This is a genomic window from Streptomyces sp. NPDC054813 (assembly GCF_053611365.1).
On sequence record NZ_JBSHAF010000004.1, the window covers coordinates 430077 to 482443 of the forward strand.

The window sequence follows — 52367 nt, forward strand, 5'->3', positions numbered from 1 at the left end:
CGGGCGTCGTCGGAGACGAGGAAGGCGATGACGTCGGCGACGTCCTGCGGTTCGCCGACCCGGTTGAAGGTGGACAGCGCCGACATGGCCTCGACGGCCTCGGGGATGCCGAACACCGGGTTGCCGTTGCGGGTGATGCCGGGGGCGACACTGTTCACGGTGATGCCGCGCGGGCCGAGCAGCTTGGCGTAGTGCAGCGCGAGTTGCTCCACCGCGCCCTTGCTCATGGCGTACGCGATCTCGTCCGGGTTGGCGAACCGGGTCAGCCCCGAGGAGATGTTCACGATCCGGCCGCCGTCGGGCATGTTGACCAAGGCCCGCTGGATGACGAAGAACGGCGCCCGGGCGTTGACCGCGAAGATCCGGTCGAACTGCTCCGGGGTGGTGTCCTCGGCCTTGGACCCGCCCATCACACCGGCGTTGTTGACCAGGATGTTCAGCTCGGTCTCGCCGGTGCGCTCCTTCAGCCCCGCCTCCAGGGCGAGGAACAGCTCGTGGACGTCGCCGGGTGTGCCCAGCTCCGCCTTGACCGCGAACGCCCGGCCGCCGTCCCTCTCGATCCCGGCGACCACCTCGGCGGCGGCCTCCTCGCTGGTGCCGTAGTGCACGGCGACCAGCGCGCCGTCGGCGGCCAGCCGCTCGGCGGTGGCCCGGCCCATGCCCCGGCTGGCGCCGGTGACAAGGGCGGTCTTTCCGGTCAGGTTGCCCATCTTCCTTCTCCTGCCAGTCAGTTGTGGTGATCGGGCGGCGGCACGCGCGGTGGGCGCGAACCAGCGGCCGAGGGCCTCGCGCAGCCCGTCCGCCGAGCTGCCGGCCCAGGCGACGTAACCGTCGGGTCGTACGAGCACGGCCCCCGAGGAGAGCGGGCCGGTGTCCAGGGGCCGTGCGGTGACCGTGTCGACGGAGGCCGACCAGTCGCCGGCCGCTCCGGCCAGCGACTCGTCCGTCACGAGCAGCAGCCCGCGGGCCGAGTGCAGCAGTTCGGCGGTGGTCGCCCCCGAGTCGAGCCGCAGCTCGGGCAGCCGCGCGCCGACGAGCCCGGCCTGCTCGTCGCCGTACGGCACGCCGCCGTACCGCACGTCGAGACCGCTGATCATCCCGGCGAGGTGCGCCCGGACCCGCTCGTACGAGGTGAGTTCGCCGACGACCGAGCGCACCGGGTCCACCTCGGGCCCGCCGAGCAGCAGCCGGGCCTGGGCGCGGATGTTGGACAGGACGCGGCGCCCGACCGCGTGCCGTTCGTCGTGATAGGTGTCCAGCAGCCCCGCCGGGGCCCGGCCGAGGACGGTGGCCGCGAGCTTCCAGCCCAGGTTGACGGCGTCCTGGAGGCCGAGGTTGAGGGCCTGGCCGCCGATCGGCATCTGCTGGTGGGCCGCGTCGCCGGCGAGCAGCACCCGGCCCGCGCGGTAGCGCTCGGCCTGCCGGGAGGCGTCGCCGAAGGAGTTGACCCACAGCGGGGTGCCGTGTGCGATGTCCTCGCCGGTGACGTCCCGCCAGGCGGTCACGATGTCGGCGAACTCCGCCTCGACCGAGCCGCGGGGCGGGGTGCCGAACCGGTGGACCATCACCCGGGTGACGCCGTCGCCGCGCCGGGCGGCGATCGCGAGCCCGTTCGGCAGCCGCTGGAACCGGCGGTTCGGGATGTCGATGCCGTCGACGTCGGCGCGGATCAGCTCCCGTTCGGCGTCGTTGCCGGGGAAGGGGATGCCGGCGAGCCGTCGTACGACGGAGCGCTCGCCGTCGCAGCCGACGACGTAGTGGGCCGTGAACTCCGTCCGCCGGCCCCGGTGTTCGGCCACCACGGCCACACGATCCGCGTCCTCCCGCAGGGCGACGACCTCGTGGCCGCGCAGCACCCGCGCCCCGAGCCGCTCCGCCCACGCACCGAGGAGTTCCTCGGTGCGGGTCTGCGGGACCTTCCACTGCCCGGGGTGGCTGCTGGGCAGGGTGAGGTCGAGCGGGAGGCCGCCGAAGTGGCCGCGGGGTTCGTGGGGCGGTGGCTCGGGGTCGCCGAAGCCGCCGGGCCCGTCGAGCAGACCGCGCTGCCGCAGCAGTTCCATGGTGCGGGCGTGCAGGGTGGACGCCCGTGACTCCGTCGTCGGGGCGTCCAGCCGTTCCAGTACGGTCACTTCGGCGCCGCCGAGCCGCAGTTCCCCGGCGAGCATCAGCCCGACGGGCCCGGCGCCGACCACCACGACGTGCGTCTCGACAGCGTCGGCACCGGCCATGGGTCAGGGCCTCGCTTCGGCGTACGCCTTGGCGTGGTTCAGGGTGGCGCGGCTGTTGGTGCTGAGCGCGCCCTGGACGTACGCGCGGGCCTCGGCGACCCCCGCGTCCGGACCGAGGATCCTCTCGATGTTCTCGGGGCGCAGCACGACGGTGTGCTGCGAGGAGGCGAAGGTGCCCGCGCCGGTCTCGCGGAAGGTCCAGTAGCCGGTGTGCAGGTTCATCAGGGCCGGCAGGGTGGTCTGCTTGTAGGCGATCTTCCGGCCGTCCAGGCAGACCCGGTACGACTTGGTGGTGTGCGTCGAGCCGTCCTTGGCGCGGGTGTCCATCTCCAGGGTCTGCAGACCCGGGGTGTCCTCGGTGAGGCGGACGGTCGCCACGTGCGGCAGCCGCTCGGACCAGCGGTCGGCCTCGTTGACGAAGTCGTAGAGGTCCTTCGCGGAGCCGTCGACCTCGACGGTGTCCTCGAAGGAGAAGGTCAGCTCCTCGGAGGCGGTGGCGAGTTCGACGTTGGTCTTCAGCGCCGCCAGCTCGGAACGGGAGTTGCGGTCGACGGCCTCGTCGATCCAGGCGAGCCCGGCCGGGTCGTCGTCGACGGCGGTGTAGGCGTGCAGCAGCCGGATCCGGGCAGTGCTGTCGTCGAGCGGCTCGATGATCCAGGTGCCGCCCATGCTTGCGACGGGCGGCGTGGAGACCGTCTGCCGGAAGGTGATCCGCAGACCGTCGGGGTCCAGCACCCGGCGCGAAGTCCAGTTCTTGGCCTCACCGTTGGCGGTGGCCCAGATCCCGATGAGCTCCTCGTGACCGGAGCGCTCCAGGTGGTCGACGTAGATGGTCGGCGGGAAGATCCGCGGCCAGTTGGCCACGTCGGCGATCAGCCGGTAGACCTCGGCGGCCGGCGCCGAGACGGTGATCTCGTGCTCGACTTCCTTGGGCTCGGACATGCGTGAACTCCTAGAGGGTGCCGGGGTTTTCAGAAATTGCCGAGGCCGCCGCAGACGTTGAGGGCCTGGGCGGTGATGGAGGCGGCGGTGTCGGAGGCGAGGTAGCCGACGAGTCCGGCGACCTCTTCGGGGGTGGAGTAGCGGCCGAGCGGGATCTTCGCCGTGAACTTGTCGAGGATGGCGTCCTCGGAGGTGGCGTAGGCGGACGCGTAGCCGGCGCGGACGCGCTGTGCCATGGGGGTCTCGACGTAACCCGGGCAGACGGCGTTGACGGTGATGCCGGTGGGGGCCAGCTCGTTGCCCAGTGCCTTGGTGAAGCCCACCACCCCGTGCTTGGAGGCGGAGTACGGCGCTCCCAGCACCACGCCCTGCTTGCCCGCCGTCGAGGCGATGTTGATGATCCGTCCGCGGCTCTTGTCCCGCATGCCGCCGGTGGTGAGGGCGGCGCGGGTGAGGCGGAAGACGCTGTTGAGGTTGGTCTCGACGACGTCGTACCAGAGCTCGTCGTCGATGTCGGCGGTCACCCCGCCGCCGGACCGGCCGGCGTTGTTGACCAGGACGTCGACGGTGCCGTACCGGTCGACGGCCGCCTGGACGAAGTTCGCGATGGACAGCGCGGACCGGACGTCGAGGGTGGCCCCGTCGACCTCCAGTCCCTCCGCGCGCAGTTCCTTGACGGTCCGCTCCACGTTCGCGGCGTCACGGGAGCCGATGAAGACGCGGTGGCCCTGCTGGGCCAGCAGCCGCGCCGAGGCGAGGCCGATTCCGCTGGTGGCCCCGGAGACCAGGGCGACCTTCTGCTGCTGTTCGGACATGTCTGCCGCTCCCTTTCAGGGCGTTCAGGTCGTTTCAGGGCATGGGGATGCCGCCGGCGCCCGGAACGAACGGGGGCGGGCGCCGGCGGCCGGAGGGGATGGAGAGAGGTCGGTCAGGCCGCGGTGGCGGTGACGTCACCGAGCTGCGTGTTGACGAGGGCGAGCAGCTCGCGGGGGGTCTTCGCCTCGGTCACCACGGTGTCGTCGAGCGTGATGTCGTACTCCCGCTCGATGCGCCCGCAGGTCTCCAGGATGGCGAGCGACTCGTAGCTGAGCTCCTCGAAGTCGGTGTCGAGGATGTCCCCGTCGAGGTCGATGCTCTCGTCGGCGCCGGCGGCCTCCAGCAGGATCCGCTTGAGGTCGTCGAGGGTGAAGGACTGGGTGGCCACGGTGATCTTCCTTTCGGTTCTACGAATCGGTTCCACGAATCGGTTCCACGGACGGGAACACCCGCCCTTCCGGCCCGGCGTGGGAGAGAGTGGTGGGCCGGAAGGGCGGGTGTGTCCGGGGGGCGGGCGAAGCGCCCCGTAAGGGGCGCGGGGCTGTCTTCGATGTGCGGCTGCCGCCGCGTGGGCGCGAGCAACCACGACGGGCCCGCAGGCGCCCCCGACGCACGGCCTCGTGGGCGGACTACGCCCGCACGACCATCGCCGAGTTGAACCCGGCGTAGCCCCGCGCCAGCACCAGCGCCGTCCGTACCTCGGTCAGCCGCGGCTCCCCCACCACCAGGTCGAGGTCATAACCCGCCTCCGGCGAGACATGCACCGTCGCCGGCACGACCCCGTCCCTGATGGCGAGCAGCGCCGTCGCCACGTCCAGCGGCGCCGCCCCCGAGTACAGCCGCCCGGTCATCGTCTTCGGCGCCGTCACCGGCACCCCGTGCGGCCCGAACACGTCGCTGAGCGCGTCCGCCTCCACCCGGTCCAGCTCCGGCACGGCCGCCGCGTCGGCGAACACGACGTCCACGTCGGCCGCGTCGACGCCCGCGTCCGCGAGGGCCAGTTCGATCGCCTTGCGCAGACCAGGCGGCCGCTCGCTCCCCGGCGCCGGATCGAACGTCGCGCCGTATCCCGCGATCTCCCCGTACACCCGGGCGTCCCGCCGCGCGGCCGTCTCCTCGGCCTCCAGGATCAGGATCGCCCCGCCCTCGCCGGCCACATGCCCGGCCGCGGCCGCATCGAACGGCAGGTACGACCGCTCGGGCTCCTCCGACGTGGACAGCCGGTCGCTGGCCAGCTGCGCCACCCATCCCCACGGGCAGATGGACGCGTCGATCGCCCCGGAGACGATGAGCTGCGTCCCCTTCCGGATCTGCCGGCGCGCATGGGCCAGCGCCTCGAGCCCGCCCGCCTGGTCCGACACGACGACCCCGCTCGGCCCCTTCATCCCGTTGCGGATGGAGATCTGGCCGCTGTTGACGGCGTAGAACCAGGCGAACGACTGGTATGCCGAGACGAACTGACTGCCCTGGCTCCACAGCTTCTGCAGTTCGCCCTGGCCGAACTCGAAACCGCCCGACGAGCTGGCGGTGACCACGCCCATGTCGTACGCGGGCAAGTCGGCCGGGCTGACGTCCGCGTCGGCCAGCGCCCAGTCCGTCGCGACGAGCGCGAGGCGGGTCATGTGGTCGGTCTGGGCGAGCAGCCGGTTCGGCAGATGGTCGGCGGCGGTGAACCCGGGGACCTCCCCGGCCAGTTTCGCCGGGTACCCGGACGGGTCGAACCGGGTGACCCGGGCGATCCCGCTCTTGCCGGCGCGGGCCGCCGCCCAGTAGTCGGCGGTACCGAGGCCGTTGGGCGCGGCGATGCCGAGCCCGGTGACAACCGTGCGCGTGCTCATGCTGCCGTGTTCCTCTCCGGTCGGGCGAGCACCATCGCGCTCTGGAAGCCGCCGAACCCGCTGCCCACGGTGAGCACCGCGTCGGTGCGGTGCTCGCGGGCGGTGAGCGGCACGTAGTCCAGGTCGCACTCGGGGTCGGGGGTGTGCAGGTTCGCCGTCGGGGGCACGACGTTGTGCTCCATGGCGAGGACGGACGCGGCGATCTCGATGGAGCCGATCGCGCCGAGCGAGTGCCCGACCATCGACTTGATGGAGGACACCGGGGTCCGGTACGCGTGGTCGCCGAGGCTCTTCTTGAACGCGGCGGTCTCGTGCCGGTCGTTCTGCTTGGTGCCGGAGCCGTGCGCGTTGATGTAGTCGATGGCCTCCGGGTTGAGCCGGGCCTCGTCCAGCGCGACCGAGATCGCCTCGGCCATCTCGGCGCCGTCCGGGCGCAGTCCGGTCATGTGGAAGGCGTTGCAGCGCGAGGCGTACCCGGCGATCTCGGCGTAGATGTGCGCCCCCCGGCTCCGCGCCGCCTCCAGCTCCTCGAGGACGAAGACGGCCGACCCCTCACCCAGCACGAACCCGTTGCGGGTGCCGTCGAAGGGGCGGGAGGCGTGCTCGGGGTCGTCGTTGCGCGGGGTGGTGGCCTTGATGGCGTCGAAGCAGGCCAGGGTGATCGGGGAGATCGGGGCGTCGGTGGCGCCGGCGATCATGGCGCAGGCGGAGCCCTCCCGGATCAGCTCGACGGCGTGTCCGACGGAGTCAAGACCCGAGGTGCAGCCGGTGGACACGACGGTGGCCGCGCCCTCGGCGCCCACCGACCAGGCCACCTCGGCGGCGAAGGAGCTGGGCACCAGGTAGTTGTAGAGGTGCGGGACGGCGTAGGTGTGGTCGACCAGTTCGAGCCGGCCGCCGTCGCTGACCACCCGGTACTCCTGGTCGAGGCCCATGGTCGCGCCGACCGCGCTGCCGATGGTGACCCCGACCCGGTGCGGGTCGGCGCCGGACAGGTCGAGCCCGCTGTCGGCGAGCGCCTCGCGGGCGCTGACGACGGCCAGCTGGGCCGCGCGGTCCATCCGGCGTATCTCCTGCGGGCCGAGCCCGTGGTCCTCCGGGTCGAAGTCGACCTCGGCGGCGACCCGGGACCGGAAGGAGGAGGGGTCGAAGAAGGTGATGCCGCGGGTCGCGGTGCGGCCCTCGCTGAGCAGGTTCCAGAAGTTCTTCGTGCCGACACCACCGGGGGCGATGACCCCGACCCCGGTGATGACCACTCGCCTGGCGTTCACGCCCGGCCCTCCCAGTCGTAGAAGCGCGTGGCGACCGCGTCGGCGGGGGACCGCCAGGTGGCGGGGTCGTACGCCTGGATGAACGGCTTGAGGTCCTCGCTGATCCGCACGAACCGCGGGTCGGTCTTGGCCGACTCGATCAGCTCACCGCCGTTGTCGGTGTCGAAGTGCTGAAGGTGGAAGTACAGCCCGCGATAGGCGAACAGCTCACGCCGCCGGGTGCCCATGAGATGCGGCATCTCGGTCTCGTCGAACTCCTTGAACAACCGCGCGACTTCCTGACTGTGAGCCGGCTCCATACGAGCGACGATCAGGGTGCTGTGCATGGGGATTCTCCTCAAAGAGGTCCAGCAAAAAGCGCCCCTTCAGGGGCGCGGGGAACTGCGCGACCAGCCACAACGGCGGGACAGCCGCAACACGACACAACGTGGCACTCTCGGCAGCGCACGAGGCAGCGCACGAAGCAGCGCACGAGGCAGCGCACTCCGCGGCACACTCACCGCACAGGCCCGAACCACCGCTCAAGAGCCATCGGCAGATCCGCGTGACTGCCCGGCGCCGCCCAGGCCACATAACCGTCGGGCCGGACCAGCACGGCCGTGGTCCCCGCGAGCGGGTTGTCGGCCGGCACGTCCGCCGTCGCCGTCACCACGTCCACCCGGTCCCGCCAGGCCCAGGCGCGCTCGCGCAGCCTCGCGTTGTCGGCGAGGTCGAGCAGGACGCCCCGCCCGGCGCGCAGCGCCTCCGTGCTGGAGGCCACCCTGTTGTGGCCAGTGAGCGGCACGTTCGGCAGCCGTCGGCCGAGCAGCGCGCCCGCGCCCCCGTCGAGGTCGTAGTGGATCTCAAGCCCGGAGACCATCGCCGCCAGGTGCTTGCTGACCTCGGGATAGCGGATCAGCTCGTTCAGCACGTCGCGCAGCGGCTGTACCTCGGGTCCGGACAGGAACAGCAGGCCCTGTGCCCGGGTGTTCATCATCAGCCGCTGCCCGACCGGGTGCCGCTCGTCGTGGTACGTGTCGAGCAGCGCCTCGGGCGCCCGGCCGCGCACCACCGCGCCCAGCTTCCAGCCCAGGTTCACGGCGTCCTGGATGCTCGTGTTCATGCCCTGGCCGCCGGCCGGCAGATGGATGTGCGCGGAGTCCCCGGCGAGCAGGATCCGGCCGCGCCGGTACTCGGTGACAAGGCGCGTGCCGTCGCCGAAGGACGAGATCCACACCGCCTCGGCGTGCGAGATGTCGTCGCCGGTCAGCCGCTGCCAGGCCGCCGCCGCCTCCGCCCAGGTGGGCGGCTTGTCCCGGCGCTGCGGCGGGGTGCCGCGCTCACAGATGATCAGGCGGGTGATGCCGCCGGGCAGCGGGCCGACCATGACCATGCCGCCGGGCAGGGTCTCCCCGATCATCCGGGGCTCCAGCTCGATACCGCGCACGTCGGCGAGGTACATCTCCAGCGTCGACGGCGTGCCCGGGAAGTCGAAGCCGGCGGCCTTGCGGATGGTGGAGCGGCCGCCGTCGCAGCCCACCAGGTACTCGGCGCGCAGCCGGTGCACGCCCTCGGGGCCGCGCACCTCGACCTCGACGCTGTCCTCCTTCTCCTTGACGGACAGCACCTCGTGCCGGCGCCGGATGTCCGCGCCGAGCCGGCCGGCCCACTCCTCCAGGACGGTCTCGGTGACCGACTGAGGGATCGTTTTGGCGGCCTGGTGGGCACCGTCGAGGACTCCGAAGTCGACCGGCAGGCCGCCGAAGTGGCCCACGTTGCTGACCTCGATGTCCCCGAAGCGCGGCAGCAGTCCGCGCTGGTCGAAGACCTCCATGGTGCGGGCGGTGAAGCCGAGGCCGCGCGACTCTCCGGTGCGCGCGGGCAGCTTCTCCAGAACGATGACGTCGGCGCCCGCGAGCCGTAGCTCGCCCGCGAGCATCATGCCGGCCGGCCCGGCGCCCACGACGATGACTTGTGCGTCCATGACACTCCTCGGGAACGGGTAACGGTCCGTACGGTCCGGTCTGCGGGACCGTCGAAGACGATCTGTCAGCGGTGCAGGAGGCGCCCGATGGCCCGGTTCGCCACCTGTGCGGCCGCCGCGTGCCGCGGATCGGGCGCCCACGCCTCGTGCCGTACGGCCACTTCGGCGAGTTTGATGGCGTGCTCGTCGCCGATCTGCACGGCCTCGGCGAAGAGACCGGCCACGTCGGGGGCGTCCGGCAGCGGGGCCGAGGGCCGGGGCACGGCGTGGAACCAGTCGAGCATCGTGCGGCTGACAGCCCGCGCGACCTGGTACGACGGCCACCGCTGCGCCTCGGGGAGGTGCTCCACCACCAGTCGTACGGCGGCGGGCCCGGTGACCGAGTGGATCAGCGGAATCGGATGGTCGAGGGAGAGCGTGGCGTAGATCCCGGAGAACTCGGCGACGAGCTCGTCCAGGGCCCCTACGACATCACCGCCACCGTCCTCGCCCGGGTGCTCCTCGACGACGACCCCGCCCTGCGAGTAACGGGCCGCCCAGTAGCCCAGCCCCTGGGCGAGTTCGGCCAGTTGCATCCGGTGGTCGGGGCCCGCGGTCACCACGGCACGGACCGCGTGCGCGGTGCGGATGACCCCGTGCGTGAGCACCCCGGACATGCCGGGCAGCAGCCGGGGCCACCAGCGGGCCAGGACGTCGGTCCACCGGCCCTCGGCCAGTTCCCGTTCGAACAGGGTCGTCCAGTCGGCGACCCGGCCGAAGTCGCCGAGCGCCTGCCGCCAGTCGGCCTCGTCCGCCGGGTCGATGGTGAACCGCCGCTCGGGCACGTCGTGGAAGGTGTGGCTGCGCAGATGCCCCTCCACCCAGCCGGGCACCTCGTCGGCGTATCCCATGTGCGCCAGGGCCTCGGCGGCCATCGGGGCGTGGTTGACGAAGCTGCGCCCGTGCTCGTACCCCACGGAAGTCAGCCGCTCCAGCGCTCCGTTCATGGCGTCGGTGTAGGTGAGGTGTGCCACGTCGACCAGTCCTCGATCCGTCGGCTGCTTCAGTCCTTGATGTCGCACACGGCCGCACCCGCGGCGAGGGCCTGACCCACCTCGGCGGCGATCCCGGTCACGGTGCCGGAGCGGTGCGCGGTGAGCGGCTGCTCCATCTTCATGGCCTCGATGACGACGATCAGGTCGCCCTTCTCGACGGTCTGCCCGTCGGCGACGGCGACCTTGACGACGGTGCCCTGCATCGGCGAGGTGAGCGTGTCCCCGGACGCGGCCGGCGCGGAGCCGCCCGCGCTGCGGCGGCGGGTCCGGGGCGCGGCCGCCCCGGCCAGGCTCGGCATCCGGTCCGGGACCCGTCCGAGCCCCGCCGGCAGCGAGACCTCCAGGCGGTGTCCGCCGACCTCGACGACGACGGTCTCGCGGCCGTCCTCGGCCGTCCCGGTGTCGGGGGCGGGCGCGGTGAAGGGCTCGATCCGGTTGTCGAACTCGGTCTCGATCCACCGGGTGTGGACGGTGAACGGGCCGTCCTGCGGGGCGAACGCCGGGTCCCTGACCACGGCCCGGTGGAAGGGGATCGCCGTGGCCATCCCCTCGACCCGGAACTCGTCCAGGGCGCGGGCGGCCCGCTGAAGGGCCTCCTCGCGGGTCCGGCCGGTGACGATCAGCTTGGCCAGCAGCGAGTCCCAGGCCGGGCCGATCACGCTGCCCGACTCCACGCCGGCGTCCAGCCGTACGCCCGGACCCGTCGGCGGGTCGAAGCGGGTGACCGTGCCGGGGGCGGGCAGGAACCCGCGGCCCGGGTCCTCGCCGTTGATCCGGAACTCGAGCGAATGACCGCGCAGTTCGGGGTCGTCGTAGCCGAGTTCCGCGCCGTCGGCGATCCGGAACATCTCGCGGACCAGGTCGATGCCGGCGACCTCCTCGGTCACCGGGTGCTCGACCTGGAGGCGGGTGTTGACCTCCAGGAAGGAGACCGTGCCGTCCTGGCCGACCAGGAACTCGCAGGTCCCCGCGCCGACATACCCGGCCTCCCGCAGGATCGCCTTGGAGGCGCGGTACAGCTCGGCGGTCTGCTCCGCCGTCAGGAACGGCGCCGGGGCCTCCTCCACCAGCTTCTGGTGCCGACGCTGCAGCGAACAGTCACGCGTCGATACGACGACCACGTGGCCGTACCGGTCGGCGAGGCACTGCGTCTCCACGTGCCGCGGCCGGTCCAGGTAGCGCTCCACGAAGCACTCCCCGCGCCCGAAGGCGGCCACCGCCTCCCGCACCGCCGACTCATAGAGCTCCGGCACCTCCTCCAGCGTCCGGGCGACCTTCAGCCCGCGCCCGCCGCCGCCGAACGCGGCCTTGATCGCGATCGGCAGCCCGTGTTCCTCCGCGAAGGCCACGACCTCGTCGGCGCCGCCCACCGGGTCCGGCGTGCCGGCGACCAGGGGGGCGCCGGCCCGCTGGGCGATGTGCCGGGCGGCCACCTTGTCGCCGAGATCGCGGATGGCCTGCGGCGGCGGACCGATCCAGGTCAGGCCCGCGTCCAGGACGGCCTGGGCGAACTCGGCGTTCTCGGAGAGGAAGCCGTAGCCGGGGTGGACGGCGTCCGCGCCGGTCTCCCGGGCGGCCCGCAGGACCTTGTCGATGTCCAGGTAGCTGGTGGCCGGAGTGTCACCGCCCAGGGCGTAGGCCGCGTCGGCGACCCGGACGTGCAGGGCGTCCCGGTCGGGGTCCGCGTACACGGCGACGCTCGCGATCCCGGCGTCCCGGCAGGCCCGGGCGACACGCACGGCTATCTCGCCACGGTTGGCGATGAGCACCCGGCGCATGTCAGGACGCCTGCTCGGTGTGGTGGAAGCGGTCCGTGCCCGACTGCAGCGGGCCGAGCGAGCCGTCGAAGAAGACCAGCGGCTCCTGGCCGTGCTCGGGCACGCCCAGGTCCACCACCTCGCCGATGACGATGTCGTGGTCGCCGGCCGTGTGGATGTCGACCGTGGTGCAGGTCAGATAGGCGAGGGCCTCGCTGAGCACGGGCAGCCCGTCCTCGGTGAAGTGGTGCGGGACGCCCTCGAAGGCGGTGGACCGGCGCCCGGCGAAGTGCCGGGCCAGCGGCTGCTGGCGCCCGGACAGGAAGTTGACGGTGAATCCGCCGCTCTGCTCCAGGAGCGTGTGCAGCCGGGACTGCTGGTGCAGACAGAACAGCACCAGCGGGGGTTCCAGCGAGACCGAGGTGAACGAGTTGACGGTGGTGCCGTCCGCGTCGCCGTCGGGGCCGGTGGTGATGACCGTGACGCCGGTCGTGAACAGGCCGCACACGCGGCGCAGACTCGTCGGCTCGACCGGCCGGGTCTGCTCGACGGTCCGGGTCTCCTGGGCGCGGGTCAGCGACCGCGCTGCTGCGGACATGCGCATCCCTTTCTGGGGTGTGGGTCGAGGGGCTGCCGCGCGGGTCAGAGAAGCTTGCGGACCTTCGCCCCGGCCTTGACGATGCCGAGCAGGAACTCGCGGCCGACGCTGTTCATCTCGGGCGGGGCCTGGACCGAGGCCCAGTACAGGAAGCGGGCCATCGTCGCCACGGACGGGTAGATGAACCGCTGCTCCTCGTCCTTCCAGCCGAAGACCGGGTTGACGACCGGGGACTCCTTGAGCAGCCCGAAGACGATGTCGGCGGCCTCGTCGCCGCTGAGCGCGCCGGCCTCGTACTTCTCGCAGGTCTCGGCGGTGGCCTCCAGGATCATCTTGAAGGAGTCGCTCTGCGGCCACCACAGGCCCGGGTGAGGCACCTGCTCCAGCTCGTCGAAGTGCCGGACGTCGCGGTCCTTGAAGTGCTTGAGGCGGGCCCGGGTGAGCCGCATGGTGCCGGGGGTGATGAAGGAGCCCCAGACCCGGAAGACCGCGTTCCACAGCCGGAAGTGGGAGAAGGCGATGAAGGAGCTGTTGACCAGGTCGTCGTTGTACTGGAGCAGGCCCTGCTCGACCTGCTCGACGTAGGCGAAGCGCTCGGCGGAGAAGTCGCCGTCCTTGAGGGCGGGGATCAGCCGGGAGGTCAGGGCGTCGACGACCTCCATGGTGTTGGACAGGCCGCGGGAGAACAGCGGGTCGAGGAAGCCTGCCGCGTGGGACATCAGGCACCAGCGGTCGCCGATGGTCTGCTTCGAGGAGTACTGCAGCCGGTCGGTGGAGATCCACTCGCGGACCCGGGTGGCGCCGGCGAACTGGCGCTTGACCGCCGGGTACTTGTCGAGGAAGAGCTGGAACTCCTGCTCCGGGGTGAGGTCCTTGGGCTTGGGGTAGGTGCGCTCGTCCATGGTCAGGCCGATGCTGCACAGCGGGTTGCGGGAGTCGGGGTGGTTGTCGAACGGGATGATCCAGAACCAGCCGCGCTCGATGAGGTGGTGCATGGTGCCGGTGTGCCAGTCGGCCGGCGGCCGCAGGTCCTGCGGGTGGCCGCTGACGTCGTCGAACCGCTTGATGCCGACGTAGTGCGTGAACATCGAGCGGGAGTGGTGCTTGAAGCGGGCGGTGGGCTTGTCGCGCAGGTCGAACTTGTCGGCGAGCGGCGAGCGGAAGCCGGAGGCGTCCACCAGATACCTGGCCCGGTACTGCTCGGGCCCGGCACCCGGGGCAGCGCTCTTTCCGGTGACGGTGACGCCGTCGTCGTCGAAATCGACTTCGTTGGCGCGCCAGTTCTGCCGGGGGGTGCAGCCGTATTTGATCGCCACGTGGAACATGAAGGCGTCGCTGTCCTGCCGGAACATGTGGCTGTTCTGGTGGAATATCTTCGGCAGGGCGAGCTGGGTGGCCTCACGCGGGTCGGGCTCTTTTCCGACCTCGTGCTTCATGAAGCCGAAGTGCGCCTTGGTCCCGAAGGTCGGACCGATGTCGCGGGTGGAGGCCTGGACACTGGACAGGCTCTTCAGCTCGGGGATGTCGTGGCGCTCGGAGAGGATGTGGATCCATTCCACGAGCTGCGGGGTCATGGACTCGCCGATGGCGAAGCGCGGGTGTGCGGCCGCGTCGACCAGCAGCACCTTGGCGCCGTGCTTGGCGAGGATGGTGCCGGTGACGGAGCCGGCGAGGCCCGAGCCGAGGATGATGACGTCGTAGGTCATGTCCTCGGGTATGCGCGCCGGTTCGGGCGAGCCGTCGGTCTTCTGCGCGACCATGACTGTCTCCTTCGTCGAGGGGCGGTGCGCAACGGGAATTCCGCGTGGAGCGGGAAATCCGCATGAAAAAAGGCTCCTCGTGGCCCTTCCGGAAAGATTCGGAAGGGCACTTCGAAGAGCCTGGAAGCGTTACGAAGAGCCTGGAGAGAAGAGCCTGGAAAAAGGCGCGGGGCAGCCGCTGGATAAAGCGTGACAGCCTTTGGCCAGAGGGTCAACCCCTGGCGGAAACAGATGACTTGGTGTTCTCGGAGAATGCGGGTCCGGAATGGGTCGGGGCGAGGAGTTTCAGCAGCAGCTCGCGCAGTTCCTGCTCGCCGCCGGGGCCGAGCATGGCGGAGACGTCCCCGGCGAGTTCCGCGACGGCCCGGGCCACCACGGCGAGCTGCTCGCGGCCGAGTTCGGTCACCTCCAGGGCGTACCGGCGCCGGTCGTGCGGATCGCGGCCGCGGCGCACCAGCCCCAGCCTGACGAGTTCGTCGACCAGTTGGGAGGCGGCGGGCCCGGTGATGGCGAGCAGCTCGGCGAGCCGCTGCTGGGAGATGGGCCCGAGGACGTCGAGAGCGGACAGCGGGCCGTAGTGGCGCACCCTGAGCCCGGTGCCGGCCAGCTTGTCGTCGCCGTACTTGCGCAGCCGGTGATGGGCCTGCGCGACCAGGTACTCGGTGCCCTGCACGAGCGGCTGCGCGGACTCCGGCAGCAGCCGGGCGAGCAGTTCGTCGAGCCGGGCGGTCTGCTCGGGGGTCAGTACGGCGGTGAGCCGGGCGTCCCGCTCGGCGACCGCCCGCCGCCTGGCCTCCACGGCCTCCCGTCCCCGGTCGGTCAGGGAGAGCACGTACTGGCGCCGGTTGTCGGGGTTGCGGGTGCGGCGTACCTCGTCGCGGTCCTCCAGCCGGTCGATGACGCCGACCATGATGGTGCGGTTGATGCCGAGCCGCTCCGCGAGGTCGAGCTGGGACTCCCAGTCGTGGCCGGTGAGCGCGTCGAGGACCAGGAAGTCGCGGGAGTCGCTGTCGCCGCCGTCGCCGCTGGCGGCGAACTGCGCGTAGACCCGGCGCAGGAGGTAGCCGATGAAGCCGGTGAGCGAATCCGGGAGGACTCCGGGGATCTCCGCGGTCTCCTCGGTCCGGGTCACCGGACCTCGCTCCGCATCGCCTGAACGCCGCAAGACAGCACCTCCTTCCCGAGTATATGCACCGGCTCGCACACTGTTCGGCCCGCTGCACCGCCCCGGGAACGCCCGGGGCGGCCCGGCTGGGTCAGAGCGCTCGATCGTCGCGCACCAGTTCGATCAAGGAGCGGACGGCGGACGCCTGGCCGCTCGCCCGGTACACCCCGGCGACCGCGAGACCGGCCTGCGCGGCGAGTTGCTCCAGCTCGTCCAGGGAGCGTTCGACGCCGCCGAAGTAGGCCATCATCCGCAGGTCCATGCCGGTCTCGGTGCCGTCGCCGCTCTCCTCGATGACGAGCACGCGCCCGTCCTCGGCGACGGCGTCGGCGCAGTGCCGCAGGATCTGCAGGGCCTCCTTGTCGGTCCAGTTGTGCAGGACGGAGGAGAGCACGTAGGCGCCGCCACCCGCGGGCAGTTCCTCGAAGAAGCTGCCGGGGACGACGTCGGCGCGGTCGGCCAGGCCGGCGGCCCGGAAGCGCTCCTCGGCCCGGGCCACCGTGCCGGGCAGGTCGACGACCGTGCCGCGCAGCGTCGGGTGGGCGGCGAGGAGACCGGCGAGCAGTACTCCGCTGCCGCCGCCGAGGTCGTAGACATGGCCGCGCGCGGACCAGTCGTAGGCGGCGGCGATCGAGGGGACGTCACGGGACAGGTTGTCGGCCATCACCGCGTCGAAGGACTCGGCGAGTGCGCGGTCGGTGTCCAGGTCGTCCCAGAAGGCGATCTGGTAGCGGACCGGGTAGGCGGGCTCGCCGGTGCGGACGGTGTACGGCAGGTCCACCAGGCTGAGGTCGCCGCGGCCGATCGCGCCCTCGGTGTCGATCAGCCGGACCTGGGCGCCGGGGTGGTCGGAGCGCAGCTGCTCGCCCAGTCCGGTCAGCCCGTAGGCCTCGCCGTCCTGCGTGCGGGTGAGGACGCCGGCGGTGACCAGGTGGCGCAGCACCCGGTCGAGGGACTCGGCGTGCAGCCGCTCGGCCTGGGCGATGCCGACGGCGGTGGCCGTCCCGGCGGCGATGTGGTCGGCGACCCGGTAGGTGGCGGCCACTCGCACGGCCATGGGGGTGACCAGGTCGGCCAGCTCCCAGAGGACGAGGGAACGCCGCTGTCCCTGGACTTCGCTCCGGTCGGTCATGTCAGCCTCCTGGCAGTCGTGGGGGGAGAGGTCGGACGGGGGTGCCGGCGGCCCCGCCCGGGTGGACAGGGCGGGACCGCCGGGGCCGGGTCACAGGGCGGCGGGAGCGGGCTCGCCGTCCTGGTGGGGCTGAGGGGCCGTGCCCGGCAGGGTGATCAGGGCCACGATCAGGGCCAGCAGGTACAGGCCGCCGCCGAACAGGAACCCGTACGAGTAGCCGGTGGTCAGGGCGTGCGGGACGCTGCCCGGCAGCTCGTGGTCGGTGATGGCGGTGGCCGCCGCGGCCAGCGCCGCGAGGCCGATGGCGCCGCCGATCTGCTGGGCGGTGTTGACCAGGCCGGAGGCCGCGCCGGTGGCCTGCGGGGCGACCCCGCGGACACTGACGATGGTGACGGCCACGAAGACCATGCCGAGGCCGAGACCGGCGACCAGCTGGGCCGGCAGCAGGGCCGCCCACGGGTTCTGGCCGGGCTCGATGAAGCTGAACCAGACCATGCCCGCGACGCCGATCAGCAGACCGAGGGCGACGACGTTGCGCTCGGGCATCTTGGCGAGCAGCTGCGGGCCGAGGCCGCCGGCCGCGATGCCCATGCCGAGGGCGAAGGGCAGGTAGGCGACGCCGGTGACCATCGGGGCGTAGCCCTTGACGATCTGCATGTAGAGGGTCAGGAAGTAGAAGGTGGCGAGCATGCCCGCGCCGACCAGGAACATGATCAGGTTGGCGCCGACCCGGCCCTTGTCGGCCAGCACACCGCTCGGGATCATCGGCGCCCGGCTGGAGCGCTGGATGGCGACGAAGGCGATGATCAGGACGAGTGCGATGCCGAGGCCGACCAGGGTGACGCCGTCGCCGAAGCCCTTGTCGCCGGCGCGGTTGATGGCGTAGACGAGCGAGCCGAAGCCGAGGGTCGCGGTGAGCGCGCCGGGCACGTCGACCTTGCCGCGCTCACGCTCGCCCTCGACGAGGACGCTGGTGCCGAACAGGACGGCCAGGGCGATCGGGATGTTCACGAACATCACCCAGCGCCAGCTGAGGTACTCGGTGAGCGCGCCGCCGAGCAGCAGGCCGACGACCGAGCCGAGGCCGCCCATCGCGCCGTAGACGCCGAGCGCCTTGTTGCGGGCGGGGCCCGCCGGGAAGGTGGTGGCCAGCAGGGACAGGGCGGTGGGGGCGGCGATCGCGGCGCCCGCGCCCTGGATCACCCGGGCCGCGATCAGGAGTTCGCCGCTCTGGGCCAGGCCGCCGAGCAGCGAGGCGGCGGTGAACAGGATCAGCCCGGTGCGGAAGACCCGGCGGCGGCCGAAGAGGTCACCGGCGCGGCCGCCGGCCAGCAGCAGACCGCCGAAGGCGAGCGCGTAGGCGGTGACGATCCAGCCGAGGCTGGACTCGCTCAGCCCCAGGGCGTTCTGCATGCTCGGCAGGGCGACGGCGACGATCGTGTTGTCGAGGACGAGCATGAGCTGGGCCGTGGCGATCACGAGTAACGCGAGTCCGAGCTTGCCGTCCTGCTGCGGCGGAGCCGCGGCCTTGGGGACGGCCTGAGTGCGGTCTTGCAGCGACATGGGATGTCTCCGTGTCTGTCTCAGGGTTGGGGGGGTGTCGAGCGGAACCCTCGGGATCCGGTCAGCGGGTGGTGGAGGCGGCCTTGGGGGTCCAGATGTCGAGGTCCTCGTAGGCCTGGCGCCAGTCGTTCTCGTAGGCGTTGCGGAGCGGTTCGGGCATCTTGCCGATGATGTTCGCGACCTTGACGGCGCCGATGTCGTCGAGCAGCCAGGGCAGGTAACGGGAGGAGTCGTCGCCGATCCGGGTGCGCTGCTCGGCACTGAAGGCCTGCCACTGCTCCTGGGAGAGCGTGATGTCCATCAGCGCCAGGGCGTCCCGCTCCTCGTGGTCGAGGTGGCCGCCGAGCCGGGTGTAGAGGGTGTCGGTCAGGCCGGTCAGGCGCTCCAGGCCCGAGTCACGGTCGGCGAGGGCCGCGTCGATGTCGGCGAGCAGCGGGTCGATGACCCCGTGCTCGGCCTCCATGTCGGCGAGCAGGGCCAGTTCGGCGTCCTTGCCGATCAGGGCCGCCTCCATGACCGGCCAGACCATGTCGTCCTCGGAGGTGTGGTGGACGGTCAGGAACTTCTTGAACAGCTCCCAGCCGACCGCGGTGCTCAGCACGTGCCGGGGGTCCTCGTCGACCCGCGCGGCGATCCGGGCGATCCGCTCCAGTTCGCGTCGCAGGGCGTCGTGGATGGCGAACATCATCGTCATGTCGAGGTTCTTGAATTCCTGGCTCATCACTCTCTCCCTCACTGCTGCGTCGTCGTACTGCGAGAGTATCGTCAACCCACTTATCTATCAAGCTTCCAACTAGCAATGTTCCAACCATCAGGGCTTGAACTATGCGCCGGATCCGGGCTGACGCCGCTGCCGTGCCCGAAGGCGCAGGTCAGCGGGTTCTCGCGGGGTGCAGGGCGGGTTCCTCATGGCCGATTCCGGCCGGTTCCTGCCCCAGCTCCTCGTCGGCCCCCTTGCGGATGCGGGTCAGCGCGGGGGTGGTCATGGCGGTGGTGAGCAGGGCCATCAGCACCAGGACGGTGAACAGCTCGGGGCCGATGACACCGAGGCCCAGCCCGATGTTGAGCACGATCAGCTCGGTCAGACCGCGGCAGTTCATCAGCGCGCCCAGCGACATGGAGTCGCGCCAGTCACGGCCGGAGAGCCGGGCCGCGAGCGTGCCGCCGCCCCACTTGCCGATCACGGCGACGGCGAGCACCGCGCCCGCCCACAGCCACTGGGTGACGCTGCCGCCGAGCAGCCCCACATCGGTCTTGAGCCCGGTGCTGACGAAGAACAGCGGCAGCAGCACCGGCACGGCGAAGGACCGCATCCGGGACGCGGCGACCTCGATCCGCCGGCTGCCGCGCGGGGCGATCACGCCGAACAGGAAGGCGCCGAACAGCGCGTGCACACCGATCCGGTCGGTGGCGTACGCGGACAGGCTCAGCCCGCCGAACAGCACGACCAGCACGACACCGTCGGCGTACCGCCGCTCGGCGCGCGCCGCCCACCGGGCGAGCAGCGGTCGTACGACCACGAACATCACGGCCGCGAAACCGGCCGCGTAGCCCGCGGTGACCAGCGCGTCCATGGGCGAACCGCTCTTCGTCACCGCGACGACGGCGGCCAGCAGGCACCAGGCGGTGACGTCGTCCACCGCCGCGCTGGCCATCGCGAGCACGCCGACCCGGGTCCGGTACAGGCCCCGGTCGGTCAGGATGCGGGCCAGCACCGGGAACGCGGTGATGCTCATCGACACGGCGATGAACAGCACGAACGGCAGTCTCCCGATGCCGTCCGGGGCGAACCGGCTGTACATGCCGAGCGCCAGCAGCACGCCCAGCACCAGCGGCAGCGCGATCCCGGCCTGCGAGACGGCGACGGCGGTTCTGCTGTTGCCGCGCAGGGACTTGAGGTCGAGCTCCAGCCCGACGAGGAACATGAACACGAGCAGCCCGATGTTCCCGAGCACGCCGATGTAGGGCAGCGCCGACGCGGGGAACAGCCAGCCCTGCGCGTCCGGCCAGAGCCAGCCCAGCAGCGAGGGACCGAGCAGGATGCCGACGAGGATCTCCCCGACGACCGGCGGCTGACCGAGCCGTCTGAGCAGCTGTGCCCCGGCCCGGCAGGCGAGGATCACGACGGGCACGGCGACGAGTAGGGGGGTGAGCGGATCGGGGGCGGCGGCAGCAGCCATCGCGTTCTCCTGTTGAAGAGGGGTCAGGTAACGCGCCCCCTGGGGCGCGGGGAACTGCGCGATCAGCCACGACGGACCTGCGGACGCTCGACGACAGATCCAGGCGCCTACTGCCGCGAACGGCCGGTGAACGACTGCCACGCCGTCGTGGCTTGTCGCGCAGTTCCCCGCGCCCCTTACGGGGCGTTGTACGGGCGGAGTGACTTGGCCTCGCGCAACGCGGCCGCCCACCACAGGAGCTGGTCGAGCATCAGCTTGGCCGCGGTCTCGGCCCCCTCCGGCTCCGCCGGGAAGTTGCCGTCCGCGTCGTAGTGCTCGAGCACCCGCGGGAACGTCACCACGTCCTTCATCCCCACGCAGTGGAACTCCGCGAAGATCTGCCGCAGATGCTCGATCGCCCGCACCCCGCCGGCCATGCCGAGCCCGTAGCCGACGAAGCCGACCGGCTTGGCCTCCCACTCCGTCTGGAAGCTGTCGATGAGGGTCTTCAGCGGACCGGGGACACTGCGGTTGTACTCCGGTACGACCACGACGTACGCCTCCGCCCCGGCCAGCCGGGGCCGCAGCGCCGCCGCCCGGGGGTCGTCCGCGTCGAGGCTCGCCGGCAGCGGATGCTCGGCGACGTCGACGACGTCCAGGACGAGGTCGTCCCGGCGCGCGGTCACCCGCGCGAACCAGCCCGCGACGTCCGGCGCGAGCCGCCCGTCGCGGGCCGAGCCGACCAGCAGCGCCACCCGCAGCGGGCGGGTGACCTGGCCGACGGCGGTCATGTCCGGCCCGCCGGTACCTGCGCGGGCGCCGGGACCGGGGTCAGCGCGATGAACTCGGTGGCCTCGACCCGGGAGAGGATCCGCCGGGTCAGGGCGGGCATCTTCGTCGTACCGTCGTCGCTGAAGACGACCGGGTTGCCGACCTGGATACGGCGGCCCCGCGTGGTGATCTCGCAGCCGCCGGCCGCCAGTACGTTCTTGACCCAGTCGGAGCCGGGTCCGTACGGCAGCGTGATGACGATGTCCGCGCCGCGCCGGAACAGCTTGACCGGCGTGGCGAACTCCCGGCCGGACTTGCGGCCGCGGTGGTGGACCTTCCCGAACCCGGGCAGCCGGCTGAACAGCGGCCCGACGAGATGGTTGGCGAACCGCCGGTTGAAGCGGGCGACTTTCCTGTCGATCGGCATGTCACAAGTCCCTTGCTCCGTCGGGCACTTCGATTCCGTGGAGGTGCGGCCCGGCCCCCGCCGCCGTCAGCGGGGGCCGGGCGCACGGCCGGGCGCGGCTCAGGCCGCGGGCTTGCCCGCCGGGGTCAGCGGGCCGACCGGCTTGCCGCCGGACTGGAGGAACTTCTGCAGCGAGAAGTTGTCGACGATGCCCCAGCGCTCGGCGATCTTGTCGCCCTCGAAGCGGAACCAGATGATCGCCTGGTGCTGCACCTGGAGGCCGGTCGGCTTGATGCCGATGAAGGGACCGGTGTGCTTGCCGTGCATGACCCAGCGGATGGCGGCCTTGTCGCCCATCGAGATGAAGTCGAGGATCTCGTACTTGATCCCGCTGAACGCCGACTGCTGGATCCTGATGGTGTGCTTGAACGCCTCCGGGCCGCGCATGGAGTCGTCGTGGCTGCCGTTGTTGCGGAAGTCGGCGGTGAGGTAGCGGTCGGCGGCCGACAGGTCGCCCAGGTCCAGGCCCTCGTGGAAGACCTTCTCGATCAGTTCCTTCTGCTGGTCCGCGGTGAGCGTGGTGGGCATGGGCGGGTTCTCCTCTGCTGAAGTGGCTGAAGCGGCTGAAGCGACCGTGTTTCCTCGGGTGTCGAGGGTCTTTCGGTCGACCTGGGTCACTCCCCTGGGCACGGCGCCGGTGGTCCACACGATCCGCAGCCGCAGCCCGTCGAAGCGCCAGCCGTCGGGGGTGCGCCGGGCGGTGCCGGTGAAACGGCCGCCGAGCTGGAAGTACTGGGTGGGGTCCGGGGGAAGCGGTGAGCCGTGGTGCACATGGGAGGCGATCAGGCTCCAGCTGAGCCGGGCCGTGTCGCCGTCCACCTCCACCTGGCTCTCCGAGCCGTGGTGGTGGGTACGGCCCCAGCGCGCCATGATCTCGGTGGTGAAGCCGGCCACCCCGGCCAGGCCCTGATGGCTGCCCACCGGGAACGTCATCTCGATGTCCTCGGTGAACAGGGACCGCGCCCAGGTCTCGTCGAAGCCGCCCTCGTCGAGGCCCGCCAGATAGCGCCCGGCCAGGTCCCGCAGGCTCAGCACGTCGGTGAGCCGGGCGACTTCGGCCGTCATGACACCCGGCGCGCTTCGGTCTGGGCGTCCGTCGCGTAGATCACGACGTCGTCGGGGCCGTGCACGACGGCCTTGCCCTCGCCGGTGAGCGCACCGTCCTCGTGCCGGGCGGTGATGTCGATCTGTATGTACGCGGCCCGGTGGCCGTTGGGGCTGATCTGGGTGACGTCGAGGTTGAAGTCCTCGCGCAGGGAGAACTCCACGGAGTCGTCGCCGGTGACGGTCCAGGAGCCGGTGCCGGTGCTCTTCTGCGTGGTGACCGAGAGCGAGCCGTCCGGGGCGAAGGCGACGGTGTACTGGTCGACCTCGCCGTCGTGCGTGACCGTACCCGTCCATTGACCGACGGGTGTCCAGGTGGAAACAGGCATCGACCACACTTCCTCAAGTCGGGGCGGGAGAAACAAAAAATCCGCGCCCCGAACGGGACACGGATTTCGAGAAGAAAGCCATGGGCTCGCCAGAAAGGGAGCCCGGGTGAAGCGCCACCGCCGTCAGGGCATGGGGGCGCCGAAAAGAGTGTGACACCTCTGTTCGGGTGCGTCAACTTCCCTTTTAGAAAAGCGAGTTGACGGTCAAGCAACCAAAGCAGCCCCCGCGGCAGGGGGATGGGCCGCGGGGGCTGCTTCGCACCGGATCCCCGCACGGATCCGGTTTCTTGCGGGTGATGGTCGGTAAATTCCGCGTGACAGCGAAGGCTTACTCGAATTCACTGCGGTTACAGGGTCTCGCGCCGCCTATTCGGTCTCGCCCCTGCGGGCCAGTGCGAACAGTTCGTCGAGGTCGTACTCGGCCCGGCGCGGACCGCCGTGCCGGGTGATCTTGCCGCGGCTGGCCCATTTGCGGATGGTCGCCTGGGTGACGCCCATCGCGAGGGCCGCCAGCTCCGTCGGCACCCGGCGCGGCTTCGCCGCCCCGCCCGCCGGCCGTGTCGGCTCGGTCATGCCGTTCGCCTCCTTTTCGTCGGGCCGTCTCCCCGTCAGGCCACTTCCCCGTCAGGCCGCTTCCCGCATCCGGTCCGCGACCAGCAGCCACTGGCGCGGTGGCAGCGCATGGCCGTCGTCGCAGGCGATATGGCTCGGCACCCGGTCGCCGCCGTCCGCCGGCAGTACGCCGTAGAGCGTTCCGGCGCACTCCGCCCGGGTGCACGGGCCGAGCGCGAAGCGGCGCACCGGGCCGGGGCCGAGCAGGGCGCGGAGGTCGCCGAGCAGTTCGGCGAGCTCCTCGTCGAAGTCCGGGCCCGCCGGGTGCCCGGCGAGCCAGGGCAGCTGCCGGCGCAGGAACCGCACCAGCGCGCCCATCTGGCGGTCGGCGGGCCGGGTGCCGGTGCGCTCGTCCACGACGAGCCGCGCCCACAACGCCATCACCTCGGTGGTCCGGCCACGCAGTGCGAGGGCCCGTTCGTCGAGCACGATGCCGACGGTGGCGCGGCTGCCGCTCACCCGCTCGCGCAGCACCGGCCCGCCGGGCGCCAGTGCCTGGTCGCTCTCCCGGTACAGGTCGAGGAGGGTACGCAGGGCGCCGTCGATCCGGTCCAGACAGCGGACGCAGATCCGTCCGCAGCGCCGTCTGCAGTCGCGGCTGCGATGGTCCTCCGCGAGTCGCTCGAACTCTTCCATTCGGATCCCCCGAATCCTTGGCCCTTGCAGAACTGCCACCAGTCTCACGGGGGTCGCCGGGCCCTTCAACGCACGGCGGTTCAGGGTTCCCACAATCCTCCGCAGCTCTGTCAGCGGAGTGTCAAACCAGTGTCAAGTGGCCGGATATGATCACTGTTACAAACAGACCTGTCTGATTGAGGATCAAGTCGGACCTTCGCCCGTCGCGCATGTTTCCGGACAACCACCCTTGCCGCCTGGGACGTTCGGATCCTGTGGAGATCGTGCGGAGGTAGCACCACGCCAGGGTCCTCCCAGGAAACAGGCATGGTTGTATGATTCTCACCATCATTGACATCGGTGTCGCGGGCAGTGCGCGCACCGGGCACACTGTTGGCAGGGAAGGCGGGTACGACCTGATGCAGGCGCGATCCGAGCAGACGCGTCAGGCTCTCCTCCATGCCACCGCCGAGCTCATCGCGGACGGCCGGCTGTCCGACGCGGGGCTGGTCAACATCTGCCGCCGGGCCGGCGTCAGCCGGGGGGCGCTCTATCACCACTTCTCCTCCACCACGGCCCTGACGGCCGCCGTGTACGAGGAGGCCCGGCAGCGGGTCGAGGCGCTGACCGAGGAGGCGTTCTCGGGTCCGGCGGCGGACGCGCCGAAGCGCTTTCTGTTCGCGCTCGGCGAGGCCATGCGTACCGAGAAGATCGTCCGGGCGGGCATGCAGCTGGCCGCGGACGGCTCGGCCGGGCCGCCCCGGCTCCGCGACGACATGCTGGCCGCGGTCCACGAGCGGGTCACCGAGGCGCACAAGGAGGCCGAGGAGCCGGCCGAGGACCTCGCGGACCTGGCCGTGGTGATGGCGGCGGGCATCGAGACCCTGGGGCACACCGACCCGAGCTGGTGGGACGGCGAGATCACCCAGCGGCTGTGGCGGCTGCTGCGCCCGCTGTTCGACCGCGACCGGCCCAACCGGGGCGGGGAGCGCCGGATCTGACCCGCCGTCGGACCACCGGTGCGCACCCGTACGCCCATGCACCCGTACGCCGATGCACCCGTACGCCCATACACCCGTAACGCCCATGCACCCGCGCACCCGCCGCCGGTCCGCCCCCGAGGGGCGGCCGGGGAACCGGTTGGTCGGGCCAGTCAGTCCGTCGGCGGCGTCGTGCGCAGCCGGCCGACCAGACCGGGCGTGGCGAGGCCGGGCAGCAGGAACTTCCAGAAGACGCTGGTGCGTTCGGGCAGGTCGGCGCGGCCGGAGTAGGCCTGGGACATGATCTGCAGGCCGGTGAAGGAGCCGACGATGAGCGAGGTGGCCTCGCGCACATCCACTCCGGGGAGGATCTCGTCCCCCTTCTCGGCCTCCTGCAGCAGCGTCAGGATGGTTTCCATGGACTGTTCGTAGGTGGTCTGCGGCGGGCAGTCGAACGAGGTCTGCTCTATGGTCAGCCGCACGCTCGCGCGCAGCACCGCGTCGCGCTGGAGGCGCTGGGCGAACTCCAGGGTCAGGTCGATCACCGACTGCAGCCTGACCGGCCGTTCGGGCACTTCCAGGGCCTCGGCGTGCGCCTGCACCAGCGCCAGCGCGATGGCTTCCTTGGAGGGGAAGTGATGGTAGAGGGAACCGCGGGTGAGTCCGGTTCGGGCCAGGATCTCGTTGGTGCTGGCGGCGTCGTAACCGCGCTCGTCGAAGACCTGGGCCGCCGCCTCCAGGATCGACCGCCGTGACCGCTTGCCGCGTTCTTGCTGAGCCATGCCAGATCCCTACGCTCTCCCACTGAATTCAACAGACTTGTCTGTATCGTAAGCCGCATCCACGGCCCACGGTCAGTACCGCGGCAGGAGTTGTCAGAAAGCGGTTCCGTCGCCGGACGCCGGAACGGGGCATGACCTCGGGGGAACGCGCGGGAGCGCTAGGGGGAGCCGATCCGGAAACCGACCCCCCGGACGGTGACGATCCAGGCACTGGAGCCCAGTTTGCCGCGCAGGGTGCCGACATGGGTGTCGACGGTGCGGCCGCGCGGGGACCACGCGTCGTCCCACACCTGGGCCATGATCTGGCGGCGCGGGATCACTGTGCTGGGCTGCGAGGCCAGCAGGTGGAGGAGGTCGAACTCCTTGCGCGTGAGGTCCAGCGGCCGTCCGTCGAGGGTGGCCGTCCGGGCGCCGGGGTCGACGCGCAGCGGCCCGTGGGTGACGACCCGGCCGGCGGCCGGCTGGGCCGCCGGCCGCACCTGCGCCCGCCGCAGGACCGCCTCCATCCGGGCCAGTAACTCCCGGAACCCGTACGGCTTGACGAGGTAGTCGTCCGAGCCGGCCTGCAGGCAGAGCACACAGTCGAGCTCCGAGCCGCGCGCGGTGACGGAGATGATCGGCAGATCGCTGACCGCCCGGATGCCGCGGCACACCTCGAGCCCGTCCAGGTCGGGCAGGTCGAGGTCGAGCAGCACCAGGTCGGCCTCGCGGTGCCCGCGCAGCGCCTGGGCGCCGGTGGTCGCGCCGTGGGTGGCGTACCCGTGCCGGACCAGACCCTGCCGGAGGGTGTCGGAGGCCCGTGGGTCGTTCTCGACGACCAGGATGTTCAGACCCCCCGCCCGGGGCGCGTCCTGCGCGGGGGCCGGGCGGGCCGGGTGGCCGCCCGGGACGAGCGGGCCGTGCGAGCGGTGGCGCCGCGCCGACGGCGCCACGAGATCCGCGTACTGGCGGTTCATCTGTTCCCCCTGAGGCACATCCACGTCATCTCGGACTGCGGGTTCACGACCAGACCGTACCAAACAGACTTGTCTGATTGTCAACTGCCGAGGTGGCGCGGCGCGCCGCTCCGGCCTTTCCCGACCCACGCCGCGATGAGCTGCGATTTCGTCGGATTACCGGACAAGTGGGAGGCGAGGCTCCACTCAGAGGATCCACAAAAAGACTTGACCAAGGACTATGCCTCTTCAATAAACCATACAGGGTTGTACGTTTCGCGGATGCAATCCAGACATAACGGTCAGTCACCCTCGACGGTCGAACCCCCGGAGTTCCGGACTCCCCCAAGAAATCGGCTCGCCTCTTGCAGAACCGGACCGACCTGTCTGTATCTTGTGGCTAGAACGTCGGCCACGGGGGGTGACAGCCGGCGTACGGCTTGTTGCCCCCTCCCCGTCACACCGACACAGGAGCGCTGCACATGCCGCACCTCACCGAACGGACCCTCGCCCAGAAGCCCCTGCTCCCCGCGCTGACCACCACCGTGCCGCGTGAGTACGTCCATCGCGCGGCGGTCTCCGAGGTCCTCCTCACCGGCTGGGAACCCGACGAGTCCCCCGCCGCCGCCAACGGCCCCGGCGACCAGGCCGGTTTCGTCGTCCGGGCCCAATGGCCGCGCTGCCACGCCCTGTTCGCCCCCGACCGGGGCTACCAGGACCCCATGCTGCTGATCGAGTCCGTCCGTCAGATCGGCTCCCTGCTCGCCCACGCCGAGTTCGACGTCCCGTTCGGCCACCAGTTCCTCATGTCTGACATGTCCGTGACCACCGAGCCGGAGCTGCTCGTCGCGGACGCGGTCCCCACCGATGTCGAGATGCACACGGTCTGCCGCGACGTGGTCCGCCGCGCGGGCCGGCTGCGGGAGATGCGCTACGACGTCACGGTGATCCGCGAGAACGGCGCCCGGGCCACCGCCTCGGCCGCGTTCCGCTGCATGAGCCCGGACGTGTACCGGCGGATGCGCGGGGAGCGCCCCACCACCGGCAGTACCCCGCCACCGGCCCTCGACCCGGCCGCCGTGGGCCACGCCGGCCCCCGGCACGTCGTCCTCGGCGAGCCCGCGCCGGGCACCCGCGGCCGATGGGAACTGCGGGTCGACACCGCGCACCCGACCTACTTCGACCACCCCGTGGACCACATACCCGGCATGTTCCTCCTGGAGGCCGCCCGGCAGGCCGCGCACGCCCGCACCGGGGTGCCCGGCGCCCTCCTGCTCGGCATGCGCAGCGAGTTCGTGCGGTACGCCGAACTCGACGCGCCCTGCTGGATCACGGCCGACCCCGAGCCGTACGGCGACGCCGGCGACCTGCTGGTACGGGTGCGCGGCAGTCAGCGGCAGGAGACGGTCTTCACCGCAGAACTCGTCCTGCGGCCACGTGTCCGCTGACCCCGACCACCTTCCGGGAGAGTCCCCGTGGCCACCATCCTCATCACCGGCGCGTCCGGGTTCGTCGGGGCGCATGTGACACACGAGGCGCGACTCCGGCGCGCCGAGCTCAGGCTCATGACCCACCGCAGGTCCCTGCCCCGGGCCTGCCCCGGGGTGCGGACCGTGTCCGCGGATCTGACCGATCCCGGCTCGCTGCGCGGGGTCTGCGACGGGGTCGACGTCCTGCTGCACTGCGCTTCGCAGATCGGCGGCAGCGCGGCGGCCAACGAGGCCGTCAACGCACGTGGTACGGCGGCGCTGGTCGCCGAGGCCCGGCGCGCGGGGGTACGCCGGATCGTCCAGCTCAGCACCGCCTCCGTCTACGGCCGCGGCACCTTCCGCGGCTCCCGCCCCGAGGAGCTCACCCGCAACCCGGGCTCCGTCACCTCCCGCACCCGCGCGGCGGCCGAGGACGCGGTCCTCGCCGCCGGCGGTGTGGTGCTCCGCCCCCATCTGGTCTTCGGCGAAGGGGACCTGTGGGTCGGGCCCAACCTGGCCCGGCTGCTGCGCGCCCTGCCGGGTGTGGTGGCCGGCTGGCCGGCGCGGGCGTCGGTGATCACCGCGCCGGACCTGGCCCGGCTGCTGGTGGCCACGGCGCTCGCGCCGGAGACGGCGCTGACCTCGCGGGTGTACCACGCGGCGCATCCCGTGCCGGTCACCGTGGACAGTGCGCTGCGGGCGGTCGCCGAATGCGCCGGGATCGCCTGGCCGCACGACAACCTCACCGTCGAGGGGGCCAAGGCGATCCTCGCGGCGAAGGGCGTCCCGCCGGGCACGCTCGACATCCTGACCACGGACCACTTCTTCGAGGCGGACGCACTCTGGTCCGACCTCGGCGAGTCGCCGGCCGCGGGCTTCGCGAGCTGCTTCCGCCGTGCGGAACGGTGGTACCGGTCGACGCTGGCGGAGATCTGACCGCCGGCCCCCGCGCTAGCCGCATCCCGGATACAGCCCCGCGCCCCTTCCGGTGCGCCGATGGCCGTGTCCCCTACGTCAACTGCACGACGCACCACGGCCGGGCGGTGCAGAACATCCGGCCCTTCCTGGCGGGGTTTCCGGTACGGCGGCTGCCCCGAGTCGGGCCCTTGGAGTGATCGTCCGGTGATCGGCGTGACCAGCCGCAGGTCGTGGCGTTGAACGGGGAGTGCGGCGGCTGGTCCTGCCGCCGCACTCCCGAGCAACAAGAAGGAGAACGTGATGTCTCGCATCGCGAAGGCCGCCGCCGTCGCCCTGGGCACCGGCGCTGTGGTGATCGGCGGGGCCGGCCTGGCCCTGGCCGACGCGGGTGCCAACGGCGAGGCCGTCGCCTCGCCCGGCGTGCTGTCCGGCAACGCCATCGAGGTCCCGGTCAACATCCCGGTCAACGTGTGCGGCGACACCGTCGACGTGATCGGTCTGCTGAACCCGGCGTTCGGCAGCGCCTGCGCCAGCGAAGGCCACCTCAAGGGCGGCGACAGCAAGAGCGGCGGCTACGGCAACTGAGCCACCGCCTGCGAAGGAGCCCCGGCACCCTCGGTGCCGGGGCTCTTCCCGTGTCCGGGGCGCCTCAGGCGTACCGGTAGATCCGGCTCAGGTCCTCCAGGGACCCGGGGGTGACGTTCCACGGCGGCAGCTTCTCGCCGCGGGCGACCACCCGTCGGTGCTGCGGGTCGCCGCGGCGGGGCGGTCCGGCCGGCAGATAGCGCTGCCCTCGATGCCGGGCCTTCCAGCGCTCCCACTGCAGGTCGACGAAGGCGTGGTGGAACCAGAAGACGGGGTCGTTGACGGAGGCGCCGCCGAGCATCGCCCCGCCGACCCAGCGGTGCACCCGGTTGTGGTTGCGCCAGGACGTGCTGCCGCTGCCGGCCCCCCAGCCCTCCAGCTTGTTGCGGAAGCCCCGGCTGACGGTCGAGTCCCAGGGGGCGACGTCGTACACCGGGTCGGACAGCGCCTGGGCGAGCTGGGCCTTGGTGGGCAGGGCGATCGGGTCGCGGGCCCGGCCCAGGTCACGGGCGAGGAACTCGCCGTCGGTGACGCCCTCCTTGATGGTCCAGTGCCCCGCCGAATAGGCGAACGGCCCGGTCATCACCTGCTGGTCCCGGGCCCGGCCGTTCCCGCCGAGCAGGTCCCTGGTCCACGGGACGGAGGACGCCGTACGGTCCCTGGTCCAGTCCCAGTACGGCACGGTCACCGACCCGTCCACGCGGCGCAGGGCGCGCTCCAGGTCCAGCAGGAACCGGCGGTGCCAGGGCAGGAAGGAGGGGGCCATGTGGGCGGTGCGCAGGCCCTTCTCGCCGTCGGCGGTGTAGTGGTCGATGTGCATCCGCACGAACTCGTCGTACTCGCCCCGCCGTTTGACCTCCAGGAAGGCGTCGACGAGCCGTCTGCGCTCGCCGGCCGTCAGCCTGCTGACGTCCTTACGCACGTACGCCATGGCCGCCCCCCATGTGCTGATGCCCCCCGCCCATCGGTCCCGGGGCCAGGTCGCGCAGCCGCTGCCCGGGCCCGATCTCGTCGACGGCCGCCCGGGCCGCCTGCAGCGGGGTCGGGTACGAGCTGTAGTGGTCGACCATGCTCAGCCAGGTGCCGTCGGCCCGCCGCATCAGATGCAGCGGCCGGCCCGCCACGGTGACCTGCCACTCGCCCTCGTCGTCGGCCCGGTCGGCCGTCGGCACCAGGACACCGTGGATACGGCGGCCCCGGTAGGTCTCGTCGAAGGAGGTGCCCACCGGCCCGTCAGCCGGGGGCACCGGGCGGGAGGCTGCGACGACCGGCGCGAGCGCCAGGGCGGCCACGGAGGCGAGCAGCCCCCGGGTCACCTCGCGCCGCGTCGGTCCGGCCGCCCCGGCTCTGTCCGGCCGCCCCGCCCCCGGTTCCGCGCCCACCGCGACACCGCCCACTCCGACGACCATGCTCACTCCTCTTACGGTTCACCGATCGCTGTCTGTACCGGTAACCGTCCGAGGGGCCGCCCGGTCACCGCCGCGCCGCCATCCGGCCGCACGGCCGGGACCGGGGAGCGGCCGACACAGCCGTACTCAGCGGCGGGTCAGCCGTACTCAGCGGCGGGTCACCTGCCGGGGCCGGCGCCCAGGTCCCCGCCGACGACCGTCTGCAGGGCCGGGGCGAGCACGCCGGCGTCGGGCATCGTCGGCGCCGGCATGCCGAGGTGCTCCGGGTCGGGCGCGGTGAGCGGGGCGACCAGCGCCAGGCCGGGAGTGAGCGCGCGCAGGCCGGAGGCCGGGGTGCCGACCCCGATGTGGTCGTAGCCGTCGCCTAGGACGTGCGGCAGCGGCGCCCGGAGGCCGACGCCCGGCAGCCCGCCGTTGAGCGGCACCTGCGGCAGCGTCCGGTCCGGGCGGAGCCGGCCCTCGGTGAAGCGGGGACCCTCGGGCACACCGGGGATCAGCAGCGGCAGCTCCATGCCGAGCTTGGGCACCTCCATGCCGAGGGACTTCTCGACGCCGTCCAGCGGCACGGGAACAGGGACCGTCGGGGTCGCGGCGGCGGGCGTGGCGGCGGCGCCCACGGCGACCGCGACGCCCGTGACGACGGCGGCGAGGGTTCCTCGGATGGTCGGCTTCATGTCGGGTACGGGTCCTTTCAGGAGGCAGGAGGAGCGAGGTCCGTACCGGGTAACGAGCCGGAAAACGGCATCAGTTCACAATTCGCCCGGGTGCAGCATTAGTCGGCTGTTCACTCATCAGCTCGTCCCGAAGTCCACTGTTCAGCTCGTCCAGAAGTCCCACCAGCGGGTCAGGATCAGCATGCCGACGACCCCGATGTGCAGCAGTGGAAGTACCCAGGTGAATTCGCCGAGGAATTCCCGCAGCCAGGCGGGCGCGGGCAGGAATCGTTGGCGTACGGCGAAGGAGGTGACGTACCAGAACAGGAGAATGGTGGCGACCCAGGCCAGGCAGCACCACAGGCAGAGCGCGTTGATCCGGTACAGCGACTCGAACTGCAGCCAGGACACGAACCCGACACCGAAGAGACATCCCGCGTCGAAGGCCAGCCAGTACCAGGCGGGGAAGCGGGCGCCGGCCAGCAGGCTCGTGCCGACGCAGACCACGACGGCGTAGGCCACCAGGCCCAGCATCGGGTTGGGGAACCCGAACGCCGCGGCCTGGTCGCTCTTCATCACGCTGCCGCAGGACACCACCGGGTTCAAACTGCACCCGGGGACGAAGCGCGGGTTCTCCAGCAGTTTGAACTTGTCGAGGGTGATGACCCAGGAGGCCAGCAGTCCGGCGGCCCCCGCGACCACCGTGAGCAGCGCGAACCCCCGGCCGGCGACTGCGGTTCGCGGCATCAGCCGCGCAGGCTGCGGGCGGGCAGCACGATGTGCGCGGCGGCCGTCAGGGTCTCCTCGGCCCCGGCGAAGTCCTTGAGCGCCTCCACCTCGACGGGCCTGCCGGGCGCGCCCTGGGGCCATGGCCGGGTGGTGAACACCAGGTAGGCGTAGCCGCGTTCGTCGACGGCGGCGAGCCACTCCTCGGGCGCGGCGCACTGGGCGTTGAGCGGGGCCAGGTTGAGGACCGCCGTACCGGACTCGACCAGCAGGGTGACGGGCAGGCTGGGCCGGGCGGTGCCGTCGACGAGGTCGCCGCCGACCGGCAGTCCGTTGTTCTCCAGCAGCGCCTCGACGGCGGCCGAGGTGGCCTCCGCGCCGCCTACGGCGTCGCCGAGGGGGTAGGCCAGCAGATAGGGCATGTCACTGCCGTCGGGAGCCTCGCCGCTCCAGGCCAGCACGGCGACCGTGCCGAGGTCGGCGAGGCGGAAGGGGCGGGTCTCGCTTGGGGTTGAGGTCACCGCGTGACCTTATCGACGGGCCGTGGGGCGGCCGGGCGCCCGCTCACCCGACCGGCGGACAGCCGGCGGCGCGGCCACACGAACGAGGGACGCCGGTACGGCGTCCCTCGAACCGTTCCCGCCCGGCCTCAGCTCTGCAGCGGCAGACCGCCGAGCAGCGGGCTGTGCTGGTTGGCGGCGTCGGTCGTCCGCTTGACCTTGTTGAGCACGGAGCGCTTGTTCTCGGTGTTGAGGGCGTCCGACTGGTGCTTCAGCGGCATCGCCTGGTCCAGGGTCAGGGGGCCCTTGGTGAGCGTGTTCACGGCACCGTTGAGGCTGGTGGGCGTCAGGTCGGCGTTGTTGGAGGCGAACGCGGGCGCGGCGAAGCCGGCGAGGGCCACGGAACCGGCGACGACAGCGGCAGCCTTCAGAGACTTCATCGTGTTCCTTTCTTCGGCGACTTGCGGCGGCGCGAGCCACGCAACGGAAGCCACCAGGGGGAATGCTGACGCCGTGCCTAACGACGCCCCGGCGGGCCGGAAACCCCACGCTCAGAAGACATATGAGATCCCCTGAAGGGCCGGTGACCGAGGACGGGCCGGTCGGCCCGGTGAAGCCGGTCAGCCCGGTGAAGCCGGTCAGCCCGTGGGTACCGGGAGCGGCGGGGAGACCGGCAGGCTGGGCACGGCGGGCAGGCTCGGCAGCCCCGGCAGGTTGGGTGCGGGCAGTCCGCTGCCGAGCAGGATCGCGGCGAGCAGGTTGACCAGGCCGGTCACGACGGCGGTGGCGGCCGGCAGGACCTGGCTGACGTCACCGGAGGTGGCGGCCTTGAGCAGGTTGTCGACCGCGGTCTGCAGGGCGGTCAGCGCGTCGCCGGCCAGGTCCTTGGCGGCGGGGGCGCCCCCTAGGCCCTTGGCCTGGGCGGCGGCCGGAACGGGGAACGCGGCCGGCACGGTGGGGGCACTCGGCACGGCCGACGCCGACGGCACGGCAGGCAAGGACGGCAGGGCAGGCGCCGACGGCAGGGCCGGGGTCGCGGGGGCGGTCGGCGCCGGGGCCGCCGCCGTGACCTGGGCGATGGCCGCCTTCACGGCGTCGCCGAGCTGGGTGGCCTGATCAGGGGTCAGCTGGCCGTTGTCCGCCGCGAGCACGGTGTTGAGCAGGTCGGTGACCGGCTTGAGCACGGTCCCGAGGTTGCCCAGCGACTTGACCTGGGCGAGCAGCGCGTCGGCCCCGGGGACGGGCGCCTGGGACATCGCGTGGGTGCGCTCGTGGGCCGAGTCGGCGGCGACGGCCGCCGGGCCGGTGATCCCGGCCAGAAGAAGGGCGCAGAGCGCGGTGGACGCGAGACGCCGTGCGGGCAGAGCACGCATGGGTGTTCCTTTCGATGCGCATTGGACTTGCTGCCCACCGTGAAATCACCCGTGTCGGCCTGCAACCGCTCGACCGCCCGCCGTCACCGATCGCTTTCCGTGCGGCCGGCATCGTGCCTGATGAGGCGCCCTGTCAAGGCCACCTCGCGACGTCCGCCCCGACTCCGGCCGTTCGAGGGAACGCCCGGGTGAGGCACGTGCGGAAGCCGCACCCGGACGCACGAACCGGCCGGCCGAAGGGAAATACCGCCGCGTCAGTCGTTGACGCAGGTGTTGCCGAACCCGGGGTTCAGCAGGCCGATCACGTCGATGGTGTCGCCGCAGACGTTGACCGGCACCTGGATCGGAACCTGGATCACGTTGCCAGACACCACGCCCGGGGAGTGGGCGGTGGCGCTGTTCGCGCCGCTGTCGGCAACGGCCACGCCGACGCCGCCGGCGACGGCCGCGACGGCGGCGGTGGACAGGACCAGGCCCTTCGCGATACGCGACATGGAGAGGTGCTCCTTGGGGTCGAAACAAACATCCGGGCGGATGCCCAGCGCCGTGTCAACGCGCGACACCGGCCGGGGTTGTGCCGCCGAAGGAGTGATCTCCCGTGAGCCCTCCTTCACCAATCCGACACACTTGCCCGATTTCGGCTGATTAGTGTGGATAGAGGCTAGAGTTACGCACCTCCTGACTTACCCGTATTGGCATCACATCGCACTCTTCCCGCCTCCCCCTCCTTTCCCGAAAGGGCGAAGCCGGTCATGCGCAATCCCCTGGGCCCGCCGCTGCGCCGTGCGTCGGTGAGCGCGCTCGCCCTAGCCGCGATCTGGGCACCGGGCACCGCCCGGGCGACCGCTCCGGCCGCCTCGGCCGCCCCGCCCTCCCCCGAGGCCCCGCGCATCCCCTTCGCCGAGCGCTACCACGTGGTGCAGCGAGGCGGCATCGTCCGAGCGGCCAACGCGTCCGTCAGCTGCCGTACGACGGCCGACGACCCGTCCGAGCCGCCCTGCCCGGCCGCGCGCGCGGGCCAGGTGCCGGCGGTGAACGGGAACTTCGACATGTTCTACGTCGACGTCGACGACGACCCCCACACCTACAACTCCTCGTGCGCCGAGGTCCGGCTGCCGGAGGGCTCCCGGGTGACGTACGCGCGGCTGTACTGGGGCGGCAACCTGCTGGCCGGCGAGCAGAAGCCGGCCAGGGACAACGGGCGGGTGCTGATCGCCGAACCCGGCGGCCAGTACAAGGAACTGCTCGCCGACACGGTCGTGGGCCACCGGACGGGGAGCGGCGCGGACGCCTTCCAGGCCTCGGCGGAGATCACCGACCTGGTCCGGTCGAGCGGCTCCGGACTGTGGACGGTCGGCCAGATGAACATCGCCAGGGGCAGGTCCGAGCCCGGCGCCTGGGGCGGCTGGACGCTGGTGGTGGCATACCAGAACCCGGCGGAGCCGCTGCGCACGCTCGCCCTCTGGGACGGCTTCGACTCCCTCGACCGGGCGACGGAGGTACGGCTGAACGGGCTACGCATCCCGCGTGGCGCCGACGGCCGAGTGGGCCTGGTGGCCTACAACGGCGACCGGGGCGGCACCGGTGACTCGCTCACGTACTCCGTCGCCGGCCGTACCCCCACCCCGCTCGCCGACTCCGCCGACCCGGCCGACGACGTACTCAACTCCACGATCAACGGCCCTGGCCCGGTACGCGCCCGGCGTGAGCCCGCGTACGACAACACGCTCGGCTACGACTCGGATGTGTTCGATCTCGGTACCGGTCTCGCGCAGGGCGGTGACCAGCTGACCTTTCGGCTCGTTTCCCAGCGCGACGCGGCGTGGGCGGGCGCGCTCTTCGCCGCCGTGGACGTGCAGTAACGCGCGGCGCGTTACCGCCCGCAGTCCCGAGCGCCCCCCCGTCAGCGAGGAATACCGCGTATGCACCGATCAGCACCCGACCCTCGGCCACGGGTCCTGCACCTGGCGCAACCCGTCGAGGGCGGGGTGGCCCGGGTGGTCCTGGACCTGACGAAGGCCCAGCTCACGGCCGGTCTGCGGGTCACGGTGGCCTGCCCCGGCGGTGAACTGGCCGACGCCGCACGGGAACTGGGCGCCGAGGTGCACGGGTGGCGCGCCGCCCGCTCCCCGGGCGCCGGTCTCCGGGACGAGGTACGACGGCTCGGCCGGCTGCTCGACGAGGTGCGGCCGGAGCTGGTGCACGCGCACAGCGCCAAGGCGGGCCTGGCCGGCCGCCTGGCGGTGCGCGGCCGCGTCCCGACCCTGTACCAGCCGCACGCCTGGTCCTTCGAGGCGGTCGGCGGGGTCACCGCCGCGCTGGCGCTACGGTGGGAGCGATGGGGAGCGCGCTGGGCGCACCGGGTGGTGTGTGTCAGCGAGGCAGAACGCGCGACCGGCATGGGCGCCGGGATTCGCGCCCGCTACTCCGTCGTCCCCAACGGCATCGACACCGGTCACTTCACCCCGGGCGCCCCGGACACCCCGGGTCGGTCCGCGCCCGGGGCGCCCCTGGTCGTCTGCGTCGGCCGGCTGTGTCCGCAGAAGGGCCAGGACGTGCTGCTGCGGGCCTGGCCCGAGGTGCTGCGCCGGGTGCCGGGCGCCCGGCTGGCGCTGGTCGGCGACGGACCGGACCGCGAGGCGCTGCGCCGGCTCGCCCCCGACTCGGTCGAGTTCGCCGGCGCCGTCGCGGACGTCCGCCCCTGGTACCGGGCCGCCGACCTGGTGGTGCTGCCCTCGCGCTGGGAGGGCATGGCGCTGGCCCCGCTGGAGGCGATGGCCTGCGGCCGGCCGGTGCTCGTCACCGATGTCGACGGCGCCCGCGAGAGCCTGCCGCCCGGGTACGGCGCGCACTGTCTGGTGCCGCCGGGCCGGCCGGGCGCGCTGGCCGGTGCCGTCGCCGGGCTGCTGCTCGACCCGGAGCTGCGCGCGTCGCTCGGTGACCGGGGGCGCCGGCACGTCCAGTCCACGCACGATGTGCGGCGCACTGCGGAGGCGGTCGCGGAGCTGTACCGCGAACTCCTCGGCGGGCGCCCGCTCATGTCCTTTGAGTGCAGGGAGTCCATCCACTCGTGACCGCGGAAAGCACCGTCCCCTCCCCCGGCCCGCAGCCACGGGAACACGGACTCTCGCCCGTCTCGGTCCTGCCGGCCCGCACCGCCGGAGGCTTCCGGTTCCCGCCGCGCCGGCCGCCCGCGCGGCCCGCCTCCCCGGTGCCGCTGCTGGCCGCCGACCTGTGCGCCGCGCTGCTCGGCACGGCCGTCCTCGACGCGGCGGTACGCCGGCCCGTCCTGGTCGGGCTCCTGATGTCCGGGGCGATACTGCTGCGCCCGCAGCCCAGCGGGCGGGTGTCCGGGATCCTGGACGAACTCCCGGCGGTCTGCGGCCGGATCGCCGTCGTCTGGCTGGGCCTCGCCGCCGCACTCGCCGCCTGGGACCCGGACCGCGCGCTGCCCGCCCGCACCCTGCTGCTGGGCTGTGTCCTGCACGCGGCGGCGGCCTGCGCCGGCCGTGGTCTGGTGCACTGGCGCCGCCGGCTGGCCCTGCTGCGCCATCCGCGCGCCGCCCTGGTCATCGGCCCCGCCGCCACCGCCCAGCGGGTCGCCGCCGCCGTGCTGCGCCACCCGGGCTTCGGCGTACGGCCGGTCGGTGTCGTCGCCGAGCACCCCGAGGGCCCCGAAGGGCTGCCCGTGCTGACCACCGGCGAGGAGGTCGAGCGGGCCCTCATCCAGAACGGGGTCCGGGCCGTCCTCACCGTCCACCCCGACGTCCGCACCGAACAGGGCCCGCTGCTGCGGGCGCTGGCCGAGTCGGGCTGCGTGGTCTGGGAGGTCGACGCGGACTCACCGGCGTACGAGATGCGCGACCAGCTCGCCGGGTTCTCCTGCCGCCGGCTCGAGATGGGCTCGCGGCGGCGCGGCAGCGCCGGCAAGCGGATCCTCGACATCGTGGTCTCCGGGTCGGCGCTCGTCCTGGTCAGCCCGCTGCTGCTGGTGTGCGCGGCGGTACTGCGGCTCACCGACGGACCCGGCGTGGTCTTCCGGCAGGAGCGCATCGGCCGCGGCGGGCGCCCCTTCACGCTGCTCAAGCTGCGCACCCACCGCCCGGTCGACGCGCACGAGGCCGCGACCCGCTGGAGCGTGGCCGGCGAACGCGAGATGAGCCCGTTCTGCCGCTTCCTGCGCCAGACCTCCCTGGACGAGCTGCTCCAGCTGTGGAACGTGCTGTGGGGCGACATGAGCCTGGTCGGGCCGCGCCCCGAACGGCCGTACTTCGTCGGCCAGTTCAGTCAGGCCTACCCGGGCTACGCGGCCCGCCACCGGATGCGGACCGGCATCACCGGACTCGCCCAGATCCACGGATTGCGCGGCGACACCTCCATCGAGGACCGGGCCCGCTTCGACAACGCCTACATCGACAACTGGTCGCTGTGGCAGGACGTCTGCATCCTGCTGCGCACCGCGGCCGCGCTCGTGCGCTCGACGGGGAGCTGACGATGAGCTTCGCACTCTCCCCGGCCAGGCCCCTGCGGCTGCCGCCGGTCCTCGCCGCGACCGCCGTGCTCGCCGTCCTCGCGCTGCCGCTCACCCCGGCCGGCGACGACAGCGGAGCGGGACCGGCGGACGCGGTGTCCGCGCTGGTGGTGCTGTACGCCGTGGTGCGGACGGTACGGGAGCGGCGGCGGCCGCTGTCGGCGACGGCCGCGGTGGTTCTGGGCATGCCGGTGGTGGGGCTGGCCGTCGCGGCGGCCGGCGCGTCCTCGCCGGGGGCCGGGCTGACCGGCCTCGGCCGCTATCTCCAGGTGTTCGTCCTGGTCCCCGCCGCCGTGCTGCTGCTGATCCGGGACCGTGCCGACTTCCGGCTGCTGGCCTGGTCGTTCGTGGGGCTCGCGGGGTGGCAGGGCGCGGTCGGGGTGCACCAGTACCTAACCGGGACCGGGGCGTCGTACCAGGGCGAGGAGATCCGCGCGGTCGGCACGTTCGGGCCGCAGGACGTGATGGGCATGGCGACCGTGGTGTCGTTCGGCCTGGTCTGCGCGCTGGGGCTGGCGCTGGGGCGCTCGCCGGTACCGCAGCGGGTGGTGGCGGGCGTGTGCGCGCTCGGCCTGCTGCTGCCGCTGGCCGTGTCCTTCAGCCGCGGGGCCTGGATCGCGACGGTGCTGACCTGCGGTGTGCAGCTGGTGCTGGCCGGGCTGCGGCGGGCGCTGAAGGTGGCGGCGGTCGCGGTCGCCGCCGGTGTGGTGCTGGTGGGGGGCTTCGGGGTCGGTACGGCGATGCTCCAGGAGCGGCTCAGCAGCATCGGGCAGGTGACCGACGCGCCGGACCAGTCGGTGGTCGACCGCTACACGCTGTGGGCGGCGGCGACGGACATGTGGCGCGAACATCCCGTGACCGGCGTCGGGTTGAAGAACTTCCCGGCCTACCGGGACGGCCATGCCTCGCTGGCGCTGTCCTCCGGGAGCGACACGGAGGGAGCGGGGGCCGCGTTCCGGAAGCAGCCGCTGCTGTCGCCGCACAACATGTACCTGCTGGTGCTCAGCGAGCAGGGACTGCTCGGGGTGCTGGCGCTGGCGGGCTGCTGGCTGGCGCTGCTGGTGTGCGGGCTGCGCGGGTTGTGGCGGGTCCGCGGCGGTGACGGCCTGGACTGCGCGCTGGTGGGGTGCGGGCTGCTGGTCTGGCAGCTCGTGGACTTCGCGTACGCGGACATCGGGGGGCCGTCGACCGTGCTGACGGCGGTGGTGTTCGGCGCGGTGGCCTGGTGGGCGTTGGTGGGGGCGGACTTGATGGGGGCCGAGCCGGCCGGGGCTGAGCCGGTGGGGGCTGAGCTGGTGGGGGCGGGGCGTTCGCTATGACGGTCACGCCTTCCAGGACTTCGGGCGTGCCCGGGTCGCGTGTCGACAGCGAGTCGGTGGCGGCCGAGCGCGCCCACGCGGCGGAGCCGCAGACGTCACAGCCCCGCGCCCCTGACGGGGCGCCTTCCTCCCGTCGTGTTCTCGCCAGAGCCGCTCTCGTCACCGCCGCCTTCTCCGTCGTCGGCTCGCTCCTCGGGCTCATCCGGGACCAGTCGCTCGCCCGGCTCTTCGGAGCCGGGCGGGACACCGACGCCTTTCTCGTCGCCTGGACCGTTCCCGAGTTCGCGGCGACCCTGCTCATCGAGGACGGGCTGGCCTTCGCGCTGATCCCCGCCTTCAGCCTGGCCCTCGCCCGGCGGGCGCAGGGGGCTCCCGGCGACCCCGTCCGGGCGCTGGTCGCCGGGACCCTGCCGAGGCTGGCCCTCGCCTTCGCGGCCGTCGGCGCTCTTCTCATCGGGGGCGCCCCGCAGCTGGTCGAGGTGCTCGCGCCCGGTCTGCGCGACCCCGGGCTCGCCGTGGACTGCACCCGGCTGACCGCCACCTGTGTGCTGACCTTCGGGCTGGCCGGGTACTGCAGCGCCGCCCTCCGCGCCCACCGGCGGTTCCTCGCCCCGGCCGCGATCTACGTCGCCTACAACGCCGGCATCATCACGGCGATGTTCGCGCTCGGCGGCCACTGGGGCGTGCGGTCGGCCGCGTTCGGGGTCGCGGCCGGGGGCCTGCTGATGGTCGCCGTACAGCTTCCCTCGCTGATCGGGCAGTTGCGGCGCCGGGTCAAGCCCGCCGTCGGTGACCCGGTCGCCGAGGCGGAGCCGCTGAACGTCGTCCTGATGGCCACCGTGCTGCTGTTCGCGCTGTGCCGGCAGTCGCAGGTGCTCATCGAGCGGTTCCTCGCCTCGCATCTGCACTCCGGGGCGATCTCGCACCTCAACTACGCGCAGAAGGTCGCGCAGATCCCGATGACGATGTCGATGATGCTGTGCACGGTCACCTTCCCGGTGGTGGCCCGGGCGCTGGCCGAGGGCGACACCGAGCGGGCCCGGCGCCGGGTGGAGCGGGACCTGTCGGTGGCCGCGAGCGTCGTCCTGCTCGGCACCGCCGTGGTCGTGGCGTGTGCGCCGCAGCTCATCCACCTCCTGTTCCAGCGCGGGGCGTTCACCGCGGCGGACACCGCCGCCACCGCCGCGGTGATGCGCGTCTACGCACTCGGGCTGCTCGGGCAGACCATGGTCGGGGTGCTGGTCCGCTCCTACTTCTCGGCGGGCCGCGCCACCTGGTACCCGGTCGGCGCCATGGCCGCCGGGATCGTCGTGACCTCCTGGATCGGCGCCATGGCGGTGGGCCGGTACGGCGTCACCGGCATCGCCGCCGCCAACGCCACCGGCATCACCGTCACCGCCGTACTCCTGCTCTCCGGCATGGGCCCGCGCAGCGTCCCGATCCGTACCCGGCGGGTGCTGGCCGAGCTGAGCCGGCCGGTGCGGGCCGCCGTGATCGCCACGGTCGTCGGCACCTTCGTCGCCGCACGGCCGGCGGACCCGCTCACCGGCCTGGCGGCCGGCACCACGGCCGTGACCGCGATCTTCGTCCTGCTCGGCTGGGCGCTGGACGCCCAGGGCTTCGCACCCGCACTCCGTTCCGTAGGCACCGTCACCCGAAGGCTCGCGCATGCCGTCTTCCATTGAGTCCGCCGAGAAGGTCAGACACCTGGCAGGCCCGGTCCCCTGGCTCGCCATGTACCACTCCGTGGGCGACTGCTCGGACGATCCGTACCGGGTCACCGTCAGCCCTGACCGGCTGGCCGCACAGCTGGGCTGGCTGCGCCGCCGGGGGCTGCGCGGGGTGTCGGTCGCCGAACTGCTGGCCGCCCGGGCCCGGGGCGAGGGGCGGCGGCTGGTCGGGCTCACCTTCGACGACGGCTACGCCGACTTCCTCGACCACGCCCTGCCGCTGCTCGACCGCTGGGGCTGCGGCGCCACCCTGTTCGTGCTGTCCGGGCGGCTGGGCAGCGACAACCGCTGGGACTCGCTCGGCCCGCGCAAGCCGCTGCTCACCGCCGACGGGGTCCGGCGGGCGGCCGCGGCCGGCGTGGAGATCGGCTCGCACGGGCTCACCCATGTCGACCTGACGAAGGCCGACGCGGACACGCTCAGGGCCGAGACCGCCGACAGCCGGGTCCTCCTGGAGGAGCTGATCCAGGCCCCCGTGGACGGCTTCTGCTACCCCTACGGGACCGTCGACCAGCGGGTCGTCGGCGCCGTACGGGACGCCGGATACGGCTACGCCTGCGCCATCGACCCCGGCGACCTGACCGGCGTCCACACCCTGCCCCGGGTGCACATCGGCCAGAACGACCACGCCCTGCGCCTCTTCCTGAAGTACCGGCTGCACCGGCTGCGCCGCCGTCCCGTCAAGGGGCTGTGAATGAAGGCTCTCCATGTCATCACGGGGCTGGGGGTCGGCGGGGCCGAGCAGCAGCTCCGGCTGCTGCTGCGCCATCTGCCCGTCTCCTGCGACGTCGTCACGCTCACCAACCCCGGGCCGGTCGCACACGCTCTGACCGCCGACGGGGTACGGGTGGTCCATCTCGGGATGGCCGGGAACCGGGACCTGGCCGCACTGCCCCGCCTGGTCCGGCTCATCCGCCGGGGCCGCTACGACCTCGTCCACACCCACCTCTACCGGGCCTGTCTCTACGGCCGGATCGCGGCGCGCCTCGCGGGCGTGCGGGCCGTCGTCGCCACCGAGCACTCGCTCGGCGACACCCAGCTGGAGGGGCGCCGGCTGAACGCCGGGGTACGGGCGTTGTATCTCACGGGCGAACGGCTCGGCCGGTCCACGGTCGCCGTCTCCCCCACCGTCGCCGAGCGGCTGCGCCGGTGGGGGGTCCCGGGGCCGCGGATCGAGGTCGTACCGAACGGCATCGACCTGGAGCGGTTCCGCTTCGACCCGGACCGGCGGCAGCGCACCCGGGCCCGGCTCGGGATCCCGCAGGACGCCTTCGTGGTGGGCGGCATCGGGCGGCTGGCGCCCGGCAAACGGTTCGACGTACTGATCGGTGCGCTGACCCGACTCCCCCAGGACTGCAGGCTGTTGCTGGTCGGCGGGGGCGCGGAGGAGGGGGCGCTGCGCCGTGCCGCCGAGGAGGCCGGGGTCGCCGGCCGGGTCCTGTTCGCCGGTGAGCGGCCGTATGTCTCCGACAGCCCGGCCGACCCCGACCTCCCCGCCCTCACCTCCGCCATGGACGTACTGGCCTCGCCCTGCACCGAGGAGGCCTTCGGGCTCGCGGTGATCGAGGCGCTGGCCGCCGGGCTGCCCGTCCGCTACAGCTCCTGCCCGGCCGTCGAGGACCTGCCGCCCGCCGCCGCCCCCGGCGCCCGCCGTGTCTGGGGCGGCGCCGACGCCTACGCCGAGGCGCTGGCCGCCGCCCGCGCCGCCGGGCCCGGCCCGCGCACCGCGCCGGAGGCCGCCCGTCACTACTGCATCACCCGCAGCGCCGCCCAGCTCATGGACGTCTACGCGGCCGCACTCGCCAACACCCCTCAGGGAGCCAGTACGCCATGACCGAGACCACCACCAGGGCAGCCCGCCCGTTCGCCCGTGCCCGCACGGTCCCACCCTGGTCGCTGCTGGCGGCCGGGGTCGCCACCGGCGCTCTGCTGGGCTGCGTCTACGGCGTGCTCACGCCGCCCAGCTACACCGCGACCAGCTACGTCATCGCCGTCCCCACCGACCGGTCCGACACCGCCACCGCGCAGGGCTTCGCGCAGGCCTACGGCCGGGTCGCGACCCAGCTCGCGGTGCTCGGGGACGCCCAGGTGTGGGCCGGGGTGCCGGTCAACACGCTGCGGGACAGCGTGCAGACGGAGACCTCGCCGGACGCGCCGATGGTCGCCGTCTCGGCCACCTCTCCGCACCCCCTGCAGGCCGCCGACATGGCGAACGCGGTGGCCCGCTCGCTCGCCCAGCACGCCAACGACACCAAGGGCGACACGCACGTCGAGCTCCTCCAGTTCTCCCGGGCGCTGAAGCCGACCGCGCCCACCTCGGCGTCCTCGAAGGTGACCGGTCTGGTGGGTGCGAGCGCGGGCGGCCTGCTGGCCGGTCTCGTGGTGCTGGTGCGGCCCCGGCGCCGCGAGGAGGAGAGCGCCCTGCAGGCCTCCGTGCCGGGACCCGCCGTCGCCGCCGACGTGCACGGACAGCTGTGACGGCGACGGCCCACCCGACGCTCGCAGCGCACACCACCGAACTCGTCACCGACGAAAGCGCCTTCGCCGAGCTGGCCCCCGCCTGGGGGCGCCTGTACCGGCGGTGCGGCACGGCCACCCCGTTCCAGAGCCACGCCTGGCTGCACTCCTGGTGGCGCTCGTACGGGGTGTCCGGGCGGCTCCGCCTGGTCCTGGTGCGCCACGGCGGTGAACTGGTCGGCGCGGCCCCGCTGATGCTGGTGCACCGGCCGCTGCCCACGCTGGTGCCGCTGGGCGGGGCGATCTCGGACTACACGGACGTGCTGCTCACCGACGGCGACGACGGCCGGGCGGCGGCCGCCCTCACCCAGGAGCTCGCCCGGGCGGCCCGGACGGCGCTGATCGACTTCCGTGAGGTGCGTCCGGGCGGTGCGGTGGAGCGGGTCTACGACCGCTGGCACGGGCCGTGCCGGAAGGTGCCCGACTCGCTGTGCCTGGAGCTGCCCGCCGTGACCATGGACGAGCTGGTGACCCGGCTGTCCTCGAAACAGGCCCAGCGGGTGCGCGCCAAGCTGCGCAAGCTGGGCTCGCTCGGGGTGCGCCGGGACGTCGTGGCACCGGAGGGCGTCGACACCGCGCTCGGCCGGCTCCTCGATCTGCACCGGCTCCAGTGGCAGGGGCGGAAGGTGACGACGGAACACCTCCAGTCGCGGTTCCGGGAGCATCTGGTGCGCTCGGTGGGGCCGATGGTGCGCTCCGGGGACGCGGTGGTCACCGAGTTCCGGCTCGACGACGAGGTGGTCGCCGTCGATCTGACCCTGCTGTCGCCGAGCCTGGCCGGCGGCTATCTGTACGGGGCGCATCCGCAGCTGCGGGAGCGCAAGGCGGACGTGGCGGTGATGCTGCTCGACGCCTGCGCCCAGCACACCGGGGCCGGCGAGCGGGGTGCGCTGAGCCTGCTGCGCGGGAACGAGCCGTACAAGCACCACTGGCGGCCCCAGCCGGTCGTCAACCAGCGGCTGCTGCTGGCCCGGCGTCGCACCGCGCCGCTGCTGACGGCGGCGTTGTGCGACGCCGCCGCCCGGCAGCAGGTCAAGGAGGTGCGGCACCGGTGGAAGGAACGACGGCAGGACTAGCTCCGCGTGCGCGACCACCAGTCGAGGCGGACGCAGAGTTTCCCGCCGAGCCAGTACTCGATCCAGTCGCCCAGGTCCATCGGCGCGCAGCCGGCCGGGGGCGTGGTGCCGGGAGTGGGAGTGGGGGTCGGTTTCGGGGTCGAGACGTCCGCGGTGGGAGCCGGCGTCGGGGTCGCGGTGTCGGTCCGGCCGGAGAGGGCCGAGCGGTAGACCCGCGCCGAGCGCGGGTTGTCCGAACACTGCCAGACACCGTGCGGGCAGTAGTCGGTCAGCGTGTTGTACAGCGGCTTGTACTCGTCCATCCAGGCGAGCATCCGCCGCACGTATTCGGAGTTGTCACCGTTGCGGAACAGGCCCCATTCCGGATAGGAAACGGGTTTCCCGTGAGCCTTCGCGAAATCGACGTGATCCTGAAGTCCGTAAGGCTCCCGCACCTGTTCGTCGAAGGAAAGACCGGTGGGCTGGTCGTAGGAATCCATGCCGATGATGTCGACCGTGTCGTCCCCGGGGTAGCACTGCGTCCACGGGACGGCGTCGCGGCCCCGGCTCGGCGTGAAGTCGAACCGGAATTTCTGGCCCGGCACCGCACGCATGGTGGTGACGATCCTTTTCCAGTACTTCTTCCAGGCCTCCGGGTCCGGCCCGCAACGATGGGTGTAGGTGGTGCCGTTCATCTCCCAGCCGAGCACGATGACCGTGTCCGGCGCCTCCAGCTCCACGAGCCGCTCGGCCAGCGCCCGGAAGTGCTGATCGAACCGCCCGGCGGCGCCCTCCGCCAGCAGCGACCGGACCTCGGCGTCCCCGACATGGTCCTCGTTGCGCTCCTGCATGGGCACGTTGAGGACGAGCATCCGGTCGTCCTTCTCCCGCCGCCAGTGCGCCCAGACGTCCAGGAAACCGGGTGCGCCCTCGATGTCGGCCCAGCGGTCGCCGGGCAGATACGTGTGCGCGACCTTCAGCTCGGTGCCGCCGAGCCAGCCGCTCAGCAGGGCCATGCGGGCCACGCCCAGCGGCCCGGAGTCCAGGAAGGCCCCGAAGGCCGGCGGCGCCGCCCTGGCGGGCGCGGGCGTGACCGGCGCCGGGCTCACCGGTACCGGTGCCGGACTCGCCACAGCCGGCAGGGGTGCCGCCGACGCCGGGACGGACGTCGTGGGTGTCGGAGCCGGTGTCGGGTCCGTGACCAGCGCCACCTCCGCACCCGCGGCGAATCCCGGACCGGTGGCCAGGGTCGCCGAGGCGACGACGACCGCCGCCACCGCCCCGACCACAGCCCGCCGGTGCGACCGGGACCTCGGCTGCTTTCCCTGCCGTGGAGCCATGCCTGCTCCTTTCTCCACCAGTTCTCGTCCGTTCTTCTCGTCCGTTCGCACGTTCACTGAGGAAGTACCAGTTACTGACACTCAGTCATATCAATATGAATTCCGCCAGTGCGGCTGCGGCTTTCGGGTGGGCCGCACGCCCGCACGGGTGAACCGACGCAAAGGAAAAGGTCCGTGTCGCTGCTAGACATCCGGGTTCCCGCGGTTCTGCTGCGGATCGACCGGAACCCCTTTCACCACGGCACCCTCGGGGCTGTGCGCTCGCTCGGCAGAGCCGGCGTGGACGTCCATCTGGTCGCCGACTCCACCGGCAGTCCGGTCGGCAGGTCCCGTTTCGTACGGCAGCTGCATCCGCCGCCGGCGCCGGGTGCGTCCGCCGCGGAGATCCTGGCCGTGCTGCGCCGGGTGGCGGCGCGGATCGCCCGTCCGGCGGTGCTGATCCCGATGGACGACGCGAGCGCGATCGCGGTCGGCCGGCTCCGCGAGGACCTCGCACCCTCCTACCTGCTGCCGCAGCAGCCCGCCCGGCTTCCCGAGCGGGTCGCCGACAAGGCCGAGCTGGCGGAGGTGTGCGCTACGGCCGGGATCCCGCACCCGCGGACCCTCGTCCCGGACAGCGCCGAGCAGGCCGCCTCCGCCGCCTGGCGGCTCGGGCTTCCGGTGGTCGCCAAGTGGAGCCGGCCCTGGCTGGTCCCGGCCGGGTCCGGGCTGCGCAGCACGGTCGTGGTGCGCTCGGCGCGGGAGGCGCGGGAGCTGTTCCTGCGGGCCGAGGAGGCGGGCAGCAGGCTGCTGCTGCAGGAGTTCCTGCCACCGGGCCCGGACCGCGACTGGTTCTTCCACGGTTACGCCGACCGCACCGGGGCGGTACGCGCGGGCGGCCCCGGCCGCAAGCAGCGGTCCTGGCCGCGCGGGGCGGGCCTGACGGCGGTCGGCCTGTGGACGCCCAACCCGCAGGTCCAGGGACTGGCCGAGCGGCTCACCGGCGAACTGGGCTTCCGGGGCATCTTCGATCTGGACTTCCGGCGCTGCGGCAGCACCGGCCGCTACCACCTCCTCGACTTCAATCCCCGTCCGGGCGCGCAGTTCCGGCTCTTCGCCGACGGCGCGGGCCTGGACGTCGTACGCGCCCTGCACCTGGACCTGACCCACCGTCCGCTGATCGCCGGGGCACCGCTGGCCGGGCGGGCGTTCGTGGTGGAGAACTACGCGCCGCTGAGCGCGCTGCGGCCGGCCCCGCGCGGGCGCGAGCTGGCCTGGAGCGCGCCGGACGACCGGGGGCCGGGCCTGGCGATGTGGGCGCTGTGGTGCCGGCACGTGGCGGGCCGGCTCGTCGGGCGGCTGCGCCCCGGCACGGCCCCGGTCCCGCGGTCGGCCTCCGTCGTGGTCCGCCAGGCCGGTGAGCCGGCCGGGGAACGCCGCCCGGCCGTCCTGGACGAGGAGCTCTCCGGAGTGTCAGGTGTCGCCGGCCTCTCCGGTCAGCCCGACCGGTCCGACGACGAGAAAGCGAGCAGCTTCTGATGTACGACCTGTTGGTGGTGGGCGCGGGCCCGTACGGCCTGTCCATCGCGTCCCACGCCGCGGCAGCGGGGCTGAACGTCCGTGTCTTCGGCCGCCCGATGGCGTCCTGGCGCGACCACATGCCCCGCGGGATGTTCCTCAAGTCCGAACCGTGGGCCTCCAACCTGTCGGACCCCGAGGCGCGTTGGCGGCTGGACGTGTACTGCGCGGGCCGGGGGGTGGAGGCCCGGCGCGGGCGGCCGATCCCGCTGGACATGTTCACCGAGTACGGGCTGTGGTTCGCCCGCAACGCCGCCCCGCCCGTCGACGAACGCACCGTCACCCGGATCACGCCCCGTACCGGCGGCTTCGACGCGACGACGGAGGACGGCGAGACCCTGCACGGCCGGACCGTCGCCCTCGCCGTCGGCGTGCTGCCGTTCGTCGAGATCCCGTCCGCGCTGCACGGCCTCTCCCCCGACCTGGTCTCGCACAGCAGCCACCACGCCGACCTGGACCGTTTCCGGGGCCGGGACGTCACGGTGATCGGCGGCGGCCAGGCGGCCCTGGAGACCGCCGCGCTCCTCGCCGAACAGGGCAGCAGGGTACGGGTGCTGGTGCGCGCGGAGCAGCTGTACTGGAACCAGGTGCCGCCGCCCTGGCAGCGCCCCTGGTGGAAGTCGGCGCGCGCCCCGCACAGCGGTCTCGGCCCCGGCTGGCTCAACTGGTTCTACTCCGAGCGCCCCGGCCTGTACCGGCGGCTGGCGGAGCCGACCCGGGCGCGGATCGCGGCCACGGCACTCGGCCCGGCCGGCGCCTGGTGGGTGCGGGAGCGGGTGGAGTCCGGGGTGGAGGTGCTGCTCGGCCGCGAGGTGACGGCGGCCCGGGCCACCGCGGGCGGGGTGCGCCTGGACACGGCCGTGCGCGGCGGCGGGGGGGTGGGCATCCTGGAGACCGAACACGTCATCGCGGCCACGGGATTCAGGGCGACCCGGGAGCGGCTCGGGCGCCTGGCCGGCGACCTGCGTACGACGCTGGTGACCGGGGCCGACGGGGCGCCGGAGGTCGGCCGGGGCTTCGAGTCGTCGTACCCCGGGCTGTTCCTGGCCGGTCTGATCACGACCGCGGGCTTCGGCCCGGCGATGCGTTTCGTGCACGGCGCCACGTTCACCGCGGACACGCTGGTGCGCGGGGTACGGCGGCGGCTGCGCTCGGGACCGGCCGGCTGGGGTGTCGATGCGGACCGCCGCGAGCCTGCACCGGACGTGGTGCGGAGCTGACGCGTCTGTCACGGCCGCGACCGTGAGGAGTGCGCTCACGTCACTTCTCCGCGACGACCGGCTTGATCATACGCGGGTGCCGGACCCTGGAGGGGCGTCCGGCACCCGGCGGGTCAGGACCGGCGAGACGCGGCTCGGCCTCGTCGGTACAGCATCGTCCCGCCCGCGATCAGTGCGGCGCTGGCGGCCGAGGCCGCGAGCATGGCCTCACGGTCACTGCCGGTGTGCGGCAGGGTGGGCGGCGATCCCTGGTGGTGTCCGCCGCCGGGCGGAGGTGTCGGACTCGGCGTCGAAGGCGTCGGGCTCGGCGACGGGGGTTTCCGGCTCGGTGGCGGAGGCGTCGGGCTCGGCGACGGGGGCGTCGGGCTCGGGGACGGAGGTGTCGGGCTCGGGGACGGAGTCTCGCTGCAGGGGGGCGAGGTCTCTCCGCCGTAGGGGGGCGGGGTGGTGCCGGTCGAGCCCTCGGCGCCGTAGCCCGAGTCGCAAACCGTACTGCCGTAGCCCGAGTCGTCGTCGCCCGAGTCGCCGTAGGACGTCCCGTACGCACGGTCGTCGGTGTGCTCGTCGGAATCCGAGGCGTTCGCACAGGAGTTGCCGAAGGCCGGATTCAACACGGCGGCCACGTCGATCGAGTTGCCGCACACGCCGACCGGCACGTTCACCGGTGCCTGCACGTTGTTCCCGGACACGACACCCGGTGAACCGCCCGCGGTCCCGGTCGCGTCCGTGTCGGCGAACGCGGGACCGGCGTACAGGGACAGCACGCTGGTCGCGGCGGCGGCCACGACCATTCCCCTGCTGAGGGTCTGTCGCAATCTCGTTGTCTTCCTGTTCAGAAGTGGAAAAGCCGGCCCCGGAACGCGGATGCGAAAGATCGACGGTCCGAGGCCGGCGTGACACAGCCGGACGGCTGGTGCGCTGCGCTGACGTCGTCAGTCGTCGGCGCAGGCGCCGCCGAACGCGGGGTTCAGCAGCGCGATGACGTCAACGGTGTCGCCGCAGGCGTTGACCGGAACGTGGACCGGAACCTGGATCGCGTTGCCGGAGACGGCGCCCGGGGAGCTGAGGGCAGCACCCTCGGCACCCGCGTCCGCGAAGGCCGGAACGGCAGCGCCCAAGGCCAGGAGTACGCCGGCGGCGACAGCAGCGGTCTTCTTCATGAATTTTCCCTTCTCTGCGGTCATGCCCGTATGACGGCCGAAACCGAGCGAGCACAGCATGAATGGCTCGCATCATGACCGGCAGACTGTAGAACGAGTAATAGGCGGTCGAAGAAACTACGGAAAGCGCGCCGTCTGGTAATTCACTCGAACGCCTAGCAGGAAATGGCCGAACGCAGCGAAATCCGCCCGGGTGGCGTGTGAACACACGCCACCCGGGCGGATTTTACGAGGCCGGGGTCACTACTGGTTGGCGACGCCGTTGGCGGAGAGGGCCGAGATGTCGTCCAGGACGTGCGACACCGGCTCGTCGCCCTTGGCCTGGGTGGAGTTCTCGGCGCACTGCTGGTTCTGCGGCGCGGAGAGGACCGGCACGTCCTGGGCCACGCCGACGGCGGCGATGAGGCCGAGGATCCCCTGGAGGTTCGCCTTCGCGGGCAGACCGACACAGAGCTTGTTGAGCGAGCCCTGCACCAGGGTGGCCTGCGGGCTCATCTTGCCCTTGGTCACCTGGTTGCCGAACTTCTCCTGGGCGCCGTTGCCGCTGGCGGAGGTGGTGCCGTGGTCGTTGCCGGTGGCAAGCGCCTGGGGGGCTGCCGCCGCCGACACACCTACGACGGACGCGGCGACCGCCGCCGCGGCCATTGCCTTCTTCAGCATTTCGCTTTCCTTTCCTGGCTCCGTGCGCAAGACGCACGTTCCTGCCCCCGCATCAACCGACCGCGCCCGGAATGGTTGCGGCGGGGATGCGGCACGTCACCCGATCGGACCGGTCACCGCCCGGAATTCCGGTACGGCCGCGCGCCCGCGGCGACGGCAGGGGATTACCGGGCCGTGCGCCATCGGAGTGAAACGGAGCAACCAAACGCGTCGCGGGGAGTTGACCAGTGGGCTCCGGTGGACGGGGTTTTTCCAGAAGGGAATCACAGTGATCAAGAAGGTTCTGGCCGTCGCCGCTGTCGCCGCCTCCGTGGCCGGTGCCACCGCTGTCGCCGCCTCGCCGGCCCTGGCCACCGGCAACGACCACGGCACCACCTCCGCCAGCGGCAACGGCGCCTCGCAGGTGTTCGGCAACTCCGCCACGTACGGCAAGATGAGCCCGCAGCTGGCGCTCATCCAGGGCTCCTTCAACAAGCCCTGCATCGGCCTCCCGGCGAAGCTGAACCTCCAGGGCCTGGCCGGTCTCGGCGCCGTCGGCGTCCTGCAGGACGTGCCGGTCCTGTCCGCGCCGCAGAACCAGCAGTGCGTCGAGAACTCCACCCAGGCCAAGGGCGACGAGCCGCTGTCGCACATCCTGGACGACATCTCGGCCCTGTCCGCCAACGGCACCGGCAACCAGTAGTCCGCACGCCTTCCGGACCCCTGTCCGGGTGCTCTCGGCCGGGGGGGGGGGGGCGCCCCGCCGGGGGCCGCCGCCCGGCCGGGGCGGCGGGGGGCCCCCCCCCCCCCGGGGGGGGGGGGGCGCGAGAGAGAGAGGGGACGCAG

53 protein-coding genes (1 of these 53 only partly in view) are annotated in these 52367 nt (G+C 72.4%); 16 read left to right on the forward strand and 37 right to left on the reverse strand.

Annotated features, from left to right (window positions below; translation table 11 throughout):
• The 23 genes from ACWGJB_RS10425 to ACWGJB_RS10535 form a co-directional block, all read right to left on the reverse strand.
• Nucleotides 1-2228: the 5' portion of an SDR family oxidoreductase gene (locus ACWGJB_RS10425; protein ID WP_453379764.1), read on the reverse strand. Its footprint begins 52 nt before the window's first position; only the first 2228 of its 2280 coding nucleotides appear in the window; it begins with the start codon at nt 2226-2228; the stop codon falls past the left edge of the window.
• Between the two features lie 3 nt (nt 2229-2231).
• On the reverse strand, nt 2232-3170 hold the full coding sequence (locus ACWGJB_RS10430; RefSeq protein ID WP_453379765.1) for an aromatase/cyclase: 939 nt from the start codon (nt 3168-3170) through the stop codon (nt 2232-2234).
• 29 nt (nt 3171-3199) lie between these two features.
• On the reverse strand, nt 3200-3985 hold the full coding sequence (gene fabG / locus ACWGJB_RS10435) for a 3-oxoacyl-ACP reductase FabG (protein ID WP_362578911.1): 786 nt from the start codon (nt 3983-3985) through the stop codon (nt 3200-3202).
• A 113-nt stretch (nt 3986-4098) separates the two neighbouring features.
• Entirely contained in the window at nt 4099-4374 is a 276-nt protein-coding gene (locus ACWGJB_RS10440) for an acyl carrier protein (protein ID WP_453379766.1), read from the reverse strand.
• 241 nt (nt 4375-4615) lie between these two features.
• The gene (locus ACWGJB_RS10445; protein ID WP_453379767.1) at nt 4616-5824 is read right to left on the reverse strand and encodes a ketosynthase chain-length factor; all 1209 of its coding nucleotides are present in this window, start codon (nt 5822-5824) and stop codon (nt 4616-4618) included.
• A complete protein-coding gene (locus ACWGJB_RS10450; RefSeq protein ID WP_453379768.1) occupies nt 5821-7095 on the reverse strand; it encodes a beta-ketoacyl-[acyl-carrier-protein] synthase family protein in 1275 nt (424 codons plus the stop codon). The genes ACWGJB_RS10445 and ACWGJB_RS10450 overlap by 4 nt, the downstream gene beginning before the upstream one ends.
• Nucleotides 7092-7421 carry a TcmI family type II polyketide cyclase gene (locus ACWGJB_RS10455; protein WP_217549284.1) on the reverse strand — a complete coding sequence of 110 codons (330 nt, stop codon included), beginning with the start codon at nt 7419-7421 and terminating at the stop codon, nt 7092-7094. The genes ACWGJB_RS10450 and ACWGJB_RS10455 overlap by 4 nt, the downstream gene beginning before the upstream one ends.
• A gap of 170 nt (nt 7422-7591) precedes the next feature.
• Nucleotides 7592-9058 (reverse strand): FAD-dependent monooxygenase, encoded by a 1467-nt coding sequence (locus tag ACWGJB_RS10460; RefSeq protein WP_453379769.1) that lies wholly within the window; start codon nt 9056-9058, stop codon nt 7592-7594.
• Nucleotides 9059-9123: 65 nt separating this feature from the next.
• The gene (locus ACWGJB_RS10465) at nt 9124-10071 is read right to left on the reverse strand and encodes a hypothetical protein (RefSeq protein WP_453379770.1); all 948 of its coding nucleotides are present in this window, start codon (nt 10069-10071) and stop codon (nt 9124-9126) included.
• Between the two features lie 29 nt (nt 10072-10100).
• Nucleotides 10101-11870 (reverse strand): acetyl/propionyl/methylcrotonyl-CoA carboxylase subunit alpha, encoded by a 1770-nt coding sequence (locus ACWGJB_RS10470; RefSeq protein ID WP_453379771.1) that lies wholly within the window; start codon nt 11868-11870, stop codon nt 10101-10103.
• 1 nt (nt 11871) lies between these two features.
• Nucleotides 11872-12447: a flavin reductase family protein gene (locus ACWGJB_RS10475; RefSeq protein ID WP_453379772.1), complete on the reverse strand. Its 576-nt coding sequence runs from the start codon at nt 12445-12447 to the stop codon at nt 11872-11874.
• Nucleotides 12448-12491: 44 nt separating this feature from the next.
• Nucleotides 12492-14207, reverse strand: coding sequence for an NAD(P)/FAD-dependent oxidoreductase (locus tag ACWGJB_RS10480; RefSeq protein ID WP_453379773.1), 1716 nt, complete (start codon nt 14205-14207; stop codon nt 12492-12494).
• Nucleotides 14208-14418: 211 nt separating this feature from the next.
• Nucleotides 14419-15339 (reverse strand): MarR family winged helix-turn-helix transcriptional regulator, encoded by a 921-nt coding sequence (locus ACWGJB_RS10485; protein ID WP_453379774.1) that lies wholly within the window; start codon nt 15337-15339, stop codon nt 14419-14421.
• A 124-nt stretch (nt 15340-15463) separates the two neighbouring features.
• Nucleotides 15464-16504 (reverse strand): methyltransferase, encoded by a 1041-nt coding sequence (locus tag ACWGJB_RS10490; RefSeq protein ID WP_453379775.1) that lies wholly within the window; start codon nt 16502-16504, stop codon nt 15464-15466.
• 90 nt (nt 16505-16594) lie between these two features.
• Nucleotides 16595-18067: an MFS transporter gene (locus ACWGJB_RS10495; RefSeq protein ID WP_453379776.1), complete on the reverse strand. Its 1473-nt coding sequence runs from the start codon at nt 18065-18067 to the stop codon at nt 16595-16597.
• Nucleotides 18068-18128: 61 nt separating this feature from the next.
• The gene (locus ACWGJB_RS10500; RefSeq protein WP_453379777.1) at nt 18129-18788 is read right to left on the reverse strand and encodes a hemerythrin domain-containing protein; all 660 of its coding nucleotides are present in this window, start codon (nt 18786-18788) and stop codon (nt 18129-18131) included.
• A gap of 151 nt (nt 18789-18939) precedes the next feature.
• Nucleotides 18940-20247 carry a cation:proton antiporter gene (locus tag ACWGJB_RS10505; RefSeq protein WP_453379778.1) on the reverse strand — a complete coding sequence of 436 codons (1308 nt, stop codon included), beginning with the start codon at nt 20245-20247 and terminating at the stop codon, nt 18940-18942.
• Nucleotides 20248-20423: 176 nt separating this feature from the next.
• Complete coding sequence (locus tag ACWGJB_RS10510; protein WP_453379779.1) at nt 20424-21017, reverse strand: NADPH-dependent FMN reductase; 594 nt, start codon at nt 21015-21017, stop codon at nt 20424-20426.
• Entirely contained in the window at nt 21014-21424 is a 411-nt protein-coding gene (locus ACWGJB_RS10515; protein ID WP_365800852.1) for a nitroreductase family deazaflavin-dependent oxidoreductase, read from the reverse strand. Before ACWGJB_RS10515 ends, ACWGJB_RS10510 begins: the two co-directional genes overlap by 4 nt.
• Before the next feature lie 99 nt (nt 21425-21523).
• A complete protein-coding gene (locus tag ACWGJB_RS10520) occupies nt 21524-22528 on the reverse strand; it encodes an ester cyclase (RefSeq protein ID WP_453379780.1) in 1005 nt (334 codons plus the stop codon).
• Nucleotides 22525-22896, reverse strand: coding sequence for a dehydrogenase (locus ACWGJB_RS10525; protein ID WP_450755840.1), 372 nt, complete (start codon nt 22894-22896; stop codon nt 22525-22527). The genes ACWGJB_RS10520 and ACWGJB_RS10525 overlap by 4 nt, the downstream gene beginning before the upstream one ends.
• 366 nt (nt 22897-23262) lie before the next feature.
• Nucleotides 23263-23469, reverse strand: a complete 207-nt coding sequence (locus tag ACWGJB_RS10530) for a hypothetical protein (RefSeq protein WP_360483558.1) — start codon at nt 23467-23469, stop codon at nt 23263-23265.
• Between the two features lie 51 nt (nt 23470-23520).
• Nucleotides 23521-24144, reverse strand: a complete 624-nt coding sequence (locus tag ACWGJB_RS10535) for an OvmZ protein (RefSeq protein WP_453379781.1) — start codon at nt 24142-24144, stop codon at nt 23521-23523.
• Between the two features lie 314 nt (nt 24145-24458).
• Between ACWGJB_RS10535 and ACWGJB_RS10540 the strand changes: the two genes are divergently transcribed.
• Nucleotides 24459-25124 (forward strand): TetR family transcriptional regulator, encoded by a 666-nt coding sequence (locus ACWGJB_RS10540; protein WP_453379782.1) that lies wholly within the window; start codon nt 24459-24461, stop codon nt 25122-25124.
• Nucleotides 25125-25276: 152 nt separating this feature from the next.
• On the opposite strand, the gene ACWGJB_RS10545 is transcribed toward ACWGJB_RS10540, so the two are convergent.
• Together ACWGJB_RS10545 and ACWGJB_RS10550 are read right to left on the reverse strand one after the other, a co-directional pair.
• The gene (locus tag ACWGJB_RS10545) at nt 25277-25885 is read right to left on the reverse strand and encodes a ScbR family autoregulator-binding transcription factor (RefSeq protein WP_453379783.1); all 609 of its coding nucleotides are present in this window, start codon (nt 25883-25885) and stop codon (nt 25277-25279) included.
• A gap of 158 nt (nt 25886-26043) precedes the next feature.
• Nucleotides 26044-26841: a response regulator transcription factor gene (locus tag ACWGJB_RS10550; protein ID WP_453379784.1), complete on the reverse strand. Its 798-nt coding sequence runs from the start codon at nt 26839-26841 to the stop codon at nt 26044-26046.
• A 461-nt stretch (nt 26842-27302) separates the two neighbouring features.
• Between ACWGJB_RS10550 and ACWGJB_RS10555 the strand changes: the two genes are divergently transcribed.
• The 3 genes from ACWGJB_RS10555 to ACWGJB_RS10565 all read left to right on the forward strand — a co-directional run bounded on the left by ACWGJB_RS10555 (nt 27303) and on the right by ACWGJB_RS10565 (nt 29792).
• Nucleotides 27303-28268: a ScbA/BarX family gamma-butyrolactone biosynthesis protein gene (locus ACWGJB_RS10555; RefSeq protein ID WP_453379785.1), complete on the forward strand. Its 966-nt coding sequence runs from the start codon at nt 27303-27305 to the stop codon at nt 28266-28268.
• Nucleotides 28269-28295: 27 nt separating this feature from the next.
• On the forward strand, nt 28296-29225 hold the full coding sequence (locus ACWGJB_RS10560; protein ID WP_453379786.1) for an NAD-dependent epimerase/dehydratase family protein: 930 nt from the start codon (nt 28296-28298) through the stop codon (nt 29223-29225).
• Nucleotides 29226-29507: 282 nt separating this feature from the next.
• A complete protein-coding gene (locus tag ACWGJB_RS10565; RefSeq protein WP_453379787.1) occupies nt 29508-29792 on the forward strand; it encodes a chaplin in 285 nt (94 codons plus the stop codon).
• Nucleotides 29793-29856: 64 nt separating this feature from the next.
• On the opposite strand, the gene ACWGJB_RS10570 is transcribed toward ACWGJB_RS10565, so the two are convergent.
• From ACWGJB_RS10570 to ACWGJB_RS10605, 8 genes are all read right to left on the reverse strand, one after another.
• Nucleotides 29857-30723 (reverse strand): tyrosinase family protein, encoded by an 867-nt coding sequence (locus ACWGJB_RS10570; protein ID WP_453379788.1) that lies wholly within the window; start codon nt 30721-30723, stop codon nt 29857-29859.
• Nucleotides 30707-31201 (reverse strand): tyrosinase family oxidase copper chaperone, encoded by a 495-nt coding sequence (locus tag ACWGJB_RS10575; RefSeq protein WP_453379789.1) that lies wholly within the window; start codon nt 31199-31201, stop codon nt 30707-30709. The genes ACWGJB_RS10570 and ACWGJB_RS10575 overlap by 17 nt, the downstream gene beginning before the upstream one ends.
• Nucleotides 31202-31359: 158 nt before the next feature.
• Nucleotides 31360-31875 carry a hypothetical protein gene (locus ACWGJB_RS10580; protein ID WP_453379790.1) on the reverse strand — a complete coding sequence of 172 codons (516 nt, stop codon included), beginning with the start codon at nt 31873-31875 and terminating at the stop codon, nt 31360-31362.
• A 141-nt stretch (nt 31876-32016) separates the two neighbouring features.
• Nucleotides 32017-32601: a vitamin K epoxide reductase family protein gene (locus tag ACWGJB_RS10585; RefSeq protein WP_453379791.1), complete on the reverse strand. Its 585-nt coding sequence runs from the start codon at nt 32599-32601 to the stop codon at nt 32017-32019.
• Nucleotides 32601-33101, reverse strand: a complete 501-nt coding sequence (locus tag ACWGJB_RS10590) for a DUF5949 family protein (protein WP_453379792.1) — start codon at nt 33099-33101, stop codon at nt 32601-32603. The genes ACWGJB_RS10585 and ACWGJB_RS10590 overlap by 1 nt, the downstream gene beginning before the upstream one ends.
• A 128-nt stretch (nt 33102-33229) precedes the next feature.
• Nucleotides 33230-33520: a hypothetical protein gene (locus ACWGJB_RS10595; RefSeq protein ID WP_453379793.1), complete on the reverse strand. Its 291-nt coding sequence runs from the start codon at nt 33518-33520 to the stop codon at nt 33230-33232.
• A 198-nt stretch (nt 33521-33718) separates the two neighbouring features.
• The gene (locus tag ACWGJB_RS10600; RefSeq protein WP_453379794.1) at nt 33719-34453 is read right to left on the reverse strand and encodes a hypothetical protein; all 735 of its coding nucleotides are present in this window, start codon (nt 34451-34453) and stop codon (nt 33719-33721) included.
• 254 nt (nt 34454-34707) lie between these two features.
• Nucleotides 34708-34947 carry a chaplin gene (locus ACWGJB_RS10605; protein ID WP_351735416.1) on the reverse strand — a complete coding sequence of 80 codons (240 nt, stop codon included), beginning with the start codon at nt 34945-34947 and terminating at the stop codon, nt 34708-34710.
• 258 nt (nt 34948-35205) lie between these two features.
• On the opposite strand from ACWGJB_RS10605, the gene ACWGJB_RS10610 reads away from it, so the two are divergent.
• From ACWGJB_RS10610 to ACWGJB_RS10650, 9 genes are read left to right on the forward strand one after another with little or no spacing between them, the layout of a single operon-like run.
• Nucleotides 35206-36315: a DUF3344 domain-containing protein gene (locus ACWGJB_RS10610; RefSeq protein ID WP_453379795.1), complete on the forward strand. Its 1110-nt coding sequence runs from the start codon at nt 35206-35208 to the stop codon at nt 36313-36315.
• Nucleotides 36316-36375: 60 nt separating this feature from the next.
• Nucleotides 36376-37527 carry a glycosyltransferase family 4 protein gene (locus ACWGJB_RS10615; protein ID WP_453379796.1) on the forward strand — a complete coding sequence of 384 codons (1152 nt, stop codon included), beginning with the start codon at nt 36376-36378 and terminating at the stop codon, nt 37525-37527.
• Nucleotides 37524-38945, forward strand: coding sequence for an exopolysaccharide biosynthesis polyprenyl glycosylphosphotransferase (locus ACWGJB_RS10620; RefSeq protein ID WP_453379797.1), 1422 nt, complete (start codon nt 37524-37526; stop codon nt 38943-38945). The genes ACWGJB_RS10615 and ACWGJB_RS10620 overlap by 4 nt, the downstream gene beginning before the upstream one ends.
• A gap of 2 nt (nt 38946-38947) precedes the next feature.
• Nucleotides 38948-40303, forward strand: coding sequence for an O-antigen ligase family protein (locus ACWGJB_RS10625; RefSeq protein ID WP_453379798.1), 1356 nt, complete (start codon nt 38948-38950; stop codon nt 40301-40303).
• Nucleotides 40300-41988 (forward strand): murein biosynthesis integral membrane protein MurJ, encoded by a 1689-nt coding sequence (gene murJ, locus ACWGJB_RS10630; protein ID WP_453379799.1) that lies wholly within the window; start codon nt 40300-40302, stop codon nt 41986-41988. The genes ACWGJB_RS10625 and murJ overlap by 4 nt, the downstream gene beginning before the upstream one ends.
• Complete coding sequence (locus ACWGJB_RS10635) at nt 41972-42727, forward strand: polysaccharide deacetylase family protein (protein WP_453379800.1); 756 nt, start codon at nt 41972-41974, stop codon at nt 42725-42727. Before murJ ends, ACWGJB_RS10635 begins: the two co-directional genes overlap by 17 nt.
• The gene (locus ACWGJB_RS10640) at nt 42728-43867 is read left to right on the forward strand and encodes a glycosyltransferase (RefSeq protein WP_453379801.1); all 1140 of its coding nucleotides are present in this window, start codon (nt 42728-42730) and stop codon (nt 43865-43867) included.
• Nucleotides 43864-44511 carry a lipopolysaccharide biosynthesis protein gene (locus tag ACWGJB_RS10645; protein ID WP_453379802.1) on the forward strand — a complete coding sequence of 216 codons (648 nt, stop codon included), beginning with the start codon at nt 43864-43866 and terminating at the stop codon, nt 44509-44511. Before ACWGJB_RS10640 ends, ACWGJB_RS10645 begins: the two co-directional genes overlap by 4 nt.
• Nucleotides 44508-45626 (forward strand): GNAT family N-acetyltransferase, encoded by a 1119-nt coding sequence (locus ACWGJB_RS10650; protein ID WP_453379803.1) that lies wholly within the window; start codon nt 44508-44510, stop codon nt 45624-45626. The genes ACWGJB_RS10645 and ACWGJB_RS10650 overlap by 4 nt, the downstream gene beginning before the upstream one ends.
• On the opposite strand, the gene ACWGJB_RS10655 is transcribed toward ACWGJB_RS10650, so the two are convergent.
• Nucleotides 45623-46945, reverse strand: a complete 1323-nt coding sequence (locus tag ACWGJB_RS10655; protein ID WP_453379804.1) for a glycoside hydrolase family 26 protein — start codon at nt 46943-46945, stop codon at nt 45623-45625. The two genes, ACWGJB_RS10650 and ACWGJB_RS10655, sit on opposite strands and share 4 nt — an antisense overlap.
• A gap of 174 nt (nt 46946-47119) precedes the next feature.
• Here ACWGJB_RS10655 and ACWGJB_RS10660 point away from each other — a divergent pair, with 174 nt between their 5' ends.
• Both ACWGJB_RS10660 and ACWGJB_RS10665 read left to right on the forward strand, forming a co-directional pair.
• The gene (locus tag ACWGJB_RS10660) at nt 47120-48463 is read left to right on the forward strand and encodes a carboxylate--amine ligase (RefSeq protein ID WP_453379805.1); all 1344 of its coding nucleotides are present in this window, start codon (nt 47120-47122) and stop codon (nt 48461-48463) included.
• The gene (locus tag ACWGJB_RS10665; RefSeq protein ID WP_453379806.1) at nt 48463-49722 is read left to right on the forward strand and encodes an FAD-dependent oxidoreductase; all 1260 of its coding nucleotides are present in this window, start codon (nt 48463-48465) and stop codon (nt 49720-49722) included. The genes ACWGJB_RS10660 and ACWGJB_RS10665 overlap by 1 nt, the downstream gene beginning before the upstream one ends.
• Before the next feature lie 113 nt (nt 49723-49835).
• Here ACWGJB_RS10665 and ACWGJB_RS10670 read toward each other — a convergent pair whose 3' ends face one another.
• The 3 genes from ACWGJB_RS10670 to ACWGJB_RS10680 all read right to left on the reverse strand — a co-directional run bounded on the left by ACWGJB_RS10670 (nt 49836) and on the right by ACWGJB_RS10680 (nt 51542).
• The gene (locus ACWGJB_RS10670) at nt 49836-50537 is read right to left on the reverse strand and encodes a chaplin (RefSeq protein WP_453379807.1); all 702 of its coding nucleotides are present in this window, start codon (nt 50535-50537) and stop codon (nt 49836-49838) included.
• A 117-nt stretch (nt 50538-50654) separates the two neighbouring features.
• Complete coding sequence (locus ACWGJB_RS10675) at nt 50655-50906, reverse strand: chaplin (RefSeq protein WP_453379808.1); 252 nt, start codon at nt 50904-50906, stop codon at nt 50655-50657.
• Nucleotides 50907-51125: 219 nt separating this feature from the next.
• Nucleotides 51126-51542, reverse strand: coding sequence for a rodlin (locus ACWGJB_RS10680; protein ID WP_453379809.1), 417 nt, complete (start codon nt 51540-51542; stop codon nt 51126-51128).
• Nucleotides 51543-51810: 268 nt separating this feature from the next.
• On the opposite strand from ACWGJB_RS10680, the gene ACWGJB_RS10685 reads away from it, so the two are divergent.
• Nucleotides 51811-52224 (forward strand): rodlin, encoded by a 414-nt coding sequence (locus ACWGJB_RS10685; protein ID WP_453379810.1) that lies wholly within the window; start codon nt 51811-51813, stop codon nt 52222-52224.
• The last annotated feature ends 143 nt before the right edge of the window (nt 52225-52367 follow it).

What these genes read in the sequence shown, in the direction of transcription:
- ACWGJB_RS10430 (WP_453379765.1), bottom strand. Translation starts at nt 3,170, where the DNA reads ATGTCCGAGCCCAAGGAAGTCGAGCACGAGATCACCGTCTCGGCGCCG.
- fabG (WP_362578911.1), bottom strand. Translation starts at nt 3,985, where the DNA reads ATGTCCGAACAGCAGCAGAAGGTCGCCCTGGTCTCCGGGGCCACCAGC.
- ACWGJB_RS10445 (WP_453379767.1), bottom strand. Translation starts at nt 5,824, where the DNA reads ATGAGCACGCGCACGGTTGTCACCGGGCTCGGCATCGCCGCGCCCAAC.
- ACWGJB_RS10455 (WP_217549284.1), bottom strand. Translation starts at nt 7,421, where the DNA reads ATGCACAGCACCCTGATCGTCGCTCGTATGGAGCCGGCTCACAGTCAG.
- ACWGJB_RS10460 (WP_453379769.1), bottom strand. Translation starts at nt 9,058, where the DNA reads ATGGACGCACAAGTCATCGTCGTGGGCGCCGGGCCGGCCGGCATGATG.
- ACWGJB_RS10470 (WP_453379771.1), bottom strand. Translation starts at nt 11,870, where the DNA reads ATGCGCCGGGTGCTCATCGCCAACCGTGGCGAGATAGCCGTGCGTGTC.
- ACWGJB_RS10475 (WP_453379772.1), bottom strand. Translation starts at nt 12,447, where the DNA reads ATGTCCGCAGCAGCGCGGTCGCTGACCCGCGCCCAGGAGACCCGGACC.
- ACWGJB_RS10480 (WP_453379773.1), bottom strand. Translation starts at nt 14,207, where the DNA reads ATGGTCGCGCAGAAGACCGACGGCTCGCCCGAACCGGCGCGCATACCC.
- ACWGJB_RS10490 (WP_453379775.1), bottom strand. Translation starts at nt 16,504, where the DNA reads ATGACCGACCGGAGCGAAGTCCAGGGACAGCGGCGTTCCCTCGTCCTC.
- ACWGJB_RS10495 (WP_453379776.1), bottom strand. Translation starts at nt 18,067, where the DNA reads ATGTCGCTGCAAGACCGCACTCAGGCCGTCCCCAAGGCCGCGGCTCCG.
- ACWGJB_RS10500 (WP_453379777.1), bottom strand. Translation starts at nt 18,788, where the DNA reads ATGAGCCAGGAATTCAAGAACCTCGACATGACGATGATGTTCGCCATC.
- ACWGJB_RS10505 (WP_453379778.1), bottom strand. Translation starts at nt 20,247, where the DNA reads ATGGCTGCTGCCGCCGCCCCCGATCCGCTCACCCCCCTACTCGTCGCC.
- ACWGJB_RS10510 (WP_453379779.1), bottom strand. Translation starts at nt 21,017, where the DNA reads ATGACCGCCGTCGGCCAGGTCACCCGCCCGCTGCGGGTGGCGCTGCTG.
- ACWGJB_RS10515 (WP_365800852.1), bottom strand. Translation starts at nt 21,424, where the DNA reads ATGCCGATCGACAGGAAAGTCGCCCGCTTCAACCGGCGGTTCGCCAAC.
- ACWGJB_RS10520 (WP_453379780.1), bottom strand. Translation starts at nt 22,528, where the DNA reads ATGACGGCCGAAGTCGCCCGGCTCACCGACGTGCTGAGCCTGCGGGAC.
- ACWGJB_RS10525 (WP_450755840.1), bottom strand. Translation starts at nt 22,896, where the DNA reads ATGCCTGTTTCCACCTGGACACCCGTCGGTCAATGGACGGGTACGGTC.
- ACWGJB_RS10530 (WP_360483558.1), bottom strand. Translation starts at nt 23,469, where the DNA reads ATGACCGAGCCGACACGGCCGGCGGGCGGGGCGGCGAAGCCGCGCCGG.
- ACWGJB_RS10535 (WP_453379781.1), bottom strand. Translation starts at nt 24,144, where the DNA reads ATGGAAGAGTTCGAGCGACTCGCGGAGGACCATCGCAGCCGCGACTGC.
- ACWGJB_RS10540 (WP_453379782.1), top strand. Translation starts at nt 24,459, where the DNA reads ATGATTCTCACCATCATTGACATCGGTGTCGCGGGCAGTGCGCGCACC.
- ACWGJB_RS10545 (WP_453379783.1), bottom strand. Translation starts at nt 25,885, where the DNA reads ATGGCTCAGCAAGAACGCGGCAAGCGGTCACGGCGGTCGATCCTGGAG.
- ACWGJB_RS10550 (WP_453379784.1), bottom strand. Translation starts at nt 26,841, where the DNA reads ATGAACCGCCAGTACGCGGATCTCGTGGCGCCGTCGGCGCGGCGCCAC.
- ACWGJB_RS10555 (WP_453379785.1), top strand. Translation starts at nt 27,303, where the DNA reads ATGCCGCACCTCACCGAACGGACCCTCGCCCAGAAGCCCCTGCTCCCC.
- ACWGJB_RS10565 (WP_453379787.1), top strand. Translation starts at nt 29,508, where the DNA reads ATGTCTCGCATCGCGAAGGCCGCCGCCGTCGCCCTGGGCACCGGCGCT.
- ACWGJB_RS10570 (WP_453379788.1), bottom strand. Translation starts at nt 30,723, where the DNA reads ATGGCGTACGTGCGTAAGGACGTCAGCAGGCTGACGGCCGGCGAGCGC.
- ACWGJB_RS10575 (WP_453379789.1), bottom strand. Translation starts at nt 31,201, where the DNA reads ATGGTCGTCGGAGTGGGCGGTGTCGCGGTGGGCGCGGAACCGGGGGCG.
- ACWGJB_RS10580 (WP_453379790.1), bottom strand. Translation starts at nt 31,875, where the DNA reads ATGAAGCCGACCATCCGAGGAACCCTCGCCGCCGTCGTCACGGGCGTC.
- ACWGJB_RS10585 (WP_453379791.1), bottom strand. Translation starts at nt 32,601, where the DNA reads ATGCCGCGAACCGCAGTCGCCGGCCGGGGGTTCGCGCTGCTCACGGTG.
- ACWGJB_RS10595 (WP_453379793.1), bottom strand. Translation starts at nt 33,520, where the DNA reads ATGAAGTCTCTGAAGGCTGCCGCTGTCGTCGCCGGTTCCGTGGCCCTC.
- ACWGJB_RS10600 (WP_453379794.1), bottom strand. Translation starts at nt 34,453, where the DNA reads ATGCGTGCTCTGCCCGCACGGCGTCTCGCGTCCACCGCGCTCTGCGCC.
- ACWGJB_RS10605 (WP_351735416.1), bottom strand. Translation starts at nt 34,947, where the DNA reads ATGTCGCGTATCGCGAAGGGCCTGGTCCTGTCCACCGCCGCCGTCGCG.
- ACWGJB_RS10610 (WP_453379795.1), top strand. Translation starts at nt 35,206, where the DNA reads ATGCGCAATCCCCTGGGCCCGCCGCTGCGCCGTGCGTCGGTGAGCGCG.
- ACWGJB_RS10615 (WP_453379796.1), top strand. Translation starts at nt 36,376, where the DNA reads ATGCACCGATCAGCACCCGACCCTCGGCCACGGGTCCTGCACCTGGCG.
- ACWGJB_RS10625 (WP_453379798.1), top strand. Translation starts at nt 38,948, where the DNA reads ATGAGCTTCGCACTCTCCCCGGCCAGGCCCCTGCGGCTGCCGCCGGTC.
- murJ (WP_453379799.1), top strand. Translation starts at nt 40,300, where the DNA reads ATGACGGTCACGCCTTCCAGGACTTCGGGCGTGCCCGGGTCGCGTGTC.
- ACWGJB_RS10635 (WP_453379800.1), top strand. Translation starts at nt 41,972, where the DNA reads ATGCCGTCTTCCATTGAGTCCGCCGAGAAGGTCAGACACCTGGCAGGC.
- ACWGJB_RS10640 (WP_453379801.1), top strand. Translation starts at nt 42,728, where the DNA reads ATGAAGGCTCTCCATGTCATCACGGGGCTGGGGGTCGGCGGGGCCGAG.
- ACWGJB_RS10645 (WP_453379802.1), top strand. Translation starts at nt 43,864, where the DNA reads ATGACCGAGACCACCACCAGGGCAGCCCGCCCGTTCGCCCGTGCCCGC.
- ACWGJB_RS10655 (WP_453379804.1), bottom strand. Translation starts at nt 46,945, where the DNA reads ATGGCTCCACGGCAGGGAAAGCAGCCGAGGTCCCGGTCGCACCGGCGG.
- ACWGJB_RS10665 (WP_453379806.1), top strand. Translation starts at nt 48,463, where the DNA reads ATGTACGACCTGTTGGTGGTGGGCGCGGGCCCGTACGGCCTGTCCATC.
- ACWGJB_RS10675 (WP_453379808.1), bottom strand. Translation starts at nt 50,906, where the DNA reads ATGACCGCAGAGAAGGGAAAATTCATGAAGAAGACCGCTGCTGTCGCC.
- ACWGJB_RS10680 (WP_453379809.1), bottom strand. Translation starts at nt 51,542, where the DNA reads ATGCTGAAGAAGGCAATGGCCGCGGCGGCGGTCGCCGCGTCCGTCGTA.